Annotated in this window: 74 protein-coding genes, 1 pseudogene and 2 CRISPR repeat arrays (1 of these 77 cut by a window edge); of the genes and pseudogenes, 7 read left to right on the forward strand and 68 right to left on the reverse strand. The window is 35.0% G+C overall.

The genetic code is table 11. The annotated features are described in order from the left end of the window. The first annotated feature begins 51 nt into the window (after window positions 1-51). A CRISPR array of direct repeats spans window positions 52-417; the repeat unit is 32 nt; unit sequence ATTTCAATCCACGCACCCACGAGGGGTGCGAC. Between the two features lie 293 nt (window positions 418-710). The 53 genes from HGPG_RS07740 to HGPG_RS07995 all read right to left on the reverse strand — a co-directional run bounded on the left by HGPG_RS07740 (window position 711) and on the right by HGPG_RS07995 (window position 33089). Further along, window positions 711-1013 carry a hypothetical protein gene (locus HGPG_RS07740; RefSeq protein WP_019125497.1) on the reverse strand — a complete coding sequence of 101 codons (303 nt, stop codon included), beginning with the start codon at window positions 1011-1013 and terminating at the stop codon, window positions 711-713. Window positions 1014-1138: 125 nt separating this feature from the next. Further along, window positions 1139-1432, reverse strand: a complete 294-nt coding sequence (locus HGPG_RS07745) for a hypothetical protein (protein WP_019125498.1) — start codon at window positions 1430-1432, stop codon at window positions 1139-1141. Window positions 1433-1537: 105 nt separating this feature from the next. Continuing rightward, the gene (locus HGPG_RS07750; RefSeq protein ID WP_019125499.1) at window positions 1538-1732 is read right to left on the reverse strand and encodes a hypothetical protein; all 195 of its coding nucleotides are present in this window, start codon (window positions 1730-1732) and stop codon (window positions 1538-1540) included. A 451-nt stretch (window positions 1733-2183) separates the two neighbouring features. Then, window positions 2184-2423 (reverse strand): hypothetical protein, encoded by a 240-nt coding sequence (locus tag HGPG_RS07755; protein WP_019125501.1) that lies wholly within the window; start codon window positions 2421-2423, stop codon window positions 2184-2186. After that, complete coding sequence (locus HGPG_RS10605; RefSeq protein WP_019125502.1) at window positions 2420-3670, reverse strand: glucosaminidase domain-containing protein; 1251 nt, start codon at window positions 3668-3670, stop codon at window positions 2420-2422. The genes HGPG_RS07755 and HGPG_RS10605 overlap by 4 nt, the downstream gene beginning before the upstream one ends. Window positions 3671-3718: 48 nt before the next feature. Continuing rightward, window positions 3719-4063, reverse strand: a complete 345-nt coding sequence (locus HGPG_RS07770; protein WP_019125503.1) for a hypothetical protein — start codon at window positions 4061-4063, stop codon at window positions 3719-3721. A 51-nt stretch (window positions 4064-4114) separates the two neighbouring features. Further along, complete coding sequence (locus HGPG_RS10610) at window positions 4115-4249, reverse strand: CD1375 family protein (protein WP_261794321.1); 135 nt, start codon at window positions 4247-4249, stop codon at window positions 4115-4117. Between the two features lie 73 nt (window positions 4250-4322). Next, a complete protein-coding gene (locus tag HGPG_RS10615) occupies window positions 4323-4430 on the reverse strand; it encodes a CD1375 family protein (RefSeq protein ID WP_019125505.1) in 108 nt (35 codons plus the stop codon). Window position 4431: 1 nt separating this feature from the next. Further along, window positions 4432-4794, reverse strand: a complete 363-nt coding sequence (locus HGPG_RS07780) for a hypothetical protein (protein ID WP_019125506.1) — start codon at window positions 4792-4794, stop codon at window positions 4432-4434. Then, window positions 4787-5122 (reverse strand): hypothetical protein, encoded by a 336-nt coding sequence (locus tag HGPG_RS07785; RefSeq protein WP_019125507.1) that lies wholly within the window; start codon window positions 5120-5122, stop codon window positions 4787-4789. Before HGPG_RS07785 ends, HGPG_RS07780 begins: the two co-directional genes overlap by 8 nt. 27 nt (window positions 5123-5149) lie before the next feature. Continuing rightward, window positions 5150-5419, reverse strand: a complete 270-nt coding sequence (locus HGPG_RS07790) for a hypothetical protein (RefSeq protein ID WP_019125508.1) — start codon at window positions 5417-5419, stop codon at window positions 5150-5152. An 11-nt stretch (window positions 5420-5430) separates the two neighbouring features. After that, a complete protein-coding gene (locus HGPG_RS09990) occupies window positions 5431-5976 on the reverse strand; it encodes a hypothetical protein (RefSeq protein WP_019125509.1) in 546 nt (181 codons plus the stop codon). A gap of 5 nt (window positions 5977-5981) precedes the next feature. Continuing rightward, on the reverse strand, window positions 5982-6809 hold the full coding sequence (locus HGPG_RS07800; protein ID WP_019125510.1) for a putative phage tail protein: 828 nt from the start codon (window positions 6807-6809) through the stop codon (window positions 5982-5984). A 1-nt stretch (window position 6810) separates the two neighbouring features. Next, on the reverse strand, window positions 6811-7155 hold the full coding sequence (locus HGPG_RS07805) for a phage tail fiber protein (RefSeq protein WP_019125511.1): 345 nt from the start codon (window positions 7153-7155) through the stop codon (window positions 6811-6813). Continuing rightward, window positions 7148-8206 (reverse strand): baseplate J/gp47 family protein, encoded by a 1059-nt coding sequence (locus HGPG_RS07810; RefSeq protein ID WP_019125512.1) that lies wholly within the window; start codon window positions 8204-8206, stop codon window positions 7148-7150. Before HGPG_RS07810 ends, HGPG_RS07805 begins: the two co-directional genes overlap by 8 nt. Before the next feature lie 4 nt (window positions 8207-8210). After that, a complete protein-coding gene (locus tag HGPG_RS07815) occupies window positions 8211-8654 on the reverse strand; it encodes a DUF2634 domain-containing protein (protein ID WP_019125513.1) in 444 nt (147 codons plus the stop codon). Between the two features lie 2 nt (window positions 8655-8656). After that, complete coding sequence (locus HGPG_RS07820; protein WP_019125514.1) at window positions 8657-9037, reverse strand: DUF2577 family protein; 381 nt, start codon at window positions 9035-9037, stop codon at window positions 8657-8659. 1 nt (window position 9038) lies between these two features. Next, window positions 9039-10415, reverse strand: a complete 1377-nt coding sequence (locus tag HGPG_RS07825; RefSeq protein ID WP_019125515.1) for an XkdQ/YqbQ family protein — start codon at window positions 10413-10415, stop codon at window positions 9039-9041. Next, a complete protein-coding gene (locus HGPG_RS09995) occupies window positions 10412-11032 on the reverse strand; it encodes a hypothetical protein (protein WP_051010655.1) in 621 nt (206 codons plus the stop codon). Before HGPG_RS09995 ends, HGPG_RS07825 begins: the two co-directional genes overlap by 4 nt. A 1-nt stretch (window position 11033) precedes the next feature. Next, window positions 11034-13133, reverse strand: a complete 2100-nt coding sequence (locus HGPG_RS07835; RefSeq protein ID WP_019125517.1) for a phage tail tape measure protein — start codon at window positions 13131-13133, stop codon at window positions 11034-11036. A gap of 165 nt (window positions 13134-13298) precedes the next feature. Next, window positions 13299-13709, reverse strand: coding sequence for a phage tail assembly chaperone (locus tag HGPG_RS07840; protein WP_019125519.1), 411 nt, complete (start codon window positions 13707-13709; stop codon window positions 13299-13301). Window positions 13710-13713: 4 nt separating this feature from the next. Further along, entirely contained in the window at window positions 13714-14151 is a 438-nt protein-coding gene (locus HGPG_RS07845; RefSeq protein ID WP_019125520.1) for a phage tail tube protein, read from the reverse strand. An 11-nt stretch (window positions 14152-14162) separates the two neighbouring features. Next, window positions 14163-15272 carry a phage tail sheath subtilisin-like domain-containing protein gene (locus HGPG_RS07850; protein WP_019125521.1) on the reverse strand — a complete coding sequence of 370 codons (1110 nt, stop codon included), beginning with the start codon at window positions 15270-15272 and terminating at the stop codon, window positions 14163-14165. Beyond that, complete coding sequence (locus HGPG_RS07855) at window positions 15265-15699, reverse strand: phage tail terminator family protein (protein ID WP_019125522.1); 435 nt, start codon at window positions 15697-15699, stop codon at window positions 15265-15267. Before HGPG_RS07855 ends, HGPG_RS07850 begins: the two co-directional genes overlap by 8 nt. Next, window positions 15696-16133 carry a hypothetical protein gene (locus tag HGPG_RS07860; protein WP_019125523.1) on the reverse strand — a complete coding sequence of 146 codons (438 nt, stop codon included), beginning with the start codon at window positions 16131-16133 and terminating at the stop codon, window positions 15696-15698. The genes HGPG_RS07855 and HGPG_RS07860 overlap by 4 nt, the downstream gene beginning before the upstream one ends. Continuing rightward, window positions 16121-16459 carry a phage head closure protein gene (locus tag HGPG_RS07865; protein ID WP_019125524.1) on the reverse strand — a complete coding sequence of 113 codons (339 nt, stop codon included), beginning with the start codon at window positions 16457-16459 and terminating at the stop codon, window positions 16121-16123. Before HGPG_RS07865 ends, HGPG_RS07860 begins: the two co-directional genes overlap by 13 nt. Next, entirely contained in the window at window positions 16452-16736 is a 285-nt protein-coding gene (locus tag HGPG_RS07870; RefSeq protein ID WP_019125525.1) for a head-tail connector protein, read from the reverse strand. Before HGPG_RS07870 ends, HGPG_RS07865 begins: the two co-directional genes overlap by 8 nt. A gap of 18 nt (window positions 16737-16754) precedes the next feature. Next, complete coding sequence (locus HGPG_RS07875; RefSeq protein WP_019125526.1) at window positions 16755-17885, reverse strand: phage major capsid protein; 1131 nt, start codon at window positions 17883-17885, stop codon at window positions 16755-16757. A gap of 16 nt (window positions 17886-17901) precedes the next feature. Beyond that, the gene (locus HGPG_RS07880) at window positions 17902-18585 is read right to left on the reverse strand and encodes a head maturation protease, ClpP-related (protein WP_019125527.1); all 684 of its coding nucleotides are present in this window, start codon (window positions 18583-18585) and stop codon (window positions 17902-17904) included. Beyond that, window positions 18578-19813: a phage portal protein gene (locus HGPG_RS07885; protein ID WP_019125528.1), complete on the reverse strand. Its 1236-nt coding sequence runs from the start codon at window positions 19811-19813 to the stop codon at window positions 18578-18580. Before HGPG_RS07885 ends, HGPG_RS07880 begins: the two co-directional genes overlap by 8 nt. Next, window positions 19800-21548 carry a terminase large subunit gene (locus tag HGPG_RS07890; protein ID WP_019125529.1) on the reverse strand — a complete coding sequence of 583 codons (1749 nt, stop codon included), beginning with the start codon at window positions 21546-21548 and terminating at the stop codon, window positions 19800-19802. The genes HGPG_RS07885 and HGPG_RS07890 overlap by 14 nt, the downstream gene beginning before the upstream one ends. Beyond that, the gene (locus HGPG_RS07895) at window positions 21541-22008 is read right to left on the reverse strand and encodes a phage terminase small subunit P27 family (protein ID WP_019125530.1); all 468 of its coding nucleotides are present in this window, start codon (window positions 22006-22008) and stop codon (window positions 21541-21543) included. Before HGPG_RS07895 ends, HGPG_RS07890 begins: the two co-directional genes overlap by 8 nt. Window positions 22009-22307: 299 nt before the next feature. Next, window positions 22308-22784 (reverse strand): hypothetical protein, encoded by a 477-nt coding sequence (locus tag HGPG_RS07900; protein WP_019125531.1) that lies wholly within the window; start codon window positions 22782-22784, stop codon window positions 22308-22310. A 203-nt stretch (window positions 22785-22987) separates the two neighbouring features. Then, window positions 22988-23173 carry a hypothetical protein gene (locus HGPG_RS07905; RefSeq protein WP_019125532.1) on the reverse strand — a complete coding sequence of 62 codons (186 nt, stop codon included), beginning with the start codon at window positions 23171-23173 and terminating at the stop codon, window positions 22988-22990. Beyond that, complete coding sequence (locus HGPG_RS07910) at window positions 23170-23589, reverse strand: hypothetical protein (protein WP_019125533.1); 420 nt, start codon at window positions 23587-23589, stop codon at window positions 23170-23172. Before HGPG_RS07910 ends, HGPG_RS07905 begins: the two co-directional genes overlap by 4 nt. A 10-nt stretch (window positions 23590-23599) precedes the next feature. Beyond that, a complete protein-coding gene (locus HGPG_RS07915) occupies window positions 23600-23953 on the reverse strand; it encodes a VRR-NUC domain-containing protein (protein WP_019125534.1) in 354 nt (117 codons plus the stop codon). Further along, window positions 23950-24735 (reverse strand): hypothetical protein, encoded by a 786-nt coding sequence (locus HGPG_RS07920; RefSeq protein WP_019125535.1) that lies wholly within the window; start codon window positions 24733-24735, stop codon window positions 23950-23952. Before HGPG_RS07920 ends, HGPG_RS07915 begins: the two co-directional genes overlap by 4 nt. A 12-nt stretch (window positions 24736-24747) precedes the next feature. Continuing rightward, a complete protein-coding gene (locus HGPG_RS07925; protein ID WP_019125536.1) occupies window positions 24748-25449 on the reverse strand; it encodes an MBL fold metallo-hydrolase in 702 nt (233 codons plus the stop codon). Beyond that, window positions 25439-25645 carry a hypothetical protein gene (locus tag HGPG_RS07930; RefSeq protein WP_019125537.1) on the reverse strand — a complete coding sequence of 69 codons (207 nt, stop codon included), beginning with the start codon at window positions 25643-25645 and terminating at the stop codon, window positions 25439-25441. Before HGPG_RS07930 ends, HGPG_RS07925 begins: the two co-directional genes overlap by 11 nt. A gap of 13 nt (window positions 25646-25658) precedes the next feature. Continuing rightward, window positions 25659-26477 carry a phage-derived integrase/recombinase RecT gene (locus HGPG_RS07935; RefSeq protein WP_019125538.1) on the reverse strand — a complete coding sequence of 273 codons (819 nt, stop codon included), beginning with the start codon at window positions 26475-26477 and terminating at the stop codon, window positions 25659-25661. Further along, a complete protein-coding gene (locus HGPG_RS07940) occupies window positions 26474-26857 on the reverse strand; it encodes a nucleoside triphosphate pyrophosphohydrolase family protein (RefSeq protein ID WP_036731997.1) in 384 nt (127 codons plus the stop codon). The genes HGPG_RS07935 and HGPG_RS07940 overlap by 4 nt, the downstream gene beginning before the upstream one ends. 204 nt (window positions 26858-27061) lie before the next feature. Beyond that, a complete protein-coding gene (locus tag HGPG_RS07945; protein ID WP_019125540.1) occupies window positions 27062-27499 on the reverse strand; it encodes a single-stranded DNA-binding protein in 438 nt (145 codons plus the stop codon). Beyond that, on the reverse strand, window positions 27496-27660 hold the full coding sequence (locus tag HGPG_RS10255) for a hypothetical protein (protein WP_019125541.1): 165 nt from the start codon (window positions 27658-27660) through the stop codon (window positions 27496-27498). The genes HGPG_RS07945 and HGPG_RS10255 overlap by 4 nt, the downstream gene beginning before the upstream one ends. Then, window positions 27657-28001 carry a hypothetical protein gene (locus tag HGPG_RS07950; protein ID WP_019125542.1) on the reverse strand — a complete coding sequence of 115 codons (345 nt, stop codon included), beginning with the start codon at window positions 27999-28001 and terminating at the stop codon, window positions 27657-27659. The genes HGPG_RS10255 and HGPG_RS07950 overlap by 4 nt, the downstream gene beginning before the upstream one ends. Next, window positions 27998-28180: a hypothetical protein gene (locus HGPG_RS07955; RefSeq protein ID WP_019125543.1), complete on the reverse strand. Its 183-nt coding sequence runs from the start codon at window positions 28178-28180 to the stop codon at window positions 27998-28000. Before HGPG_RS07955 ends, HGPG_RS07950 begins: the two co-directional genes overlap by 4 nt. Then, on the reverse strand, window positions 28173-29975 hold the full coding sequence (locus tag HGPG_RS07960) for an AAA family ATPase (RefSeq protein WP_019125544.1): 1803 nt from the start codon (window positions 29973-29975) through the stop codon (window positions 28173-28175). The genes HGPG_RS07955 and HGPG_RS07960 overlap by 8 nt, the downstream gene beginning before the upstream one ends. Further along, entirely contained in the window at window positions 29966-30259 is a 294-nt protein-coding gene (locus tag HGPG_RS07965; RefSeq protein ID WP_019125545.1) for a hypothetical protein, read from the reverse strand. Before HGPG_RS07965 ends, HGPG_RS07960 begins: the two co-directional genes overlap by 10 nt. Window positions 30260-30357: 98 nt before the next feature. After that, entirely contained in the window at window positions 30358-30570 is a 213-nt protein-coding gene (locus HGPG_RS07970) for a hypothetical protein (RefSeq protein ID WP_154645509.1), read from the reverse strand. A gap of 175 nt (window positions 30571-30745) precedes the next feature. Next, window positions 30746-31384: a DNA methyltransferase family protein gene (locus tag HGPG_RS07975; protein ID WP_019125548.1), complete on the reverse strand. Its 639-nt coding sequence runs from the start codon at window positions 31382-31384 to the stop codon at window positions 30746-30748. After that, complete coding sequence (locus HGPG_RS10260) at window positions 31359-31517, reverse strand: hypothetical protein (RefSeq protein WP_019125549.1); 159 nt, start codon at window positions 31515-31517, stop codon at window positions 31359-31361. The genes HGPG_RS07975 and HGPG_RS10260 overlap by 26 nt, the downstream gene beginning before the upstream one ends. A gap of 1 nt (window position 31518) precedes the next feature. Next, window positions 31519-32283 carry a phage antirepressor KilAC domain-containing protein gene (locus HGPG_RS07980; RefSeq protein WP_019125550.1) on the reverse strand — a complete coding sequence of 255 codons (765 nt, stop codon included), beginning with the start codon at window positions 32281-32283 and terminating at the stop codon, window positions 31519-31521. A gap of 5 nt (window positions 32284-32288) precedes the next feature. Continuing rightward, a complete protein-coding gene (locus tag HGPG_RS07985) occupies window positions 32289-32561 on the reverse strand; it encodes a hypothetical protein (protein ID WP_019125551.1) in 273 nt (90 codons plus the stop codon). Window positions 32562-32906: 345 nt separating this feature from the next. After that, complete coding sequence (locus HGPG_RS07995) at window positions 32907-33089, reverse strand: hypothetical protein (protein WP_019125553.1); 183 nt, start codon at window positions 33087-33089, stop codon at window positions 32907-32909. 71 nt (window positions 33090-33160) lie between these two features. Between HGPG_RS07995 and HGPG_RS10705 the strand changes: the two genes are divergently transcribed. Continuing rightward, window positions 33161-33259 carry a hypothetical protein gene (locus HGPG_RS10705; RefSeq protein ID WP_390621714.1) on the forward strand — a complete coding sequence of 33 codons (99 nt, stop codon included), beginning with the start codon at window positions 33161-33163 and terminating at the stop codon, window positions 33257-33259. A 125-nt stretch (window positions 33260-33384) separates the two neighbouring features. Here the strand turns inward: HGPG_RS10705 and HGPG_RS08005 are convergent, their stop codons facing one another. After that, window positions 33385-33609 carry a helix-turn-helix domain-containing protein gene (locus HGPG_RS08005; protein ID WP_019125555.1) on the reverse strand — a complete coding sequence of 75 codons (225 nt, stop codon included), beginning with the start codon at window positions 33607-33609 and terminating at the stop codon, window positions 33385-33387. Window positions 33610-33772: 163 nt separating this feature from the next. Here HGPG_RS08005 and HGPG_RS08010 point away from each other — a divergent pair, with 163 nt between their 5' ends. The 3 genes and pseudogenes from HGPG_RS08010 to HGPG_RS10710 form a co-directional block, all read left to right on the forward strand. Further along, window positions 33773-34390, forward strand: a complete 618-nt coding sequence (locus tag HGPG_RS08010; RefSeq protein WP_019125556.1) for a LexA family protein — start codon at window positions 33773-33775, stop codon at window positions 34388-34390. Window positions 34391-34439: 49 nt separating this feature from the next. Next, a complete protein-coding gene (locus HGPG_RS08015) occupies window positions 34440-34751 on the forward strand; it encodes a hypothetical protein (protein ID WP_019125557.1) in 312 nt (103 codons plus the stop codon). A gap of 108 nt (window positions 34752-34859) precedes the next feature. Beyond that, window positions 34860-35687: pseudogene (locus HGPG_RS10710) on the forward strand (recombinase family protein); the annotation flags it as partial. Between the two features lie 671 nt (window positions 35688-36358). Further along, window positions 36359-36994: direct repeats of the CRISPR family, unit length 32 nt; unit sequence ATTTCAATCCACGCACCCACGAGGGGTGCGAC. 130 nt (window positions 36995-37124) lie between these two features. Here the strand turns inward: HGPG_RS10710 and cas2 are convergent. The 9 genes from cas2 to HGPG_RS08060 all read right to left on the reverse strand — a co-directional run bounded on the left by cas2 (window position 37125) and on the right by HGPG_RS08060 (window position 47320). Continuing rightward, on the reverse strand, window positions 37125-37418 hold the full coding sequence (gene cas2, locus HGPG_RS08020) for a CRISPR-associated endonuclease Cas2 (RefSeq protein WP_019125558.1): 294 nt from the start codon (window positions 37416-37418) through the stop codon (window positions 37125-37127). A 1-nt stretch (window position 37419) separates the two neighbouring features. Continuing rightward, window positions 37420-38451, reverse strand: coding sequence for a type I-C CRISPR-associated endonuclease Cas1c (cas1c, locus tag HGPG_RS08025; protein ID WP_019125559.1), 1032 nt, complete (start codon window positions 38449-38451; stop codon window positions 37420-37422). Beyond that, entirely contained in the window at window positions 38448-39101 is a 654-nt protein-coding gene (gene cas4, locus HGPG_RS08030; RefSeq protein ID WP_019125560.1) for a CRISPR-associated protein Cas4, read from the reverse strand. The genes cas1c and cas4 overlap by 4 nt, the downstream gene beginning before the upstream one ends. A 1-nt stretch (window position 39102) precedes the next feature. After that, on the reverse strand, window positions 39103-39957 hold the full coding sequence (gene cas7c / locus HGPG_RS08035; RefSeq protein ID WP_019125561.1) for a type I-C CRISPR-associated protein Cas7/Csd2: 855 nt from the start codon (window positions 39955-39957) through the stop codon (window positions 39103-39105). Beyond that, window positions 39950-41884, reverse strand: a complete 1935-nt coding sequence (gene cas8c, locus HGPG_RS08040) for a type I-C CRISPR-associated protein Cas8c/Csd1 (RefSeq protein ID WP_019125562.1) — start codon at window positions 41882-41884, stop codon at window positions 39950-39952. Before cas8c ends, cas7c begins: the two co-directional genes overlap by 8 nt. Window positions 41885-41898: 14 nt before the next feature. After that, the gene (gene cas5c, locus HGPG_RS08045) at window positions 41899-42603 is read right to left on the reverse strand and encodes a type I-C CRISPR-associated protein Cas5c (RefSeq protein ID WP_019125563.1); all 705 of its coding nucleotides are present in this window, start codon (window positions 42601-42603) and stop codon (window positions 41899-41901) included. 226 nt (window positions 42604-42829) lie between these two features. Then, window positions 42830-45397 carry a CRISPR-associated helicase/endonuclease Cas3 gene (locus HGPG_RS08050; protein ID WP_019125564.1) on the reverse strand — a complete coding sequence of 856 codons (2568 nt, stop codon included), beginning with the start codon at window positions 45395-45397 and terminating at the stop codon, window positions 42830-42832. Between the two features lie 81 nt (window positions 45398-45478). Then, complete coding sequence (locus HGPG_RS08055) at window positions 45479-46417, reverse strand: NAD(P)-dependent oxidoreductase (RefSeq protein ID WP_019125565.1); 939 nt, start codon at window positions 46415-46417, stop codon at window positions 45479-45481. Then, on the reverse strand, window positions 46418-47320 hold the full coding sequence (locus tag HGPG_RS08060; protein ID WP_019125566.1) for an alpha/beta fold hydrolase: 903 nt from the start codon (window positions 47318-47320) through the stop codon (window positions 46418-46420). A 128-nt stretch (window positions 47321-47448) separates the two neighbouring features. Here HGPG_RS08060 and HGPG_RS08065 point away from each other — a divergent pair, with 128 nt between their 5' ends. The 3 genes from HGPG_RS08065 (at window position 47449) to HGPG_RS08075 (ending at window position 50443) form a co-directional block, all read left to right on the forward strand. Beyond that, on the forward strand, window positions 47449-49014 hold the full coding sequence (locus HGPG_RS08065) for an SH3 domain-containing protein (protein ID WP_019125567.1): 1566 nt from the start codon (window positions 47449-47451) through the stop codon (window positions 49012-49014). Between the two features lie 93 nt (window positions 49015-49107). After that, window positions 49108-49680: an RNA polymerase sigma factor gene (locus HGPG_RS08070; protein WP_019125568.1), complete on the forward strand. Its 573-nt coding sequence runs from the start codon at window positions 49108-49110 to the stop codon at window positions 49678-49680. After that, a complete protein-coding gene (locus HGPG_RS08075) occupies window positions 49673-50443 on the forward strand; it encodes a hypothetical protein (protein ID WP_019125569.1) in 771 nt (256 codons plus the stop codon). Before HGPG_RS08070 ends, HGPG_RS08075 begins: the two co-directional genes overlap by 8 nt. 124 nt (window positions 50444-50567) lie before the next feature. On the opposite strand, the gene HGPG_RS08080 is transcribed toward HGPG_RS08075, so the two are convergent. From HGPG_RS08080 to HGPG_RS08100, 5 genes are all read right to left on the reverse strand, one after another. Further along, window positions 50568-51419: a DnaJ domain-containing protein gene (locus tag HGPG_RS08080; RefSeq protein ID WP_019125570.1), complete on the reverse strand. Its 852-nt coding sequence runs from the start codon at window positions 51417-51419 to the stop codon at window positions 50568-50570. After that, a complete protein-coding gene (locus tag HGPG_RS10140) occupies window positions 51412-52092 on the reverse strand; it encodes a metallopeptidase family protein (RefSeq protein ID WP_019125571.1) in 681 nt (226 codons plus the stop codon). Before HGPG_RS10140 ends, HGPG_RS08080 begins: the two co-directional genes overlap by 8 nt. 83 nt (window positions 52093-52175) lie before the next feature. Then, window positions 52176-52976 carry an ATP-binding cassette domain-containing protein gene (locus HGPG_RS08090; protein WP_019125572.1) on the reverse strand — a complete coding sequence of 267 codons (801 nt, stop codon included), beginning with the start codon at window positions 52974-52976 and terminating at the stop codon, window positions 52176-52178. A 4-nt stretch (window positions 52977-52980) separates the two neighbouring features. Beyond that, entirely contained in the window at window positions 52981-53937 is a 957-nt protein-coding gene (locus HGPG_RS08095; protein WP_019125573.1) for an ABC transporter ATP-binding protein, read from the reverse strand. 1 nt (window position 53938) lies between these two features. Continuing rightward, a protein-coding gene (locus HGPG_RS08100; RefSeq protein WP_019125574.1) for an ABC transporter permease crosses the window boundary here: on the reverse strand, window positions 53939-54253 show its 3' portion. It continues 528 nt past the right edge of the window; the window shows 315 of its 843 coding nt (coding positions 529-843); its start codon lies beyond the right edge, outside the window — the gene reads right to left on this strand; its stop codon occupies window positions 53939-53941.

The following is a 54253-nucleotide window of genomic DNA, read 5'->3' on the forward strand; positions in this document are numbered from 1 at the left end:
CCCACGAGGGGTGCGACCTGTTCCTTTTCTGATTTGTTTATTGTCCAATTTATTTCAATCCACGCACCCACGAGGGGTGCGACGAGGTTTGAAAAATTATACATGCCTAGATAATGCATTTCAATCCACGCACCCACGAGGGGTGCGACAAGACAGTTGACGAGGCTATAAGAAATGCCTACAAGATTTCAATCCACGCACCCACGAGGGGTGCGACAAATGTGCCGTTTCGTAAGCGAACTTCGACGATACATTTCAATCCACGCACCCACGAGGGGTGCGACCAAGAAATACGAGATAAATTCCGATGCCAGAGTGATTTCAATCCACGCACCCACGAGGGGTGCGACGCGGCAGGCGTCACAAAAGAAGCATCAGAAGAAGAATTTCAATCCACGCACCCACGAGGGGTGCGACCAGAAAAACCTGATTGCATCCTAGCTGATGATGTAGAATTTCAATCCACGCACCCGCGTACACAATGGAGAGGCGTGATTTTAATACAATATTTTTAAAAACTACAAAATCAGAAATTTACGCAAAAAAATAATAGATCCATAATTAGATCTATTATTCTTGAAAATTATTTAATTAGTGATATTATTAAATTAATATCAGTTGTACTGAGTGGATTGAAAAAGAAAATATAAAAAGACATAGCTAATATGTCAAAGAAAGAGCTGCATCTTCACAGCTCTTTTTTCATTTTATTAATCTATTAATACTATCCCTCCATACACTCCTATACAAGCGTATCCTTTTTCTACCATATAATCAATGGCCATTTCTTCGAAGTTTCCCCAGTAGTTTACTGGTTCTGATTGATACCAGTCACTTAACCAAGATTCCATTTCTATGTCTATATAACCTATAGTTTTGTAATCTCTTCTATAACCATGCATAAACTTGTGAGAGAACACTATCCCTTCTCCAGAATAAATATCTGCATTTACATAAATTCTATTAGTTTCGCCTTCTGATACCTTAATTTTTCCAAAATTTCTTAATTTCATTTTTTATCCTCCTAAAATTTGTTATAATAGGAGCAATCACTTCTAGCGGAGTGGTTACTCTGGATAGTCGGTTGAGTCGCCAAACTTGTAACCGACTATCTTTTTTTATTTGTTTAATGTTTTTGTTATTTTACAAAATTAATTTTTATTGAGTAGTCCTCAACTTCGTAAGGTCTATCATAGCAGCCTGTAAGCCAGTCAATATATGCTTCTTCATCTCCGTCAAATTCTTGGTAGTCGTAAGCTTCAACAACTTGTTTATCAACTTTTTCTTCAAATCCTGCTGCATCTACTGGTAGGACGTATGCATCGTAAGATCCGTCGTTTTGGTCGTAGTCAATTTCAATCTTGCAATCTTTCTCTTCTCTTACAAATTCTAAAATTTCTTCCAATTCTACGTTTACTTTAATTTCCTTCATTTTTCTTATCTCCTTTGTTTTTTTAATTTGTTATTTCCTTACTTCCTATATTTATTATATATCCCGATATAGATTAAGTCAAGTGTTTTTAAAAAGTTTTTTTAATTATTTTTTATAATTTGGATTTTCGTTTTTAAAAATTTCCACCAACTCTTCTACCTCTTCTAAGGTTTTTGCATACTTTCTAGCATAAGTTCTGGCATTGCCCTTATTTCTGTGATACCTTCTAGCATCTGGATTTTTTTTAGCCCAGTTATCTATTGCCCTTCTTTGTGCTTCAGATGTTTTTAAATCTTTCAAATTATCATCTCCCTATTATCAAAATTAAGCCAGCTATAACAACTGCCAACTCTAACAATCTAAATATTAGCTTACATAATTCTTTTAACATTTGATTTTATGAATGTTTTAGGATAAAATTTTATAGAGAAGAGAGGTTTACCTCTCTATCTCTATTGCCTTAGAATCATTTTGATTACTGTAATCAACGTTCCGATTTCTAAGACTAGCTGCGTGATTTGCTGAACTATTTCACGCAGCTTTTTTATTTTATCTTCTAAATCATTCATCCCCTCACCTCTCTTTCTTTACTTATATTATATACCCCGTTATAGATAAAGTCAAGAGTTTTTAAAAATTTTTTAAATATTTTCAATAAAAAATAGCCTAGGAATCAACTTCCTAGGCTTCTTGTATTTAAAAACATAATTTAATTCTACTATTTTATTAAAAGTTACATACGTACTAAAATTTAATCTTCTTTATAGTCCTCTGTATTAATTACATTAGTGATATCAGTTGGCTTACTATCTGCCATACCTTCAGACAACATATAAATACATAGACCTCCAACTGCTGAAACTAAAGCTACTACTCTCTCTGTCGTTTCTGGTGCAGCATTTGTAAATGCAATTAAAGCAATAACAACTGCACTAATGCATGCCCAAAACTTACGACTTCCTAACTTCCTTAAAAGGTCTTCTTTCTTCATTTTTCCACCTCTCTTTGCTTATCATATCTTCTTATCATTGATATAACCTGTTCACGGGTACAAACACCACCAGGGTTACTTCCGTCAGTAATTCCTTTTTCCTTGCCCCATTCCCAGTCTTCCTTAGCCCAATCTGATGGGACTGTGTTATCTCTAGTCACGATTTTTCCCACTCCTTTGTCGTATTGTTGCAAGCCTAATCTCTCTATAAGTTGAATTAATTTATGGCCATAATTTAAATCTGTAGCATATCCACACTCTCTAAGAGCAAGTGCTTGCGTTTTATAATTTTTAGCTTCTAAGACTTTTCTATAATTTTCCCTTCTCCAAGGTGTTGATACAAAAAACTTATCGTGATCTTTAATAGATTCTAAAAAGGATCCATACTTTCTAAAGACAGCGGTAATTGTATAGACCTCTCCATTTGGTTTTTGTTCCTTGGTTTGTTTCTTGTAGACTTCCCCAGTCCAGTCCTTAGATGCCTTAATTCCAAATAAATTACATGCTTCCTTCGCAAGTGAGGACTTACCCCAGTTACTTTCTAAGATAGCTTGTGCAATAGTCACAGACGGCAAAATATTAAGTTTTTGTCCTTTAAGGCTATCAACTATAGACTGGATAAATTTTTCTTCAGTAAGTTCAACTGGTGGATTTTTAACTTCTCCAGTTTTTTCTGCAAGTCCGTAAAACTCTGCTATGGCTTTTGCTACTGCATTTGCTGTCTTATCAAGATTTTTACGATAAATAGTCGCATCTTGTAAATTGTCATGAAAAACATGCTCAACTATCATATTTTTCTTAGCATAACCAAGTCTTAATATTCCATAATAATTAGATCCATTGTTATTTCGCCTGTATTTTGTGCCACGATTTGGAGTACCTAAAGCACTAGACACATAAGCACAAATCTTATCCCCAAGGACCTTGCAAGACTCCTTAGGGTTTGTAGAGTCCCAGACTTCCACACCTCTTACATTGCCTCCAGCCGCATTACTGTGGACTGATAAAAGCAAGTCATAACCTCTTGCCATAAATCCTCTGGTTTTAAGACTTGGATTTTGCCAGATATCGCTTCTAGTCATATCAACTTTAAAACCATACTTCTCAAGTGCAGGCTTTAAAAAATCCCTAGCATAGATAAAGTTGCAATCTCCCTCATTACAATAGGGTAGATTATCAACCTGTTTAAAACCTCTGTTATGTGCAGGTCCACCGCCATGTCCAGGGTCTAGCATTATTTTTATCATTTTATCAACTCCTTTATTACATAATAAAAGGCAGCTTCTAAAGCCGCCTTACTTTCTTAATTCATCTAAAATTTTATCTGCTTTATCGTCATGTTTATCTAGTTTTTTGTGGAGTTCTCGGTTGTAATAATCAACCTTACTAACTGTATCAGCTACAATTCTGTTAGTTGTTGCAACTTCTTTTGTAGCTTCAGATAGTTTATCTATTGCAGTGTTTAGTATTTGATTGTCCAGTATTAGTTGTTTCAGAGTGTCAGTTATTTCCTTCATTTCTTGGCTTCTTCTCTTGTCGTTTTGTACAATTGTATACACAAAGACTCCGAGGAAAACCACGATAATGGCTCCTGCAACCCCTAAAGATGTATAAAGTTCTTCTATTGTCTTATACTCCATATGTCACCCTCTTTTACAAAAATTTAAGGGAGGACTAAGCCTCCCAAATTATTATGCTTCTTCCTTTGCAAGTTCTCCCATTCCTAAATCTTCAAGACACTTTCTAGTTCTTTCTTTTAGGCACATAGGCACTTGTGCAAAAGTTCTTTTGCCATGAATGATTAGTGTTGCATATACTACGTCCATTTCTACACCCCCTCTCCACATAAATTTTAGTATTAAAAAAACACTCCCAAAGAGTGCTACTACTAAGCCTATTTTATTTTTCATTTTCAAGAGCCTTTTCAACTTCTTCTCTTAAAATTGTTGGTACTTGGTCGATTGTTCTTTTTCCCATTTTGATTAGATATACATATACTGCTACCATCTTATTTACCTCCTAAATTTGCTTCATAAGTTTCTGCAAGTGCAGTCATAACTGCAAGTTTATCACTTTCTAATTTTTCATAAATTTCAGCTTGTGCCATGGCGGATTGAATTTTAAATTCTTCTAATTCTTTTTCAATCTTTTTTGCTGCATCTGGCTCATCTTCCTCTTTAGGTTTCTCTACTGGGTCGTTGTTTCTTTCAGCGTATAACCTGTTAATTTCTTCCCTTTCTTCTTCCGTTACTATTACAGGATTTTCAACAGTTCCCTTTTTGCCTGTAACTTCTTCCACGATTTTAAAACCTAAATTTTTATCTAGTGGCTCCCATAATATTTCACAACCACTTTGTATGATTTTATACATTCTTTACCTCCTCAGAAATATCAAATACCAGGCAAGTAAAGGCAAATGTTCCGGAATAAGAATTGTAGTAATATGCAGTAATTTGAGACCCAGGAGTTGCATAAAACCTTTTAGTTCTGCCAATATCGGGCTTTCCTTCCTTATTAACCAACGCTCCTACGTTTGCTAATTCGAAACCATATCCATGGTGAGCAACTCCCGGTGTTCCTGCCCCTACAATCTCTACTATCATGTTGTTATCAAGGTATCCGACCCATAATTCTCCGTCTGGTACTTTTATTTTTTCATTTTTTTTCATCGCTGCTGCAATTGTTCTTTTTAGTTTCATGCTAAGGACACCTCCTTAGCTGAGTTTTTATTTGATGCTAAAAGCCAACCCAACAACTGGTACAGGCCCACCAGAATATAACTTAAAAACTGTCCCCCCCCCCATTCTAAACGGTGTGCCTGCTGCACTTGTAAGATTATTAGTCTGGTCAAAGGCATCTGATATTATTTTAAAATTTCCCCATATATTGTCTCCTTTTGCGGGTTTAAAAATTACAACACTCCAAATTTCGTCGTCTGGGACTGTTACTGTTTCGTGTTCTGTTAAAGATAAGTTTATCGCTCTTTTATATTTCATATTATCACTCCTTAACTAAAAGCAAGTATTTGCTCTATAATGTCACTGTGTATTTCTTCTATTATTTGTTTTTTATAAGCATCTAAGAGGCTATCAACTTCTTTTTTTGTGTATCTCTGTTTCATGGCATCTTCTAAAGCCTTGCCCCTGGCACCATCAAAGGCGGTGTCCTTGACCTCTCCTATCTTAAGTTGAGGAGATATCTCCACATAAGTAGACCCAGTCCATCTGTAAATCTTACTTCCAGATTTATCAACATAGAGTTTTTTGACATTCCCAGTAGATGGGAAATTACCTCTTGCCCCATACATCAAGACATCTTTGTAGATATCAAGGTCAGGTAGTTGACTTACAAGGACTTTACCCTTGTCGTCAAGGTCTGCCTTTTTCTTTAAAAGATCCATCAAGTTGACCCCGTCTGTATTCAATACATCAAGGGCATCGTTGACAGCCTTTATCAGCTTGTCAATCTCGTCCATGTTGAAGTTCAAGTCACCTACGATTACATAATCATCTGGATCTGGCTTGTTTAAATTATAATTTTTTGTTTTTTGCACCTATATCACCCCTTGTACTCATTAAATTTGTTCCAACTTATTGGCTCTAAATCTCGCCATCTTATATCTTTTGTAGCTTCCTTCCAAGTCCTTTGAGTGTAAGTAAATTTCCAGTCCAGGTCTGCTGGCATATTAATTCTAAGCATCCTCTCAAACTCATCAAGATTATTAGGTAAGCCATTTGCCACAAAGCGTATTTCAAAGACATAAGGATTTTCTGTTTTTAAAACCTCAACCCCTGCATCATTATTAGAAAAGGCACTACATAAGCCTTTTATAGCTTCCTCGTCTGTCTGTTTGTGCATAAGATTTAGGACTGCCTGTATCTGCCTTCTCCTTTGCTTGTAGGATATGTCAGGGTCTGTCCTTATACCAAGTCGCTCCTCAAAGTAAGGTAGCATCTCTATGGCACTATCAAGATCAAGATTTCTGTCAACCCTTGCTACTTGCTCTTCCATGTATCGGTAAGATACATCAAGGACCTTGCAAAGATTTATAAAAGTTGGATTTATCTTGTCATACCAAGGTAAAAAGTAGATTAGCATTTCAAAGAAATTAATAGCAGATACAAAAATCGCTACCTGCATGTCCGTTTCTTCTTCAAGCACTAAGGTCTTGGTCATAAGTTCTGACACTAAAATAGAGACATCACTCATTTCTGTGTCTGTCTCCATTCCAACCTTACCTCTATCAACTTTTATTCCCTTGGCTTCTAATTCCTGATCCATCTCCATAAGTACCAGGGCAAAGTCTTGCCACTGGTTACCCCTTAAACTAGACCAGGTCCTTTTTTTGACTGTCCCATAAGAGGACTCAAAAATTATCTTGCTCATACTATCTCAACCTTATAATCATATAGCCTCTAGGTATCTTGTACTGACTTGCTACCCCTATGGACTTAACTACTTCGGGAATCCCCTCCCAAATCTTGTTACCACCACTTAGAGCATCATAGAGACTAATCTTTGTTATGTTGCCCCAGTCCTCTTGGGCAATGGGAAATTCAATATCCTTAGAGTTTTGCACTTGCCCATTGGACGGCTCTGTAAAAGATACAGCAACCCTCTTATAAGATCCTGCTTTAACTTCCTCTGTGTTTTCTAAGGCACAGTAGACTTTCCTTGTTATAAGACTTTCTTTTAAGACCCTATTCTTTTCAACCATTTGCATATTATTCATTTGTTGTCACCCCCAAGCTTTCTATTTCTGGCACTTCAGTTTCTTTCATAACTACATTTCCCATACTGCCATTAAGCTTTAAGTTGTCATAGTCAGCAACTCCAGGGACTTTAAGTATTTCAGCTCCCACCTTGGCATAAGAAATTTTATTTTCCTTAAAGGATATACTATAAAAGTATTTCTCTATCCTGTTTTTTATTTCTTCCTTAACCTCAATTAGGTTTGCGTTTTGAGTGAGTTTAATTTTTACATCGACTTTTACTTTTTTAGTCGTCGCACTCTCAACCGTTAGGCTCTCATATCTTATAGGAGCTTCTTCCAGGATATGCTTCTTGACCTTTTCTATGAGATCACTTCCCACAGCTTTTCTATCAAGACCAATCACAACGACCTTGACAGTTCCGCCACCTTGCCAAGTCCTAAAGACCTTAGCGTTCCAAATTCCGTCAACTTCCGTTGCCCATAGTTTATAGTGGGCAGGATTGCCAGCCTTTGGTGGGTGGAGTAATTTCTCCAGGTATCTTTCTCTTAAGTCATCGTCAGTTTCTTGGTCGTAGCCGTTCATAATTTCCTTGGCATTTGATATGTTGTCCACTCCCACTATTTGAGGATCGGATTTATCTATGGCATTAGGTAAGACATTGGCATCTCCACCATAAGTTACAGACTTAACCTTAACCGTGATGTTACCTGTATCAGGTATTGTATAGTCTTGGTCAATTGTAAATTCGATACCACCTGCTAAAAATACCGTGTCTTTTGGTATGACAGTATTAGGGGTTCCAGTTACTGTTACTTCCCCAATGGACTGTGTGGCTTGTTTCCTTTTGATACCTGCTATCTGTAAGACCCTTGCATCAAGTTCCTCGTCCTCGAGATTCATAACGTCAAACTTTTTAAATAGTTCCAGGATAACCCTTTGGAAGTCCTCAAAAACAATAGCCGCCGCCGATAAGATGTCATAAGAAAAGCTATTAGGAGTCTTGTCCTCAGTGTTACTTAGATTACTAAGCATCGATTGTAAAAATTCTTCTTGCGTTTTTTCTTGCATTTACTCACCTCCTAATACTTAGATTGTTTATTTCTAATTTTCCATAAATTGTTATGGCTCTAAAATCTATATATAGAGTTCCTTCCTCAAACTTAACTCTAAATTCTTCCAGCCTTATGATGTAATCTTCCAAGGCTCTTTTGATTGCTTCTTTTACAAATCTTTCTGCCTCTGAATTTACATACCCTTGAGTATAGGCTTGACCTATTAAGGTTTCTAACTCATGGCCATAGGACCATGGAAAGACTACCCAACGATACCTCTCACTCATAAAGAGTTTCCAAAGTTTAACCTTTAAAGCCTCGTTTTCATAGACAAAGTACATCTTCCCGTCCTTTGTCTTAAAACTTGCTGTGTCCATATCGTAAGCATATTCCTTAGCTATTGGCACTTCTATAAAATTTTCTTTGACTAGCTGTGGATCCATAAAAGGATAAAAATCTGCCATACTTACCACCTCGCTATCTTATAAATTACATAGAGGGTTTGCTTGTCCTTGGACTGTAAGCAAGCTACCAAGTCCCCAGCTTTTAACTCGTCCTTAAAGATGATTTTTGCCTTTGGAAAGCTACCTTGCACGTGGGAATCTCCCCTGCTGTCACTGCCAGTTAGTTGAGTCATAGGGATCTCTATTTCCCTTGTATGACCCTTAACCCAATATTCGTCAAGTTTGATGTTGTTTTTCTTGTAGTCGATGTCCCTAACCTTAACTACTAAGTCAGGTAGTGGACTTATGACCTCTCCAGTCTCACAGTAGGGTAAAACCTCTATTTCGGGACTAGGGTCAAATAAATTTACAATTTCTTGTGCACCATTTTGTTTTTCCTGCATCTTAACCCCCTACATATCTATAAGCCTTGGAAAAGGTCCTGCCTTTTTGATTACTTATACATACTCCACTATATCCCAGAATCCTTTTGCTAACTCCACCAGACTCTATTATCCTTGTGGCATCATACTGCATGGCTACGTGTCCTTTTTGCCAGAGGACGTCCCCAGGCTGTCGCTCGTTAAAAGGTATCTCTTTAAAGCCTAAAGCCTTAGGGTTACTCCTTATTCCTGCCGATGTAATTCTACTTGGTAGATTTGCCCCTGCTTTATTATATGCCCATGTTACGAAACCAGAGCAATCCACTCCAGTCTTAGGGTTCGTTCCACCCCACTTATAGTGAGTTCCTTTGATTGACTCTCCTATTTGGATTGCTTTTTGTCCTGTGGATCCACTAACTTTTACACTTGATGCACTTTCTGTCACATCTTCTTCAGATTCTTGGGACGTGTCGATGTCCTCCATAACATTGTCATAGGATAGTTCCAAATCCACTACATGATAGTTATTTGCAAAGGTGTGCTTATCGGATATGATGTAAAATTTACCATTAAGACCTGTAAAAGGCTCTTTGATGATGACTGCATTACCTGTTATAAGGTCAAAGTCCCCTTTGACTCTTACACTTGCAGTCCTTTCAATGTCCTTTAACATTCCCTTGGCTCTTGCTTCTGGGTCCTCGTCTTTTTCTTGGCGGTAGACTTCTACAATTCCACCTTCCACATCATTAGTAACCTCGCCTATTTGTTTTCCTTCCGTGTCAAACATTTTGACTTTAGAAACCACATTTTCAGAGTTTTCTCCGTATGTTGCATTATAGAGATTGCTTTTTCCATCAAGGACATACTTGGCAACAATTTTACCTTGCTCTACTATGTCAACTGCTCCGTTATTCATGCGTATCATATAAGGCTTGCCTGTCTTTTCATTTTCCATCTTGTAGGCTGTAAAGACTATATTATAGATTGTTTCAAGGTCAAATTTCCTGTCTATTGGGCTTCCACTTTCTGCCTTGCCTACACTAAGTCCTATGGATCCAAAAGCTTCTCTTGCTATGGCATCAGGTGTTTTTTTCTCAAAGTTAAAAGTTCCCTTGCTCTTGTTAGCAAGTATCAGCTTATCAAGACAGGTTACAGACATAATGTTATTGTCTATAGATTTTTCTTTGCTAAAAACAAATCCGTCAAAGAGTACCTTTCCGTCGTTATTAATAAGTTGGACCTTTTCGTTCATCGGGACTGTGATTTTTGGTAGGTTTTTGTCCGTGCCACTTACGACAACTCCAAAGTCTAATTGTCTTGCAGCTTGTCCTTTATCTCCACCCCAAGTGATCTCGTTATAAAATTGGGAAATATCCTTGCCATTAAGTATTAGTTTCATAGCTTGATACCTTTCCCAGCAATTAATTTTTTAAGACCACTTTGTTTTAGGAGTTGCTTGCCATTTTTACCATTACCAGTGATTTTTTTACCTAGAGACCAAACTGTGTCGTATTTCCCAATTGTCAAAAGTGCCGCAGTCGGTGCTACTACTCCAGCAAATCTTTTAATGTCATTTGCCTTTATTGTCCTTTTAATTTCTGGTGGCTCATACTCTGTGGCTTCTATTCTTACATACTCACTAAGTGCAAGGCTGTAATAGACATCCCCTGTTCCGTCTTGCTCTCCACTGGTATAGCTATCAATTAAGACTTCAAAATTGTGTGGTGTTTCTGTGATTATTAGTCTTATAGGCTCGTCAGAGTTTGCCCAATTTCTGATTTTGTCGTCATAATAAAATGGGTCTAGGACAACGTCACTAGACTCCAAAAAATCATATTCTTTACTTGGGAAAAAACTCTCAATCGTAAGACTTCTAAGACCTTTTTTACCTTTGAGATTTACAGTTCCTACCTCGTTTAAGGTCTCGGTATTATTATTTTGCGGCTCCTCGATGTTATAAAAGGGAGTGATTGGGAGCCTCAACCTCTCACCTTGATGTGTTAACCATACTTCCATATTAAGTTAAGCCCCCAATCCTATTTTGTTTAGCAATTTTTAATTTATTTGCTATTCCATTAACTATCCTGTCTATGTCGGCATCTTCCCTTACTACAACTTGGTCAGCTATCTTAGGGATTGTTATGTTGACATTGTTGTTCTTGGTATTGCCCATCTTGTAGGCTTCTGCCACTGACTTATCATGTGGCATTACCCTAGAGCCTCTTGGCAAGTCAACAATTTCTCCGCCTCTTTCGTGGACTTGTACAAGTCCGCCCTTCCAGAAGTTAGTACCTTTCGCTAGTTGAGGTATTAGAGGGATATTGATTCCCTTACCACCTGCTATAGGTACCCAGTCAGGCACTTGGATTTTATTAAGTCCACCAATACCACGGTTGATAAAATCTATAACTCCACTCATGACAGTTTTTACAAAACTTTTAACTCCACCAAAGATAGTTTTAAAAGCACCAACTACACCAGTCCAAGCACTGTTCCAAGCACCTAGAAAAGTACCAGTTATAAAAGAGATGATGCTATTAAATAGGTTCTTTGCACCATCAATAAATCCTTTTATGACTTCTACAACGTGATTAAATACGTTACCTGCGACCTCTTTAAAGTGATTAAAACTTTGCACTACTGCATTTATAACCTTGGTAACTACTGGTTTAACCTTTTTCCAGTTGGCAATTAATAACGCTATTGCCGCAACAACAGCCATTATTGCCCAGCCTACTGGTCCAAGTCCTATGACAAATTTACCAAGTCCTAAGGCTCCTTTGCCTAGCACTTTTCCAAACTTGCCAAAGCTTTTAAACATTATTCCAAAACCACTTTGACCGAACCACTTAGTTATGCTTCCCGCTTTACTAACCGCTTTGGAAAAATCAAGAAGTCTATAATTTATTTTACCTGCTATAAAAAACACCTTGCTAAACCCAAGTATTATAGGACCAACTGCCGCCGCCATACCTAGCCACTTAACAATATTTTGTTTTTGTGTGTCAGATAGATTTGTAAACCAATCAGTAAGCTTTTGTACCTTGCCAATGGCTTTTTCTAGGAGTGGTCCCCAGATACCTGCTGAGGCATTAAAGAGGTCAGCCCCTGCCATTTTCAAACCATTAAATAATTTTTTAAAGTTGTCTATTGGGTCTTGGGTTTCGTCAAAGGTTCTCCCCACAACTCCCTGGGCATTTTTAACCGCATCAGCGAAAGAGTCAAAATCTAAAGCACCTCTGTTTATTGCATCAAGCATAAAGGTTGCTCCTCGCCTTCCAAAATATTCCGAGGCGATGTTTACTTTATCCGTTTCAGATTTAGCCCCTTGGAGTTCTTTTTGTAATTTCTTTAACCCCTCATTCATGCTAAGTCCATCTTTTGCAAAGGCAACCTGAGCCCTCGACATATAGGACATAGTCTTGCTGGTGTCAATACCTGCCTTTTCTAACCCACCAAGTAAAGCTGTTGCTTGTTCGACTCCTATTCCCATAGCCTTTAATTGAGGTGCCGACTTAGTCAATGATTCAAATAACTTATCTGTTCCTTGCCCAGTAGCCTGAGCAGTTGCTGTAACTGCATCTAGGACCTTGTTTAAGTCTTTAGCTTCAAGTCCATAGGAATCCATAGCTTGCTTAGCTTGGACTGATGCTTGTGTGATATCCTGCCCGTTGATTTTAGCAAACTTAATCATATATTCAGAGGCACCCTCTAAGGCTTTGCCTGTAAGTCCAAATTGGGTATTTACTTCCCCAACTGCATCTCCTATTTCTTGGAGGTCTGCTGGCACCTTATTGGCTAAGTTTTTAAAAGTCCCCTCAAAGGCTTTCATGTCTTTCCCAGTTGCACCAGTTTTTGTTGCTATGGTGTCAAGTGCATCGTCTACTTCTTTCCATGCTTTTGTACTTAAGGCACCAACTGCAACTATGGGAGCAGTAACATACTTAGTCATGGTTTTTCCAAGGCTATTAAGGCTTTTACCTGTCGCCCACAACCCTTCAGCAGTTTGTTTATAGTGTTTTTGAAACTTATTTAGATGCCCTTCCATAACTTCAAGAGGCTTGGAAAACTTGTCTACAAGTCGCAAAGTTGCATCAAATATTCTACTTTTTGCCATATAAGTCCTCCAATTCCTTTTGTTCTTTTTCTAACTCTTCTATCTCCCTTAGAAAAAATGCCCTAGTGATTATTTTTTCTCCATAGGGCATCTTAAGGTATTTATAGGGACTCCAACCCTTTTCTTTGTACAGCCAATAAGCAGTCTGCACGTGTGGATTGGAGTCTATGAGTTTTTTACTTTACTTTCTTCATCCTCATATCCAGATAAATCTTCTATTGCTTCAGATAGAGTGTCCATTTCGCCTGATAGCATAAGCTTTTCTACAAGTTCATTAGGTGTTTTTGCCCCAAACCTCTTTTGTAGGTCTTGGTTTTTAAATACATCAGGACAACCCTCTACAATAGTTCTTAATTGTGCTTGGTATTTAATAAGATTAACCTTGGCACTATTGCCCTTACGCATTGTTATATCCATCATGTTTTCAGAGATTTCTCCTGCAAGGGCAGGATCTAAGGCTTGGATAGGGAAAATAAATTCTTCCCCACCCAATTTATTTAGTCTTATTTTCTTTTCGCCTCTTGGCATTTGCACCTTGCCAGCATCAAATTGCATTAATTTTTCTACTGCGTTCATCTCATCACTCCTCTATAAAGTCATATAGTTCGTAGTGTCTAAAGTTAAATGGGATAGTTTCTTCCAAAGCCTTAGCATGTTCGAAGTCAAATAATGTCAATTCTGTAAATGTTACATTTTTAAGCATTATTCTTTCTGCACCTAAAGCAGTTGGGTCATCTAATTTACCCATAATTTTTACAACTGGTGTTCTACCTTGTGACAACTTAGTGTGCATTAGTTGGATCCCAATTGATGAGTATTTTCCCATTGTAAGTGATCCAGAGCCTTCAAGTTCTAGGAGTTTTTTCCCCTTCCAAAGGTCTCTAGGTCTTAAAATATCGCCATTTGTCATAGCTACCTTAGCTTCAAACTTTGTAAGGGTAGCTAGGTAAGTGTCATCTATCCATACTTCCCCAAAAGTACCATTGATGACTTGTTCGTCTTGTATATCTCTTATCATATTTCCACCCCTTAAATTACTACATCAAGTTCGATTTCTTCGATGGCATCAAGGATTTTACAGTAAGCCTTGATAAATACCTTATCTTTAGTGTCGGCTTCCTTGATTTCCTTAAGATCCATTTCATCAACATTTCTTCCATCAACAGTTTCGTAAGCTATTGACTTCAAGAAAGCTTTTTGTGCTTCGATGTTGATTTCTACGTGAGATGAGCCTTTAGCTAGTAACCCATCATTTTCAAGGACTTCCATATAGCCCTTAATTGCGGATAAAAGTCTTGTCTTGCTGTCAATGTCATTGGGATACTTACCAATATAAGAGTCTTGTGCCGCCCATTGGATATCGTCAGCCATAGCATCCATGATGTCTACAATCTTGATTTTTCTAAAGGATTCTCCCTCGATTTGGCTTGTAGTTACAAGAGAGTTAACTCCTCTTGCTACCTTGATTTTTTCGCCGTCATTTAAAAGTACAAATTCACCCTTGCCAATCCTTTGACCTATCTCTTCTTGTGTGTAGTGAGTACAAGCCTTTAGTTCTGGTAGTGGTGCATAAGTACAAGCAATTTGCATTGGTGTACCTGCTATAAGACCTGCAATTCTTGATGTGTACTCATTTGTCTTATATTCTTTTTCTCTAGTGCTAACACTTGGCATTGTAAAGTTGATGATTTTCTTGTTGTCAGCGTTGACGTTAGCTGCAACAAATTTACATCTCTTATCCTTATTGTCATTAAGTGTCTTTATCCAAGTTGCAATCTTTTCACTGTCAGTCTCATCTGCAAAAGGCACTGCAAGATAGTCCCATCTTAGTGTTTCAAGCATTTTAAATGCTTCTGTTGTTACGTCAAACTTAGGTTTGTCAGCAGTTTCAGATTGTTCTACTACGACAATTAGTTTTTTAGGTGTTTTTTGATATCCCATAAGTGCCAACTCAACTTGTTCTCTGTTCTTTTCAGATAGGTCCTTAGGTATGTCAGATGCCGTATAGATGTCATAAGTCCCCTTCATTTGCTTTTCTTGGAGGACTAGAGCAACAATACCTCTTACACTTCTACCAATTCTGGCAGTTCCTTGTTCAATAAAGCGTATGTGTAGATATGGTAAGCCTAATTTAGCCATTTATATCTCTCCTTTCATATTTCATATATAGTTCTTGCATTAATTCGTAATTAATGTCTTTTTTCAATTTATCCACATAAAATCCAAGTTCAAAAGTGAAAAATAGGGCATTGTCCTCTATATACCAAGAGTTATTGGTAATTAGTAGGTATAGATCATTAATTTTTAAGCTGTAATTAAAGATTTCAGAGAGTTTATCCCCTATTTCCATAAGTGAGTTTTTGTCTGCCTTTTGGTACTGGACTACTACTCCATAGTTGACATAATCGTTAGTATTTGAGTAGGATTCCCTCTCAAAAGTTTCAAAGTAGACAAAAAAATAAGACTCTTTAAAGTCTTGTTGTGCCTCACTATTTAATACTTTTTCCTTAAAATTCTCGTGGATCTTCTTTGTGATACCTCTTTTGAGGTCTTTTCCTTTTATCATCCAAACACCTCGTCAAAGAGTTCGTCTATCATTTTTTCTTGGTCTGCGATTATTTCTGGACCTAACTGGTCCATCTTCTTCTTGTAGAAAAATTTACCCTCTACATAGTCCTTGCCTTTTTTCTCTTTTGGATTGCCTCGTCTTCCGACTCGGTGTCCTCTTTCCACTACTCCAAAAATAGGTGACTTGTTCCTAATTCTTTTGACGTAGACCCCTTGTTCTTTAGTGGTTGGCTCAGCAGTCCACTTGCCTTTTAACCTTTGACTAGGTTTTTTGGCAATGTTAGATACTGGAGTGGCGGACTTTAACTCTTTTACAACTTTTCTTCCAAGCTTGTCATACCTATCTATGATTAAGCCTGGTGCTTTTTTCTCTAAGAGTTTTAATTTGTCCGCAAACTTATCCAGTCCTTTAATTTCTGTTAACTGTGCCATAGGACCACCACTTCCATATACCTATTTTGGATAGTAGGCTCAATAAAGGGTGCGATGTAGATGATTTCTGCCCTAATTCCGTTAAATTCTACATAGTCATTAACCTCGATGTCATTTCTCTTTCGCATCTTAAATCTATAAGTCATTTCACTTTCAGATTTTCTGTTCTGCAAAAATTCTCTTCCGGTTGTAGGTATGAGTTCCACCCAATCCTTGCATATAAGCTTAGGTTTTTGTTCATATTCTCCTACATAGTTTAAGACATCTTCCGTTTCTGACCTGTCATAAAATTCAACTTTTACTCGGTTTCTTCCTGGGTTATACATTTGCATCACCATACTCTAATTGAGTTATCATACTTCTTACGATGTAATTCATTTCAAGGTTTTGCCCCATCATATACCTCTCATCATATAGATTTTGTATGATTACAAGCTTGACTATTTCAGCCCTCGCTTTAAAGTGGTCATTTTCCTTTTTCTTGAGATAATCAGTTACTCCAGCTACGAGATAATCTTCGGCTACCTGCATTAAGTTAGTCAGATAGCCGTCATCATCATCGTAAGTCACTCGCAGATAATTTTTTACATCTTCAAGGGTCATAATTTACCCCCTTTTTGCTTAGGCAACTGTAGTTTCTGGGATTGTTAGGTAGATAACTGCTTCGTCGTCAACTACTTTTACGTCAAATCTTTCAATTGCTCTTAGTAGAGTTGCATTTTTTGTAAATCCAGCTTCAGTGGATCTTGCAATTTCTACTCCCTTTCTGTCGTAGAAGTTAACAAATTCCGCAAAATCGCCGATGTAGAAAGGGTATTTCTTAGCATCTTGTGGTAGTAACTCATCAGCTAATACAACAATTCTCTTGCCTTTAAATAGCTTTTGAGTAGGTTGTGTCAAATCAGTAGTTAAGATTGGTCTCTTGTTGCCATCTTCTAACTTGTCAAGGTAGTCAAAACCTGATTGATTTGTAACAATTACTGTTGTGTTAGCAATTGCAGGATCTAACTTAACATTTAGGATTGTCTTGATGTCCTTGTAGTCCTTACCAGCAACTTTAGTCTTAGCAGTCTTTAAAAGTTCTAAGATTTTTGCATTTTCTGTGTTTACAGATTTTGTTGTAAAGTTGTTTCCGATGATTTCAATAAGTGGGAATGTTGTATCTTCTAAAAGTGTGTTAGATACTGGGATAATATCTCCGTAGTCCTTAACTTCCCAAGATTGTTGAGCAAATGTAAGGTCAGTTTGTCCGATTTCTGATAATTCGTCAAACTCAACTAGCTTGCCTTTTTGGTCTTTAGCTACTGGAAATTTACCAGACATAGTAGTTACTGGCACTACATTACATAGGTCTTTAAGAGACACCTTGTTTCTTCTAAATTCCTTTAGTGTTTTTCCTTGTTCTTCTGGTACTAAGTATCCACCTTTTTCTGGATTGTGTTCGATTTGACCAGTAGATGCAAGATTATATACTTCCATTTCTGCATCTGTTACAGGTTTGCCCATAACAAGCTTGTTAAATACCTTGTTTACATCAATTTTAGCCTTAGGAGTTCCTACTTCTTTGCCATTTTCCACGATGTTTTTAAATTCTTCTTTTTCTTCTTCAAGTGCTAGATCAAGTTCTTTTCTTGCTTGATTTAAAAGTTCGATTTTTGCGTGTGCTTCGTCGACTTTTCCTTGCTCTTGTAGAGCTTTCATATCGTTTTTGATATTTACGATTTTGTTTTTAATTTCTACGCTTTTTAACATTTTTTACCTCTTTTCTTTAGTTCATCGCCATAGTGATTTCAATTTCTTTAAGCTTTCTTTCTTCTTCATCATCATCGTCTGTGTTTTTAATCAATTCCTTTGGAGTGTGCTTGTAGTTTAAGACGGATGTTCCAAAGTCATTTTTCACAGTTGATGCGTTTGTAACCTGGATATTAAAAATCTCACTTGCAGATTTGCCAGTGAGCCAAGTTTCTTTGTTTATTAAATTGTTTATATCTTCTTCTGTCTTACCTTCAACAGCTTTACTCATGTAGGTTTCTACAAGCCCCTTTTGGAGTTCGTCTAAGGTGTCTGCCCATTTTAAAAGGTCATCAGAATTACCCATGATTCCAACCATAGGCTTATGAATCATTAAGTAAGCATTTGATGGAATTTCAATTTCGTCACATCCAAAGGCTATAATCGATGCGGCAGATGCTGCAAGTCCATCTATGATGGCTTTTGTGTGTCCCTCGTGTCTTTGTAGCATGTTGCTTATTGCCATACCTGCAAAGAGATCACCACCACCAGATGATATAACTACATCGATGTTTTTCTTGGCATCTTTTAAAAGGTCTCTTATATCCTGTGGGTAGGTTTCTACCTCATCACCCCAAGACCAACCTTTCCAAGCATCGTCAACTATATCACCACTTACAAAAATTGTAGTTTTGTCTGCATCATTTCTAACTTTAATCACTTTTCTCACCACCTTTCTTGTAAGCTTTTCCTATATCATCAATTGGCACATAAGTACCATTAACCATAAGGACATCTCCACCATCAATCTTTGGCATACCAGAGTAAGCCCTTGCTTCGTTTGGAGTATAAATTCCACCACTTACATACTTTTGCAGAGCCTCTGCTTGTGATTTCAAGTCTCCTCTTAGAATAGTCGCTACGTTAAATTCAGTGTGTACTCCCTTATTGATTTCATCTTCAAATAAAAGTTTGTAGTCAAATTCTTCTTCGTATTTTTTGAGGATAACTAGGAGTGTGTCAATTAAAAAAGTCAAGTTTTGCATCTCTGATGAGTTGTAACTTGACTTGTCATAGTTATTTAATTGGTTTGGTTTTATTCCAAATGCGGCGGCTATTTGTAAGCCTGTAAACTTCCTAAGTTCAAAAAATTGTGCATCTGTAAGTTTGATGTCTAGTGGAGTAAGTTTCATTCCTAGTGGTATTGGCACTATGTTCCCGTTGTCCTTATCCCTTACAAATTCTGTTATAGTCCTTACAAGTTCCTTTTTCTTTTCCTTGTTAAGTTCCCCAGTGTATTCAAGGATTGCATTGGCAGTAAGCCCTCTTGAGTATAAGTCATTGAGATACTTTTGTGCTTCTATGGATCCCCTTATAGTCCCTGCAAGTTCCTCTGCAATTGATGTTCCCACTATTCCATCTCGTGACAGTCCACCCTTTAAGTGGATAATTTCCTTGTCTTGATAGTAGTAGTCTCTACCCTTATCAGTGTATTTGTAATAATACTTGGTCACTTGACTTATGATATGTCCATCGTCAACAACTACTTTAACCTTTCTAGGGTCTAGTGGATGGAGTGCCACTCTTTTATTGTCCCTTGTTTCTATCAATGCATAGGCATTTCCATAGTGGTTTCGGTTAAATTCCATAAGCGTTTTAAAGTCTGTGGGACTCATAAAGGGATTAGGTCTTACTTTTAAGAGATAGTTTATATCGCTATCAGTAATTTTTATTCCCTCTCCATCCTTAAGGTGGATTGATAACTTACCTATGGACTCACTAAGGATCTTTAGGCAAATGTAATAAGTTATTTCTGATGTATTTGCCTTTGTGATTAGACTTTCGATGTTTTCCCCTGTGCTGATGTTTATGGTTTCCCAGCCATCAGACTCATTTTTCCAACTAAAGGTGTTTTTAACTGCTCTTCCAAAGTTTTTAATTATTCCCATCTTCTTCACCGCCTTTCTCATCGACTCTCATGATTTCAAGCCATTCTTCTATGTCTGTTTCTGCGTTATATCTCTCAGTATTATCTATCGCCATTGCTAACTTCCAAGCATCTATGACAGCATCTACACAGTCAATCCTTGCTGTGTTAGTCTCTTTCATGACCTTAATTTCTCCAAAGGAGTTTTGCGTTGTCTTGGCATTAGCAAAGGACCATTTAAGTAGGTCATTATGCTTATAATACTTAACTTGTAGGGCTTGGATAGATAGTTGCAAGTCCACAGTGGCATCATTTAAGGACTTGGCAGATTGGACTATCTCCACTAAGTCACAGTTTAAAAAGTCTAAGTCAGCTAAAAAGGCATTGGCATTATGGCCATCATAACCACAGGCTGTTATTACTAAGTTATAGTCCTCAATTAGCTTTTTTAAGTGACTGATTATATATTTATAGTCTGTTTTTAGTCCAAAAACACCCTCAGTTAAGGTCAAGTAACCTTGTCTTGCCCACATTCTGTAAGGTGCTTCGTCTGTTTTCTCGTGTTCCTCTAGCCTTAAAATCGGCATGAAAGAGTGAGAATAAACATAGTAATAGTCTCCAAATTTAAAGACTAAGGCTATTGAGGTTAAGTCTCCACCAGATGACAAATCGATTCCAAGTATGCACTCTTGACCCTTAAAATCTTCTAGGGTTAAGTCGGATTCACACTCTTTAAACTTATCTAAGTCAACATATCCTGCTCCAGAATACTTAACCCAAACATTTAAGGACTTGGTCAAAAAGTTTATTAACTCTTGACCGCCTTTTTCCTTGGCATCTATGGCCTTTTCAGACATATCCTTAACCTTTTCCATGTTGTAGGTATTGTCCTCATTCCATAGTAAGAGTGGATTGGCCTTTGCCCAGTTCTTATAGTCCCAGATGTCATCATCTTCGTCCATCTCTGCAATGTAGATAAATAGGGATTCCTTTTCTACTACACCAGATAGGACTTTCTTTGCAAGCTCGTATTGTTCATAACAAGGACTATTGATATTAAAACCTGCCGTTGTTATAGCTAAGGTTAGTGGACTTCCCACGCTTATTTGACCATCAAGCATAAGCTTATACATTTGATTGTTAGGGTGAGCATGGTATTCATCGATTATGGCCAAGATTGACCTAAAACCATCCGCAGACTTGGTATCTCTACCAACTGACTTGATTTCAGTCCCTGTTATCTTTGATGTAATTGTTCTTTCATGTCGTCTAATTCTGTATAGCTCAGCTAGTTCCTCGTCTGCAATTATAAATTTTTCTACTTCGTCCCAAACAATGTTAGCTTGGTCTTGCTTAGTAGCTGCACAGTAGATTTTACCCTTTTGGTAACCTGAGAAAGTAGCACGATTATTGATTTCAGTTCCTGACAAAAAGGACTTGCCATTTTGTCTGCCCATTTGTACATAGGCTTCTCTAAATCTTAACTTCTTGCTTCGCTTTTTTCTCCAGCCGTGTAGGGATCCAATTATAAAATTTTGGAAACCCCTTGTTTTTAACTTGGCAGGTTCCATTCCCTCTAGGATAGTGAGTTCATTGGCTATGTTTATGGCTCTTTCGGATAGTTCGACATCCCAAATATAGTCAAAATCTTTTCTCTCTAGGTCCCTTAAGTGCCTTTTACAGCAGTCAATTTCAGCTTGTCCCTTTAAGACTTTACCGCTGACTACTAGCTTGGCATATTCTGTAACTCTATCCATCTAAATACCTGAGGTACTTGTTAGTCTCGCTTTCTTCTTTCTTAGGGACAATTAATTTAAGTCTATCAGTTGTCGCAAGTCCTAACTTACTGGAGCAAGTCATTATTTGCTTGATGATCTTATCCTGAGCATTTATGAGAGGAGATATTTTATTGTCTTCAGTGACATACCTGTATGACTCCTCAGCTTTTTGGATCTCCTCTGTAACTTCCAAATACTGTGAATAAGCGTTGCAGTATATGGCAAGTATGGATAGGTCAAGGTTATCAAGTGTATCAATTTTACTTGCTTCTTCTACCACTCGTGTAAATTCCAATTTTGCAGTTTCTGAAAGATAGGCAGGTGCTTTAAGATTTTTGTTATCCAGTTTAATTTTGTTTTCTTGTTCCTGTCTCTCTTTTATTTTTTCTTTTCCAATTTTTCCAGTCGATGTTGCAGTCGTCTTTCTTGGTCTCGCCATAATTTCACCACCTTTCACACTTAGTCCGGTTATTTCAAAAATACCAGACTATAAAAATTCTTAGTCCGGTATTTTCCATTTATCTCGTTTTAATCTCGTTTTAATTTTGGTTTATTTATGGTTTATTTATGGTTATTTCACACGATTATTTAAGTTTTAACCCTTGAAATATAGCCATTCTATTTTTGTTTTAATTTGGTTTACTTTCGATTGCTCTCGTTTCAAACAAAAAAAGATAAACCATTTTATTGTTTATCTTTTAGTAATGTATAATTTAATTTTTTAGCAGCTTAAAATTTTTAGTTTCTGGCATTTTCTCGCGAGAAGAATCGGGCGCTGGTCTTTGAGACCTCGCCTAAAACTTTCTGACCCACCCCCGTGCCATTTTTATTTATTTCGAATAATAATTGTTGAGTTTTCTTTTTTGTGTCCTCATCTCTGTTATATAGTGCGTGTATCTCTTGATGACTCCTATCCGTCAGCCAAAAAAGATTACCAACATCATAAGCCCTGGACAAATCATCAGCCACCTCAATGATGTGGTGTGCCAACCTACCCTCAACAATCTTACCAGTCTTGTAGTAGATCCATAAGTCAATACCATTAGCCTTGGACTTACACACATCCTTAACAACACTCCAACGCTTATCAGTGTACACGCTGTGGTTATCACGACTGTACTTGTCATAAGACTTATGATACTTACTCATGCAATCCTTACACATCTTGTCAGTAATAGGAATTGCCTTCCCACACTTACAAAGTTTCTTTAACATACCAGCTTCCCACCCTAGCCTAATCAAGTGTATGTAGTTTCCCAACACATAACATAGTATATGTTAACCTTAGAAAGATAAGAACATGAAATATTTTAAATGGCAATCCGTTCGCTCGTGCAATCTATATTAATAATAAGGAGGTGATTACTTATCTTTCTATCTCCACTTTAAACTATATCACAGCTTGACGGTCAAAAAGGTCACATCTTTTTACACTGCCTTTCTAACTCCTCTAAAAGAGCGTCAGGATCTAAATCCGTAATCGATACAAAATATTCTGACTTAATAAATCTCTTTATCTCTGCTCTCATCTTAGGATAATTTTTATAATCGTATACTGCCCTCTTAATAATTGCAGACACTAATAGTTCGGGATGTTCAATCATTTAAACACCTCTGGATTCTTCGCCTTAAACTCCAGTAGTGCATGGCCATGTATGTTTTTTATATAGCCATAATTATAGTTGTAGTCTGCCGCTATCTCCATTAAGCTCATGTCTCGTAGATAATGATTGACTAAGACTATTCTGTGAATTGGATTCTCTACCTTATCAATCTGTGAATTTATTCTTTTCTTTAAATCAACCAACTCATCAATCTTTTTGTCTATCTCTCTTTCCATGTCAGTGATTTTATCTACCCAGTCTGAAAAATTGAGACCACCAGAGCTTTGGACCCTCTCCTTAGTGTCCAAGCTCCCAATACTTAAAGCACGTGCCCTCAAATCTTCCTTCAATTTCAGCTTGCTGTCAATCTCATTTTCCAAGTGTCTAACCTGCGATAAGTAGTCTTTTGGTCTCATCTTCCAACTCCTAACCCCAAAGAGGTATCTCCAAAATATTAAAGGCATCTTCAACAGACCTTGCAACACCAGTCAAAATTGGAAACTTTCTGTAAATCCTGAAATATTCTTTTTGGTCTTCGCTTAATTGTCCTTTAGCATTTTTAACCTCTATAGAAACAAACTTCCCGTCTTTCTTTCTAAATCCAATAAGATCTGGAGTTCCGTTCGGGAATGTACGAACCCATCTAGCATTTTTCCCATATCCAATTTTAAAAACTCCAGTCGTAGTATTATAAATCGATGCATAGGGAGCAATCGCTGACCTTATCAAGTCCTGTACTTCTTTTTCAGATTGCTCTTCTCCAAATAAGTTTTTACTCATATCTCAACCCCCAATCTTTTAAAACCTTCCTTTTGCTTTCTCATTGCCATGTCTTCTAGTTCATCACTTGTGTAATTATCCGTTATTTGCTCAAAATTCTTAAAAGTATTCTTGTTTACTTCTTCGTAAGTTTTATATTCATCATCAAATACTTTCTTTATAAACTTCTTGCCCAGCTTGTTAAAATCAATGTTTTTCTTTAAATAATCGCTCTCTTTAATTTTCACTATAAGCTTATCGAGATCATCAAGACTATTAGACTTCAAAAATTTCTTGATCTGTGATGATGATACTTTTTTATCCACCAGGTTATTAATTTTATTAAGTCGTTTTTCTATATCATCATCATTATTATCATTATTATCATTATTATCATTATTGTTTATGTGCCTCTGTGATGCTTCCGTGATGCTTCTCTGGTGCTTCCGTGATGCTTTTGCTGGTGCCTCATCTTGATATAAGCTGTAATTTACAATGGTTATAGTAGTCGCTTTTCGTGGTGCAATTTCTAGCCCTATCTTGTCATCTTCTTGGAGCAACTCAAGAAACCTTTTTACCTTTTTATTTGACCAGCCCCACCTGTCACATAGCTTTTTTATAGAGGTTATACGCTGGCCTCGTTTAACTTCTATCAATTCTCCGTTAAATAGTATTTTACTATCTTCATGATTGGCCATAAGCAACAAGTCCACCCAGGCTTGTCCCCTAGAAAAAGGCTTGTCTTTCCAAAGCCAATCATCTTCAATTTTTCTATGGACACTTATCCAGCCTTGGCTTGCCATACTTATCACCACCTAGCAAATTTCTACAGCTACACCTGTAAGTTCTTGCAGTCTCTCTTTAATAAGTTTCGCATCAGAATTAGCATCTGATAAATGCAAAACATATATCTTTTTAAGCCTTGATAAATCACTTCTTTCCAGCAAATTAATAGCGGTGTCTAAAGACATATGATTCTTTTTAATTCTCTCTCTTAGTTTGTCATTTAAACCTGGATTGTCATTAATAGTTTCTTTGTCATAATTAACTTCCATCATAAAATAATCTGGACTAAAACTATAAATAGAATATTGAGTGTCTGTTATAAAAACTAACTCTTCTTTTGCTAAGATGTCGCAAATTAAGAATCCCACTGGCTCTTTAGCATCGTGAATTGTCTTGAAAGGTTTGACAATAAAACTCCCAATATCTACATCAAAATAAGAATCTCCAAAGTTTTTAAAACCCTTGACTCTATGACTATCAAGCTTCAAAGCTTCCTTTGTACCTTTAGTCATATATATGTTTACTCCAGCCTTTATCAAATTCTTACAAGCTTTTGAGTGGTCTCCATGCTCATGACTTACCAAAACACCGTCAATATCCGTAGTCTTAAAATTAAGTGCTTCCTGGATTTTTTTATAAGGGATACCACACTCAATCAAGAGTGTAGTATCCTCATTACTTATCTTGTAACAGTTGCCAGAACTACCACTGGCTATGACTTCAATCTTCATCTTTAAATACCTGACATTCGATTTGGAAAGTTATCCTACGCATAATATTTTCTACGCTTGACTTAGATAAATTTTCATAGAGTGTAACTGTGTAGTCTTTATTTTCCACAATTATGTCATATTTACCATCGGAGTTTTCTAGTGCATAAACTGTATCAGGGTTAAATAAAATTCCAAGTGATCCACTTACTATCATTTTCTATTCCCCCTTAAAATGGTGCCTTTACATCATCTTCAATAATTTCTCCAGTTTCTGGATTAACTTCAATAGTTTCTTCTTCCTCGTCTGGATTTGTCATTTCAAGCATAGCGTTGTTTTCTGTGGCTCTTAAAACTTCTCTGTCTTCCTCTTCCTTAACTGCATCCTGGAACTCTGTTGTCAAAACTCCATACTTGCTCAAAAGTTTTTTAATTACTGTTTTTTGTCCCATTTCATCAAATTGTTTTTTCCATGGGCTATATTTACTTCCGTAAGATTGAGAGTATCTTTCAGCGTGTTCTGTAACTTCGTCCTTTGTCATATAAATAGCTTTTTCATATCCATTTAAGAGTTGGAAGTAAGCAAAGTAACCCATAACTTTATCAGACTTAGGCTCTCCGATTATTTCAAAGGTGCCTCTTAAAAAGTCTCTTTTAACTTCCATACCCTCGTACAAAATTCCAGCGTTTAAGGCCTTATATTGTCCGCTTCTTTGTGCCATTTGGATATATCCCTTATAGCCGATTTGGAATTGAGGCCTTGTTGTTCCTTTGCTGTTGTATGGCACTATATAGGCGTAGCCAAGATTTTTATTAATAGGCAAATTAAGAGTAGCTGCTTTTAGTGCCTCCATAACAACCTCTTTAGGGTTACAATCTTGCAAAGAAGTATCGCCATTGTATAGGTCAATAATCGATGCTAAAAACCTGTCTTTATTTTCCTTTAAAGCATCAGCAAATAAGTTTTGCATACCTTGGTTTTTAAGCAAATTCTTCATTTGGTTTACTGGACTTAATGCCCTATTTTCTTGCTTTTGTATGTTTGTCATTTTAAATCTCCTTTTAAATCTTCCTGTTTCATGAAAACTCCGTTTATAGTTTTTCCTTTTCTATCCTTGATTTTTTCGTAAGCTCTAGCTAGGCAGTCGACTGGATCCATTTCTAATTGCTCGCATAAAATAATCAGAGTTACAAAAATATCGCCCATTTCTAAAATCATCTTATCTGCTAATTCACAAAGATAAGAATTATCATCAATTTCTCCATAACCGTTGTTAAAGCTAAATTCATCTTTATATAAAGTCCACTCATCTCTAAATTCGAAGACCTCTTCCATAAATTTTAAAAACTGTTTTTCTGCAATATCTGCGTGGAGTAAATCTTTATCCTTTGCCCAATCAAGGACCTTTTCTCCTAATTCCTCAAATATAGTATTTTCACTAAATTTAATATGATCTAGGCTATCTATAATCAAATCAAAATTTTTAGGATAATTCTCTACATCTTTTATACGCAGATTGTAAACTTCAGCATGTCTGCTATCACTTTTATAAGTTCTAGCTTTAACCTCTGCTTCTGGATCACAATAAATTAATTTCATTATTAAATCTTTAACTTTCATCTTCCTGCCTCCTTAAAATGGTATATCGTCATTATCTACTGGGAAAAAACCTTCGTCACTATAACCATCAGCATCAGAATTACTATTTTGGTAATTTTCGCCACCAGAATTATTATTTTTAGATCCTACAAAAGTGATGCTATTAACTAAAACATCAGTTGTATAAATAGTCCTTCCGTCTTTTTCGTAGCTTCCAGTTTGGATTCTTCCCTCTACTGCAATTTGGCTTCCCTTGCTGTGATAATTTGCAATTACTTCGGCAGTTTTACCAAAGGCTGTGCATGAGATAAAGTCAGCTGTAGGTTGGTTATTTCTTTCAGCTTCTTCTCTTTTGTCTTTGCTTAGTTTTCTATCTACTGCAACTGTAAACTTTAAAATAGCCATTCCTGACTTGCTATATTTAAGCTCTGGATCTCTCACTAATCTTCCAATTAAATTTACGCTGTTCATTCTTCCACCTCAACAATTCCTCTATATTCGTATGTTGTTAAATATCCTGTGTTATTTTTCCTCTTTTCTCTAAGGAATTTTTCTGCTTTTTCTTTACTGTCAAAATAAAATTTATTTTCTGGGTATGTGTCAAAATACTTAATCACTAAATGTTTTTTCATTCTTCTTCGTCCTCCTCATCTAACATATCTATTTGATTACTTTTCACTTTTTCCAAGACAACAACACCGTCATCAATTTTAAATTCCATGCCTTGGTATGCATCGCCACCGTCTAGGCTTGATTTCTTTTGTAGATTAGTGCCTATCTTGTAGTTAAAAGCTGGCATCTTATAAACTGTCTCTTCTTTATGTTCATATACAGTTCCTATTTTTAATTTAAGAGTTATGTCGCCTTGCTCAAATTCTCCAGCAGCTATTTTCTTTGCTACATGGATAATTGATGCGTTTAAACTCATCTGCATTTCTTCAAATTTTTCATCTTGTAAACTAAATACTCTCATTCTTCCACCTCAAAAACCTCTGGATAAAACCTGCTTCCACACTTTAAAATTTTGTCTATGTCTTCTTTTTCATCTTGACCATAGCCTGTCCCGATGTAATACTTAACTTCATATCCATTGAAGACTTTTATAATTCCGATGTTACCGCTGTACCACCAAGCACCTAAAACCTTAATCAACTTTAAGCTCCTTATCCTTGCTAACTACTAACCTTACTAACTGCGTATCTGTTTTGATTAACTCGTTTACACTTTCTGCGTTGTCTATAAATATTGGCACTTTTAAATCAAGCTTGTCTGACAAGCTATTAATTACATCAAGACCTGCGTTTATCTTTGCGGCATTGTTTAAGTCACTGTAAGGCACTCCTTTAAAAGTAGCTTCGCAAGTTTCTGTAATTCCGCCATTTATTTGATTTTCAAAAAGCTTAAATTTTACCAGGTCAAAACTGTCATTAATTTTGTCGCTTACTAGGTCTACATAAGCCTTTGTGTACTCTTCGCAAAGATAAATAATTCTTTGTTGTTCTTCGTATAATTTGGCAAGTTCTTTTTCTCGAGACTCCAACTCTTTAATTCTTTCATCAATCTTTTCGTTTTGTCCTTGTAGAGATAATTTTTTGTTTATTTCTTCCAAATCTGCGTTTAAGGAGTCTTTCTTTTCTAGTAAGTCCTTTTTATTGTCTAAAGAAAAATCACTTAATTTTGCCTTAGCCTCGTCAAGCTCCTTGTCAATTTCTTGTAGTCTAATAGGTTCAGTTGGCAGGTCTTCTTCCTTATATTCTTTTACCTCATAGATTGCTATAAGTTTTTCGCTCTCTTCAATTTTTATCTTTAAATCTTTCGCTTTTTCTTCTATGTTTGTTAACTTTTCAGATTTTTTCTTGTTGAAGTTAGCCATCGTTTTCTCTATTTGGTCTGGTAATAGGTCTTGACCGCAAGTTGGACACTTAAAGTCTCCTTGATACTGTTCTTTGTGGACTTCTTGCCATTCTTCCCTAGCCTTTTCAACTAGATCTTTAAGCTTTTCTATATTCTTTTTCGCTTCTTCAAGTGCTAATTTATCGTGTTCTTTTTCAAGCAATACATTTTTATTTTTTAGATTTATTTCAAAGCATTTGTTTTGATACTTTTCTGCTAGGTCAGACTTTTCTTTTTGTAACGCAGTAATTTTTTCTGTTATCTCAGTCATGCCCTCTGCCATTTTCGATGCATCTGCAAGCTTTTCGTCAATCTCTTTTATTGCTGGAAGTGTGCTTCTCTTTCTAAACTCTAAGGCATCAAAATCTATATCGTGGATCTTTGACTTGTCTAATTCGTCAATTCTTGCTGGTATAGACTCAATGTCCTTGTTTATTTTCCTGGCACTATCCTTGGCGATTTTCTTTAATTCATCAACTGTATAAGTTTCAAGGTCTAAGTCTTCTAAGTCCTTATTCTTTGCGATAATATCCTCTGGCTTTACATCTTCTATAAGGCTTAAAAGTATTTCTCTTCTTTCTGTCTTTACCAAAAATTGGTTAAAGTACAGTGGATTTGAAAGCAAGTTGAAATTATCTTCAGACAACACACTTTCAATTCTTTCGTTGTACTCTTTTTTCTTAACTGGGACAGCGTTGATATAGTAGTCAGTAGTGTGTCCAGTAAATTCTGCCTGTGTAGATCCACGCTTCTTAGTCCAGACTTCTTTATAGATTTTTTTAAGCGTAAGATCTGTGTCGTCAAAGACAAAATCTCCTTCAACTACTGATTCTAAGTTGTGGACTTCCTCTCCATTTTTGTCATAAGGCTTTATTGCAAAGTCTTTTCTGTTAAGGCTGTCCTTATCCCAAAGTAACCAGGAATAAGCATCGAAGATTGTTGTCTTGCCTACTGCGTTGTCCCCATAAATATTAGCTGTGTCCTTAAAGTCTATTGTTAAGTCTTTAATTCCCTTGAAGTTTTTAAGCTTTAAAGTTTTGATTTTTATTTGCATGATAAACCTCCGTCAAATAGAGACTTAAAGGCTGCAAAGTCCTTTAACATGACTTCTGTCATATAACTTACTAAGAATTTTTTAAAGATTTGTGCGTCAATAGGATTGTTACAAAGTTTGTTTTCTCCAACATTTTTTTTCATTAAATCGCCAGTTATTATGCTTGCATTTAAGATTAAACGTAAATCATTTTTTACTTCTTCTTCTTTTTCGTGCATCAATGCATCTGCGTAAGTTTTAAACAATTTTCCATCTTCAGTTTCAAAACATTCTATTTTTTTCATTTTTCTAACTCCTTGTGATATACTAAGAGCAAATATTAATTTATTTTAGTCCTTGAGTTTTAGCCGACCTGGGACTTTTTTCTTGCTCTTTTTCATTCTTACTTCCTCTTTAAATACTTATTTTTTACATACTTTAAAAATTTCCCATAATCGTGGAAAACTTTAACTCCAAACTCTTTGCGATAAGCTTCCCTTTCATCTTCCAGAAATTTTCTATAATCTTGTATTTCAAAATCTTCTCCATCGGCAATATTATTTTTCTCAAAAAATGCTCTTAAAATTCCTGTCGCAGTTCTTATATTTGCTTTCAATTTCATCACCTCACCAAAAACTTAAAAAAACTATCAATTACTTCCACGCCTGCGTATAAAAACCAAAATACAAATTTAATTGAAATCAAACTTATAAAGTATAAGGCTTTCGCAAGGATCAGTATTCCTATAAATCTTCTGATTAATAAAAATAAGTTAAATCTGTTAACCTTTATCATTTTTTAAACCTCCATAAATCCCAAATATAAGTTGGTGTGTACCAAATAGACATTGTCTCTAAAGTTAAAGCATCTTGATTTTTAACTATCGCAGGGATCCCCAGTAAACTAAGTTGTATATAAGTCATGTGGACTGCCTTGATGTCTAAGTCTCCGCATATAACAAGTAATTGCTTTTGTGGGTTTAAGCCTTGCCTTAGCATGGCTCTTACAAGTCCTATGATGGTAACTCCGCCACCAACCGCAGGGTCAGTCACTGTCATATAACCTTTTTCTTTTATTTCTTTGTCGTCAAATGCTACATTTGCCAATAAATCTGCAAGATTTAAAGGTGTAAAGACTTGACCTGTCCACTTATTGCCTAACTCCAATTCCATAAAGACTCTACCTAATACGTCTTGCGGCTCTTTTGATAGCTCCAGGACTACAAGGCCCATGATGTCGGATATTTTCCAGATTTGCTCTGGACTGTAAGTCTTTATGATGTCGAGATACCTTTTCTCTCTTTCTGCTGCTTGGTCTTTATCGCAAGCATTACTAATTGATATTGCCACGACTTCTAAAAAATCTTTATAGACTTGCCATAAATCTCTGGTAGATGCTAACTCCCTAAACTGCTTGATTATTTCTTTCATTTTCTTTTTCAAAATCCTTTAAAAATGCTCTAGCAAGTATTCTTCCTAATTCGGGCATTACATTTATTTCTTCTGATTTATCTTCTTCGATTTTTTTGACTTCCAATGTTTTCTTGTCCATAGTTATTTTCATGTCACCCACCTAAAAACTTGTTGGTAAAGTAAATCTGTCCCTTACCAGTCATCTTGGTAGTTGTAGTTGTCCTTGTGCTTCCGTCTGGGTTGTTAATTACTCTTACCTTAGTTTCAAAAAGTCCTTGTTCCATAGATCTTTGTGTAGGCTGATTTCTTCTTTCTCCGCCCTTACATAAATAACCTTGGTCTCTCAGTAAAGCAAATAACCTATTTTGCCCCATGTTTGGTAGACCATTTTGTTTTAACCTCTTGGCAAATTCGCCTATAAGAATTGAGTTCTCAGCAACTTCGCAAGAGTCAGAAAATAAAACTTTAGGTCTGTTTCTTTCGTTTTCTGCTTCGGCTGCAATTCTTCTTTGCTTTTCCTCTTTTAGAGTCGTTGCAAGTTGTATCAAATAGTCTGGGTCTGTAAGAGTTCTTTCAATGACAGTTTCCGTCATGTACGCTCCATGTTTTCTGATTGTTGGTAGCACTTCTGATGTAACCCAATCAGCAAATCTTTCTGCCTCAGGTTTTCTGCTTTGGAAAATCAATTTATATAAGTTTGATTCATTTATAAAATTCGCTTGTTGTCTTCTTCCGATTGAATCTATGACGTCAGTAGTACTGACACCATCTTCATTAAGTCTTGTTTTAGCCATTCTTGGATTGTTAATCTCTAAAACCCTACATACATCGTTTAAATTGAAATAAGGCTCATCATTTATAATCGATGTTCTTACTTGTCCAAACTCTCTATTTTCAAAAATTCTTAAATCATTCATTTCATTCACCTACTTTCTATTTTTATAAGTTGTCGTATTATGGTCTGCAAATAAATCAAGCAAAGATTAAATAAAAACTGGGCATTTATATCTCCTAATAACTGCCTAGCATAATCAGGATCATAATTCGATTTTTCAATAAGCCTTATTCTTCTTTCAAACTCTTCAATATTTGGCATATTAAAGACTTGTAAAAAAATCCCAGACATAAATTCATCTTTTAAATTTTTATTGATTTTTTCTATAGCATCCTTAATTTCTTCTCTTTCTTTTTCCACGTCCTCACCTCTCCTTTATTTGCTATAATCTCCATAAGGAGATGATTTTTTTGAATTATTCTGAAATTGTTTTAAGTCCTCATCAAAAACAAATACTTAAATATCTGTCTAAGAACCCCAACTCACAATTAGAACAATTCGATGACAAAGATATAGACTTTCTAGTTAAATTGCACTTCATAAAGCAAGAACTTGCTTACAAAGGTTCGTTAGAAACCATCCTTTTGTATTCCTTAGATCCCCAAGCCTACAACTACTCTTTATTTGCTAAAAGAGATGTCTTAAGAACTTGGTATCCCTCCATAATTTCAACCCTATCTTTAATTCTTTCTGTAATTGCTATACTTAGGACTTTGTAACAGTAATCAAAGCTATAAGCGATATTAATAAAGACGCTAAAGATATAATTGGAGTGTAAGTTTCTAAATCCATCCACAAAAAAGGATATTTGATGTCTATAGCAACTATCAGTCCATGTTTTTTTATCAGCTCTCTCAAAGGGAGCTTTCTTTCATCTTCTAACTTCATTTCTTTCACCTTCCTTTTATCTGCTCATCTTTACTGGCAAAGATTTTCAAGGAAATCTGACTCAAAAACTGATTCATGTAAATCAGCTAAATATGAATTTAATTTCAATGAATTCGAGTAATTCTGAGAAGCCAAAGAAATCAATTGGATTCTTAGGAGAAATTTATTAAACTCTATAAGCATTTCTATTTTTTGATCCATTTGCTCCATCAAGTGGATCATTTCTATTTCGCTTTTCATATTTCGCCTTCCTTTTATTTTCTACCGTTTTTCGGTAGTCTTGGGTCAAAAAAAATTACTCGTCGTAATTTCCGTCATTGACAATTGGTATCTCTACAATTGCTGGGTTTATTTTATAAATCTCAGTACACAAATAGTCAAAATCAATGGCTTTAATAGGTACTAAGCCTCTTTCCCAACAACTTATAGTTTTAGAACTTTTCCCAATTTTTTCAGCTGTATCACTTAAAGATAAGCCTGCATTTACTCTAGCCGCCCTTAAAGTTATTGTATTTGTCATGTAATCACTTCCTTTCTCACTGCGTTGAACTTATTATACTACCTGTTTTCGGTAGTGTCAACTCTTTTTCGGTAGTTTTTTTCTTTTTTTATTACTTTCTCGTTGTTCTTCTTACCTAAAAATGGTATTATATAGGTAAGAAATCGGAAAGGAGGTATGAAAAATGTTAGAAAATAGGAATGATATTCTTGTAAAAAATCTTTTATTTTATCTTGATAGGTTAGGTTTAACACAAACGGAATTTGCAAGGGAACTTGGTTATCCAGAGACCACTGTTTCTAATTGGTTTAACAAAAACACCTATCCAAGACCTGATAAAATACAAGAAATGGCAAATTATTTTGGAGTAAGAAGGACTGATCTTACTGAAAACAATGATGAACAACAAGCTCCACTTAAAAATGCCAAATCAATCCCTATTATTGGCACTATTGCCGCTGGATCCCCTCTCTTAGCAGAGGAAAATATAGTCGACTACTTTCTCATAGATAGTAGAGTTGATGCAGACTTTGGTTTAACTGTTAAGGGCGAAAGTATGATAAATGCAAATATATTTGACGGAGATATTGTTTTTATCAGAAAGCAACCTACTTTAGAAAATGGAGAAATTGGAGCAATCCTTTTAGAGAATGAAGCGACCTTAAAAAGGTTTAGCAAAACTGATGGAAGTGTAATCTTACAAGCTGAAAATCCAAACATGACTGATTGGCCTAGAGTTTACACAAATGGGAATATACAAGTGCTAGGCAAACTAGTAGGTGTATATAGTAAAAAAAATTAGGGAGTGCAGTGCGCAAGCACTCTCTAATTAATATGTATGGAGGTATACTATGGGACTATTTAAAAGCAGTGAAGAAAAAGAATTAGAAAGACAACAAAAAGACATTGAAAAACTAGAAAACTTTATGAAATATTATGGTTTAGAAGGTTTAAACAACGATGACAGAGACAATCTTTTAAACCTTGCAAAAGCATCAGATGGTGATGCCTTTTTCCACCTTGGGACTATGTTGTCAGCTAGTGAAACAGATTATCTAAGTCACATGGATCATCAAAACAGTGTAATCATTGACCAAAACTTTTTAATCATCAAACAATTAGACAGATTAAATAAAAACTTAGAAAAATTAATTGAAAAATAAATAAAAAAAAAGAAGGCACCATAAAGCGCCCTCTTTAAAAAAAGTGGTATAAAAATAACACTTTTCCCTGACAGGAATATTATACCACAGAAATGGAGGTATAAAACAATGAAAACTGCTTACGCTTACGCTAGGTTTTCTAGTGGAAATCAAAAAGAAGAGTCTATTGAGGAACAGTTTTATGAAATAAAAAGATACGCAGAGTCCGAAGGAATAATGATTAAAAAATATTACTCCGACGAAGCTATAAGTGGTCTTACAAATGGTAGAGATCAATTCCGAGAAATGATAAATGAAATCTTAAATCATGGAGGAATAGATTATGTCATTGTATATAAAGTAGAAAGGTTTAGTAGAAACAAATATCAATCTGCAATCTATAAAGAAAAGTTATCCCGTAGAGGAGTAAAAGTTTTATATGCTGCCCAAAGACTTTCTGACACCCCAGAAGGTGGGCTTATGGAAGGTATTTTAGAGAGTTTTGCCCAATATTACTCTGAAAATTTAAGCGTAGATACACGACGTGGACAATATTATAATGCCAGGAAGGGCTTATTTAATGGTGGAATCCCACCACTAGGTTACTCTATAGATGACGAGAAAAAATATAAAATTGATCCATACGAAGCTACAATAGTAAAATCAATATTTGATATGTACTTAGATGGTATGTCTCAATCAGAAATAGCCAGAGAACTTAATAAAAAAGGATATAAAACCAACAGAAAGAGAAACTTTGCCCAAACATCTATAAGTGGAATTCTAACCAATAAAAAATATATAGGGATCTATGAGCATGGAAGAATACAACTTAAATATAATGTTACTGGTAAAAGAACCCTTGAAGTTATGCGACCTGATGACCAAGTTGTAGTAAATTATGATGCAATTCCACCTATTATAGACAAGGAAGTTTTTGAGAGGGTACAAAAAATGATAAAAGATAGAGCAAATCAAAAAGCAGTTAGACAACATCACGATTATCCACTAAAGGGGCTTATATACTGCGAGTGTGGTCAAAAGATGTATGGCTATACTGATACAAGATACCCTAGCAATAGCCGATATCGATGTAAAAAATGTAATAATGCTATAAAAAAAGAAGCCTTAGAAAAATATATTATGTCAGTAGCAAGAAATTACATTTTAGATAACGCTGATGTTTTAGTTGACAGAATTGAGCAAGAAACAAAAAAAGCATTAGAGTCGCTAGATACCGACAAAAATGCACTTAAAAAAAGGCTTGATGAAATTGATAAAGAAGAAAATAACTGCGTTGAATATGTAATGTCCTTTGGTGCCAATGACAAAATAAAATCTAAGATAGATGAATTGAATAAAGAAAGAAATGAAATTAACAATTTATTAGCATCTACTGGAGGTCCAATAAACATAAAAAAAGAAATTAGAATTTGGATCAATAAAATTAAAAATGATAACTTAGAATTAAACAAAAAAGAATTTATACAGTTATTGGTTAGAAAGGTTGTAGTTTCAAGGGAGGAAGTGCAAATTTTTTTTAACATATTTGCACGCCCCTCCAACACCAACGCCCCCACGAGGGGTGCGACATGGAATGGTATAAAGAGTGCTACAACATCAACATGATTTCAATCCACGCACCCACGAGGGGTGCGACTTTACAATTATAATAAGCTTAGGGGTCTAATTAGAATTTCAATCCACGCACCCACGAGGGGTGCGACGATTGCTTTTTCTTCTCCGTCATACTCCATGGCATATTTCAATCCACGCACCCACGAGGGGTGCGACTTGAGGAACTTCCTGCAAGATTAGACGAGCTAAAATTTCAATCCACGCACCCACGAGGGGTGCGACGCTAAAAAATACGAGATAAATTCTGATGCTAGGGTGATTTCAATCCACGCACCCACGAGGGGTGCGACATGACCTTACATCTTATGCAAAAAGTGAGGATATAATTTCAATCCACGCACCCACGAGGGGTGCGACTAGTCGATGTAGGCTTTTACAAAGATTTTTCCATTATTTCAATCCACGCACCCACGAGGGGTGCGACCTTTCAGTTCCAAAAAAGCTAGTTCAAGTCCTTTATATTTCAATCCACGCACCCACGAGGGGTGCGACAGATTCCAAACCAACTGATGTTACTAATTATATAATTTCAATCCACGCACCCACGAGGGGTGCGACTTTTTCTGTATACTGTTGCATCTTGTAAATTGTCGTATTTCAATCCACGCACCCACGAGGGGTGCGACTGCATTTTTTAGCCTTTTTCTACTACTAAAAGATACAGCTAATCATTTTTTTAAGAGTTTTGTCTCTTTTTCATTGTTTTATTATGAGTTAGTTACAAGAATTATATGTCCAGCTCTAAATCTCATAATCTTATAAGATTAATAAGTCTTTTTCTGGGTTATAGGAGTCATCTCTTCCAAGAGTTTCCACTCTCCTCTCCCAATTTTTCCCTAAATTGTAAATTCTAATTGAGTCTTTTTTAGGGTCAATTATTTTTTCTAATTTGTTTTTAATAAGAACTAAATCTGCAGGATAAATATTTAGTTCGAAAACAGAATTTTGAACTCTTTGTCCGTAATCTAAACAGACTTTTGCAACCTGCCTTAATCGTCTTTTGCCATCACTTGACACTGTTTCTACATCATAGGTTATTAGTACTTGCATTTTAGCCTCCCATCATAAAAGGTGGATAGGATTCTATATCTCCTCTAAGATACGAATTTAATAACATGGCTTGAACATGGGGAAGTAGCCCTATTTTTATATTTTCTTCTATAAATGGATGATATATTTCTTCTTGTTCTCTTTTGTTCCAATTTTCTAAAACTATTTGTCTGCCATTATCGTTTAAAAGTGTGGCGCCATTTTCTTTTACCTCAAAATGATTCTTGTTTATTCTATTTAAGTTTATCATTGATAGCGTAAATTTATCAACTAGAAAGGCTCTCATTTCTTCTATTAAGTCAAGTGCCATGCTAACCCTTCCCGGCCTATCTGTATGAAAGAACCCTGCATAGGAATCTATACCTACACCTCCAAGGGCTGCCGCAATATTATTTGTAAGTAGTGAATATAGAAAGGATATTAGGGCGTTGAACCTGTCCATTGGAGGTCTTTTGCTTCTATCTATAAAGAAAAAATCTTCACGCTGTTTTATTATTAATTCATCTAAGACCGAAAAGTACTCTCTAGCTATTATTCCTTCTATACCTCTTACACTGTCTTTGTTCTTGCAGTTTTTGATTTCCAGCATTAAAAGTTTTATGGAATTTATAACTTCTTCTAGTCTTTTGACATCAACTTTTTCTTTATTGTCTAACTTTCCTCTTATTAAGATTTTCCTGGAATTATATGCCTTTGCGTAGATTATATTTTTTACAAAATCCAAGGACTCTTCTGACTCTTGCATTTTATATTGTTTCTTCCTTGTGTAAATATTTCCATAAGATGCTCCAAGAACTCTGCCGCAATACTTTCCATAGGGTGTAAAGAAGGTTATGGCTACATTTTCTTCCATACACATTTTCATTAAATCTGGACTCATGCCCATATAATTAAAACAAACTATCTGTTTTAATATGTGGATTGGGTATCTTGCCACTGTTTTTGAATCAAGAGTTATAGAAATGTTTCTTCCTTCTTTTCTAAGATAATAATCTGGATTTGTGACATATAAAGTGTTCAATAGCTTTTTCATAATTCTGCCCCATAAATATAGTTATCAACATTTTTAATTTTTTTCGTTATCCTTGGGCTACACTCATTATAAAGAGAACACATCTTGCAATTCTTATAATTTTCTGCTCTAGGGACTATTTTTTCTTTATAGTACTGGTGCATCTCTTTTGCTGCACTTATTGTTAGTTCTCTTAATTCATTTGCGAACTCAACTTTTTCACGAGTATCTGTTTCATTATAATAAATATATCCATAATCAAGTTTTGTATTGAAATTTTCTTCCACACAAATTGCCTGTGCCATTAACTGGGCATTGTCATAATTATATTTTTTCTTTTTGCCCCTCTTATATTCTATAATAATTGGCTGCCATAAGCCCTTTCTATTATTCAACTCAATTCCCTTATCTGATTTATGAAATTCGATTGCATCTAACCTGCCAGAGAGTCCCAGATTTTTGGAACTCACTGACATTGCTCTTGATATTATTAAGTCTTTTCTCTTTTCTTTTATAAAGGGTTTATCAACTTTTGTATGAATTACTTGACCTTCCGCTGTAAATGAATTTTCCGTCCAAATATTTTCAACATGAATTAGAGCCCACTGTCTCTTACAAAACAAAAAGTGTTGAACTCCACTTAACATTAGGTATTCATCTTCAGCATACATTTTAAATTCCCTTAATATGTTCTACTTTTAATCCCTTTTCTTCATATTCTTTTAGTTTTTCTTGGTCTAGTCTAATATTGTAATCTTCATATTTTACTTTTAAGTCTTCTGCGTTAGGAAGGTCGTACTCTAATAGGTCCTTTATCTTTCCACTTGACACATCTCCAACCTTTGATGAGTGATTAAACCAGAATATGTCTTTGACTTCCATAGAGCCGTCTGGTCTAGCTGACGAAATATCATTAATAAATAAAGTTTTTATACATTCTTTTATAGTTTCCACATCTTTTTCATCGAAGCCAGTTTTTTCTGCAAAGTATGAATTAATGCTTCCATTAACTACATAAACTCCGTGGTCCACAAAGTGCTTTGTTCCCATTGTATCGGCACTTCTTGACTTTCCGGCAGTAGGTTCCATACCACTTATAGATTTAGTTATTTGCATTGTAGTTGTTTCTATTGGCTCAAGAGATTTTGCTATAGAAATACTTACTGGTCCTCTAATTCCAAGAGATCTTTTTTGATAAGTAAAGACTTGACCAAAGGACCTTATATCAATCCATTTTTCATTGGCTCTTTTTTCTACTTCTTCGTCACTATCTTCTTTTTTGAAAACTGAATCAAATCTTTTTTCAAGAGATCTAAAGCCGTCGTCACTTCTGTCTAAGGATTTTACAAAGATGTCGTGACCCATGTCTTGCATCCTATTTCTTAGCTTTCTCTTTAAGCATACATCAGAAATTTCTCCAAATCCTCTATTATCTATTCTTGGCATATTGCCAGTTAGTGGGTCACCATTAGGATTTGCTCCAGAAACTTCAATTGTAAAAATAAAATCTACTTTATTATTAATCATGTTTTTCCCCGCTTTCTCTTGTAGTTTTTTTGTATAAGTAATCTAATTCTTTAATTTGTGCTTGATACCCAAATAAAAATCCTGAGTTTAAAGGTTTATTTGTTTCTACCCCATTAAATTTGTAATTTTCCCCTATAAGTTCAATTACATCTCCAGCTTCTCTTTTTAAAATATTTCTTATTTCTCTAGTTTTTTCATTTGCATGCAACTTAAAATCATAGGGCTTGATTAAATCGCTAAGTCTCATGCTCATAGTTGCAGGTTTATTTAAATAACTTGACCAAAGTTTTTCAGCATTTGTTATTCTTTCGTCATCTTTATTGTAAGTAAAAGCTTCAGTTTTTTCATATATAGCTAGAAGTCTCCCAAATAAATAAGACCTATCTATTTCTTTTTTATCTAACATATTGCTTTTTATTCCCTCCTTTTCCCTCAGAACTGACAAGGCACATAACTTTACTTGTAGCCAAAACTTGTCGTAGTTTAATCGGTTTCTAATATTTATTTCTAAAGCTTGAATAATATTTTTAGGCATATCTCTGCCTTCAATAATCGAAGCTAAAATATTTTTGTATTGATCTGTTACGAATTTCTTTTTTGCTACCTCAAGTCCCTTTTCTCTTTCTACTCCATAAGCTGTTTGTATAAGCATTAATGGGCTTGGCGTATAATTAGTCTTGCCCTTTTCTTTGGTAAATCTGTACCAATGATATTTGTTTTGCCAAGAAACTAAATTTTCCTTTAGCCTTGAACTATCCATCTCTCTAAAATATTTTACAGCTACTCTTCCATTGCTGACTTTGTCAATTATAGCCATATAATATTTAGATTCATTAGAAAATAGAACTTTACCGCTAGTGAAAGACTTGACTATACTTTCTGAAGTTTCATCAGAAATTTTTCTGCCTTCATTTCTATTTCCTTGAGGCAAGTCTTCTCCTGCTATATCAAAAAGTGGTCCCAAATCAATAATTTCAATTTTCTTTGTTGGGTCTAAATCAGTTTTATTCTGAATATCATCGGAAAACCAACTTAGAGCATAGGTAAACTCTCCAAGCCACCTAGCTGTATTATCCCCATCAAGTAAAGACTTTGCCATTTGAATTATTTTTTGGCTAGATTCCTTTCCAATTTTTATAGTTTCATCTGGCTTATCAAATCTGCCTAAAAAATTTTCATTATTTGCAGTAATTTGAGAAATAAGTCTTGCAGAACCTATTAAAGGTTTGTGTTTAAGACATAGAAAATCTTTTTCTCCACTGATGTTGCAAATAATTTCTTCCGTGTCTTTGTCTCTCGCAAAAATGTCCTTGGTGTACTTAATAAATTTTTCTTGCAAATCCTTATTTTCAGAAAGGCTTAAATCTTTTTTCCCATCATAATTTTCAACTGCAAATGTTAAAAACACCTTTGAAAAATCTATTGTAACTTTCTTTGCCTTCTTGTCAGACTTATCCACAAATTCAACATTTTTATCTTTTAGAATTTTATATTCTTTAAATAATTTAGAAAGTATATCTTCGAAAACCTTTTCTTTAATAATGTAGTCGTGGATTATTCTTACAAATTCATCTTCATCATAATTTAACCATGCTTCCTGCTGACTAATGTAAGCTTCAGATTTGTTTGTGTTTTCTTGCATTACATAATCGAAGTTGTCAAAGAGAGGATGGGGTGCAATTCCACTAGATCTTGCAACAGAATCTTCTGTTACAGGGAAAATTACAATATCGCCATCTTCTAAAAATTTTGCATCAACTAATTCACTTTTTTTGTTAATCGTAATCTCAACAATGTTTTTGCCATTGGACTTCATAGAATTGTGATAAATCGGAAGAATTAAACTGGATTTATCATCTAGGTTCCCAACTAAATTATTCTCAAGTCCATAGTTATAAGAATTTAATAAGGCTGTTAAAAAACTCAATATATCACTTCCATTTAATAATCTTCTAATTCTTGGTCCACTGTTCTCGTAACTTTAGCCTCTTTGAAAGAATAATTTGAAACCTCATTTATTATTGGGCACTCTTCAGGTTTTTTAAAAACTATTCTGCCTTTTTTCATATTAATTGGTCCATAAGCTGACTTTAAAGTTTCTCCAGATTTTTCCGGATAAATAAAGCCAACAAACATTAGCCCAAGTCCTAAATCACTTTCATCATAGTAGCCCTTGTCACTTTCATATTCTTCTTCAGATAAATATTCAATGTAGCCTTGGCACTCAGATACACCTAAAAAGATTGGTCTTCTTCCACCTCTTTTTAGAGATCTCTCTGTAATTGCTTCGTGTTTGTTAAAATTTCTATCGCTTTTTAAATCTTCTCTATCTTCATTCCACTCAAAGTGAAACTTAACATAGTAGCAGGGACTAATTAAATAGGTATATGCCGATAAATCGGACTTATAATCCTTTAATAAGAGTCTCATACCCTGTGTGTAGGATTCGATTTTATTCATGACTCTAACTTCGTCAATTACATTTGTAATTGTGGGCTTAAAATAATTTGCATCGATTATACCCTTTAAGGCTTCTCTAGTAGGCGCGGAATAAGAGATCTTTTCTCCCCCGCTCTTACTTTCAGGCGCTGTAAACAATGCTTTAGATCCATAAATTTTTGCGTAAAAATATTTTGATTGATTCAATATTTTCACCTCCTCTTATTTAAATTTTATTTGAAAAATATTTTATGAAAACGAAATCATCTCTTTGTATTTATGTTAATATTTAACTAAAAATTTGTCAATGGTTAAATATTATTTTATTAGTTTTATTTTTCTGTTATAATTAATATGTCAGCTGATGGCTGTGGATTGAAAAATGTTTATATTCAACAAAGACCCAATTATTACTAAAGGGTCTTTTTCTTTTCTACATAAAAAATCCTCCAGGATCTTCAAAGTTTACTCCAAATTTTTCATCGTAATACTCTTGAGGTAAAATATAAACTTTTCCATCAAGTATCTTGTCGCAAGAACCTAAATCTTTTTCTCGCACCGATACAGTGTGTCTATTTAATTTTTTTAAAATAATTTTAATTTCTCTTAAGTCCTTTGGGTTATAATTTTTTAAAAATTCCTGCTCTAATTGCCAAATCCTTTCAATTTCTTCCTTAGTTTCAGCATAATTTACAACAGCTGCTTTCTGGTTTTCTTCTATTAACTCGAAGTCTTTGTATGCTTCTTTAAATGATTGGAATAAATCTATTGGCATTGCTAATTCTGTTGAAACTAAATATCCTTTAAGCATTACAAATTCTTTAGTTTTTTTCAAAGCATCACATTTATCTTTGTTTTCAGCCAACAATTCTAAAACTGGAGAAAATTTATCCTTTTCCAAATTTGCATATAATTTTTCAAAATACTCTTTAGTTAAATCTTTAATATCAAAATCATCTTCATAACTTTCAAAGGCAGATTGACAGGCACTCTTTCTTTTATCAACTCCCTTTAAGAGAGAAGTTTTTTCTTCAGTATTGTCTAGTTTAATGAGATAGGTATAAGCCTCTTCTTTTTTCCCTTCTCTATTACATCTGCCCATGGCTTGAATTATGGAATCCATTCCTGATAGAGACCTTATAACCATATCAAAATCCACATCGACTCCTGCTTCAATAAGCTGAGTTGAAATAAGACAAATTTTATCTCCATCTTTTAATCTTTTTTTAATCTCATGAATTTTTTTAAGCCTGTCGTTTGCAGTTAAGTTCGTTGTTAAGTAATATAGATCTCCTTCCTCATAATCTTCTTGTAACAAATCGTATAATTTTTTTACAACAGACTTTGTGTTTAAAATTATTAAATTTGATTTGTCAGAATTTTCTAATACAAGGTCTTTAACATCCTCTATTCCATACATTTTTCTTATGTCGCCATAAATTTTTAATTTTGCCCTTTCAAAGGCTGAAAAATCATAATTTTTATGCTCAATGATGTCTTTATTTTTGCCCGATAAATCTCCATAAAAAAGTTTATGGCAAAGAGCATCATAATCATTAGTAGGTTGAGTTGCTGTTGAAAGAACAAAATTTGCTCTCATTACAATTTTCATAAAATTTAAAACCAAATTTGTCAAATACAAAAATTCTGTTGGAATAGATTGCCACTCGTCCAAAATTATTACAGAATTGATAAAAGATTTAAACCTTGTGAGATTTGCTGATTTCCCCTTAAATAGGGAATTGTAAAACTGCACCATTGTAGTTAGAACCACTGGTGATGTCCAGTCGTCTAATAAAAATCTTTTTCTTGTTATTTCAATTGAATCCTCTTTGTCATCAATTGAAGCTTCTTCTTCATCATCTACTACATTTGAATGATGCTCCAATACATATTTGTCATTATTTAAAACTTTTTTCATCTCAGATGCATTTTGTTCCAAAACAGAAAGAAAGGAAGTTACATAAAAAAATCTTTCCTTATTTTGATAATTCATTTGATTTATTCCATATCTTAAAGATAAAAGAGTCTTTCCTGCACCCGTTGGCAAATCCAACTTATATATTCCATTTCTATCTTCTTTAGATCTCTTTAATATGTCCTCTGAAATTTTATTCCTCAAAATGTTTAATTCTCCAAGGGCTTCTCCAAAGGAACTGTATTTTTCATCCACATTTTTTTCAAAATTTTTTATAACTTTTTTTAAATTATTTTCATCTTCATCAATAATTATTTCACCAAAAGCATTTATTGTATCTTTAATATCTGCTGACTTTAGTATAGAAACTAAAAGTCTTATAAGCATTGCCTTGTAAAAATAAACTGCTTCTTCTCTTTTTTCTTGGCTGTAATCGGAAGCTGTCCTTTTCAATTTTTCTAAAACTTTTGCATACTCTAAAAAGCCCTTGCAAAATATTCTATTTATATTAATTTTTTTAGCTTCAAAAAACTTTTGAGTCTCAATATAAAATTCATCAATGTCAAAACTTTCACTGTCACTAGTTCCAAACTTATATTCCAATTTTTTGATTTTTTTCATTCTTTCAAGGCTAGTAAAAACATAAGCCATGTCTTCATTTTTTCGAACCATGTCATATTGACCGTGGTGAGACATTATTGTGTAAACCAAAATATTTGTATAATCACTAAGTTCAGAAATAAGGCTTTTATCAGCCATTAAAATCTCTTTTAATTCTAATATGTAATCACTAGAGACATTTTTAAATTCACTTTGAATATCTTTATAAATTTTTAAAACAAATAGTCCACCAAGGCTTGAATGGTCTACCCTTTTGTTTGAATTTTTTCTAATCTTTTCTTGAAAGTCTATACTTGCTTTACCAATATCGTGAAGTAGACCAAGTAAAAAAGAAATATTTTCCATTTCAACTTTTTCACCAATTTTTTTGCTCTCGCAAGCTGTGTTAAAAAGATGAGAGTATAAAGTCTGCGCCTTTCTTAAATTTCCCTGATCTATATGGGCATATAATTTATCTAACATTTCGCACCTCTTATTTTATGCACAAAAGAGTTTGCAACTTATTTATATAAATTACAAACTCTTCCCCAATTTATTTTATTATTAATAACCCTTGTCGAAGTCTACTATATTTTTGAAGTCGCCGTCGTTTTTTAGGGCCTTTAGGTTTTGGTAGGCTGTTTCAAACTGTCTTCTGCCCAAGTCTTCACAGGAGAAGGAAATGTGTGGATAGATGTAGACATTATCCATGTCCCAAAGTGGTGATGACTCATCTAGTGGTTCTTCTTCAAAGACATCTAGGGCTGCCCCTCTTACTTTTCCTTCTTCAAGTGCTTCTACAAGTGCCTCTTCGTCAATTGTTGCTCCCCTTGATATGTTTACTATTACTACTCCATCTTTTAGGATTTTAAATCTTTCTCTATTTAATATGTGATGAGTTTTTTCTGTTCCTGGCAAGCACATTATGATGTAGTCCATTTGTGGAAGTATGTGGTCAAGCTCATCTATTGAATAGACATTGTCGAAGGGCTCAACTTTTCTGCCGCTGGTGTTAAAGCCATTTAGTTCAATATCAAAGCCCTTTAGCCTTTTTGCTCCTGCTATGGCAATTGTGCCTGTGCCCAAAAATATTGCCTTCTTGCCATATAGGTTGTGGGAGAAACTTCTCTTCTTCCAAAGTTTTTCCTTTTGGTTTTCTATATTTTTTCTGTCTTCCTTATCTATTTGAAGTAGTCCATAGACAATCCATTCGGCTATGGGGTCGTCGTAGGCGCCGTTGTTGTTGGATAATATTATTTCCTTTTCTTTAATGTAATTTAAGTCCAAAAAGTCAATGCCCACTGATGTCAAAAAGATGTACTTTAAATTTTTGTGGTCCTTGTAATTTAAATTTTCTAAATTTATTGCGCCAATTAATATGTCTTCGCCATAATCTTCCTCTGCATTGGGATTTTTTTCGTCATAACCAATTACCTCATAACCTAATTTTCTTATTGTGTCGCCATATTTTCTTGCCATACCTTGGCCTAATAGTACTTTCATTTATTCCTCCACAAATTTTTTTATATTTTTTATTACTAAATTCTTTTTGTCAGTCATTACAGAGTGTCCACAATTGTCTAGCTTTTCAAATTTTGCGCCAATTTCATCTGATAAAAATTTTCCATCCATATAAGATATTATTTTGTCATCATAGCCATGAAGGACTAGGCTTTTCATGGCAAGCCTTCCTCCATGATATTTATAATCTCTCAAGATGCCTGCAACTTCATCTAAATTTCTCTGCCTAATTGCCGACTCTACATTTCTCTCAAACTCTTCCTTTTCTGGCAATTTTACATTGTAGATAAAGGTCTTAAATAAAACTCTTATGTTGTCTTTTTTTAATTCTGTTCCCGTCATGCCCATGCTGGCAAAGCTGTCTTCGATTAAGTTTAAGTTAAAGGTCATGAGACCCTTTATGATTTCTAGGTTTTTTTGAGGGTTTATGAAGTCAAAATTATTTAAATATTCATGAAAATTATTTGTCAAAATATCTGCGCCATTGGTCCTAAAGGGTGCGTAGCCAAAGGGTGCAAGAAAAATTTGATTTTTGATTCTGTCTTTTATGTCTTTGTCCTTTGCAAGTTCAAGGGCGACGCCACCGCCAAGAGACCATGAGACTAGGGTAAAGTTTTTTATGTCAAGCTTTAAAATAAATTCTTTGATGTCTGAAACAAAATCATCAATTGAAGTAATTTTATTATTATAAGAAGACTTGCCATATCCCCTCATGTCGGGAGCAAATATGTGATAGTCCTCTAATTTTTTTATGATTTCAATAAAACAAGAAGATGAGTACATATTTCCATGAATCATTAAAATATTTTTGTCAGATTTGCTTTCATTGTCCAGATAAAAAATTTCCTCGTCATTGAGCTCTATGTGTTTTTCTTTTAAGTTCATTTCACCTTCTCCTTCCATATAATTAAATTATATGCTAAAGGTCTAATTTAGTAAATAGAAGGCATATTGTAAAAATTTTTCAAGTAGCTTATAATTAAGTAATAAAGTATGGATAGAAAGGAGTCTTTATGAGTTTTTTTAGAACACTGCCAACTAAACTTAGCTTTAATACAAGTGAAAAAATTCAAATTGCCAATGCAGAACTCACTAGCGGCGATTTTGCCCTAGCCATTGATGTCTTAAATGCACAGGACTCCTTTGTCACAAACATTGAATTTGCCGTAAAGTTTAAGTCCATTGAAAAGTCCTATCTCTTTAATGGCAGAGAATTTTATTTTTCTCAAGCAGTAAATATTGAGCCCTATAAAAGATATTTTTTGGAGCCTTTTTTATTAGACGAGAGATTTTATGAGGCAAGGGCCATAGACATTTACATATCAAAGTACACTTGCGACGGAAAGACTATCACTTGTTCAGAAAAAAAATATGACATGAGTCTGCCAGTCATCCCTGAAAAAAAGCGTGCACAAATAAAGGAAACCCTTGGCGATGGAATTAAAACTTATGGCGAAAACCAAATTGATTTTTGGCGCTGTGCCTGTGGTTTTATAAACGAAAAGGACAGCAGCGAATGTGATTTTTGTGGCAGAAATAAAAGTTTTGTCCTAAATAATTTGACTGAGCCACTTATTAATTCAAAAATTTTAAATGTACTTGAAAACACCAAGTCAACTTCAGACATAAATTTAAAGACCCTTGAGACTCACTTGACTCAGACAAACCTTTCAAAGATTGCTCCAAACACTGAGAGCCTCAAAGTTGACAGAACTAATGAAGTGACTACAAAAAAACCAAAGAAATTTTCTGCAAAGATTGTGTTTTTCTCCATAGTTTTAATTATTATTTTGTCCATAATCTCTCTATTTATAATTAATTTTGCAGTTATAACGAGAAACGAAAATAAAATTGACGATGCAAGGGGACTTGCCCTAAGTGGTGAGTACAAAGAGGCACTGGACTTATACAAGGAAGCTACAAAGAAAAAGACCAGTCCAGAAATTTCAAATGAAATGGAAAAACTAAAGAAGTTAGTTCAATCTGATGACTTCTACCAAAAGGGCATCAAACTTTACCAGGAAGAAAATTATATTGATTCAGCCTACAATTTTAAAAAGGTAATTCAAGAAGATGAGAAAAATTATAAGGCAGCTCAAGATAAACTTCTCTCCATAGACAATATAATTTTAAATAAAGTAAAGGATGCTTACAAGGAAAATAAAGTAAATGAAGCAATGCTTCTTTTAAATTCCTACCTTGGCGTCGTGCCTGAATCTGCCAAGGCAACAAGCCTAAAAAAAGAAATTGAAAGCAAAAACGCCATTGATATAAACAAAGATAAAGATCAAACAGAAAGTTTTGAAAAAGAAAATGACTACACCGATGCAGCTCAAACTGCAAAAAAATCTTCTGAACTTCTTCACACTTACAGAAATGTTGCCACAGAAAAGGCAAACCTAAGAAAGGAAGCAAGTGTAGATTCTGAAATTATAAAAATTTTGGAAAAGGGAACTGAACTCTATGTCTTAGAGACAAAAATCGAACAGGGCAAGAGAATTTGGTGCCATGTAGAAGTTAAGTCCAGCATCTCCGGTGAAAATTTGAGGGGCTGGATATCAGATAAGACTTTAAATTAATTTCTCCACTTAGGTGGAGATTTTTTTTGAAAAAAATGAACCTTTTTCCATCCTAAATGGTCTTATAAGTAGATGCATCTAAAGGAGGTTAAAATGAATCCCCAAAAATTTAACATAGAAAATTTTAAAAAATTAAAAAAGGGCGACAAAGATTCCTTTGATCTCCTCTATGAAGAATACTACTTAAGCTTGTACCGAACTGCCCTTCTAATATTGGGAAATAAGGAGGAGGCAGAAGATGTCCTCCAAGACACCTTCCTTTCTATTTACAAAAACATAAATAACTTGAAGGAATTTAACAAGTTAAGACCTTGGATTTTTTCAATTTTAAAAAATTCTTGCTACACCAGATATAAAAATAGAAAGAGAGAATTTCCCGACGAATTTATTTTGGAAAAGGCTGACTCAAATTTTATTTCAAGTAGAGAAGATGAATTTGTATTAAATAATGAAGTTGAATCAGCCCTCTTAAAATTAAATCACAAGGAAAGAGAAGTCCTGGTCCTCTTTTATTACGACGACTTCTCCATAGAAGAAATTGCAAAAATCTTGAAGACCTTTCAGGGTACAGTTAAGTCTAGACTTTTTAGAGCTCGAAAAAATTTAAAGAAAGAAATAATGAAAGTCGACCAAGACTTTGGCGAGAAGGAGAGTATTTATGAATAATTTTAATAATTTTGATGAGTATATAAAAGACAAATTAGAAAAAAGCGTGGAAAATTCTGCTCCTTCTGCTTACCTCAAAAATAAAATTGACTTAGAAATTAAGTCTACAGAAGAAAAAGGAGAATTTAAAATGAAAAAAAGATTTGTATTAATGGCAGCCGCTGCCCTTGTCCTTTCAGTAGGCGTATTTGCAGCAGGAAAAATTACTGGAACTATTGCATCTTCAACATCATATTACAACTACACAAATTACACTGACCTAGCTAAGGCTGAAAAAAAGGCAGGTTTTGATACAGAAGCACCAGAAAGCTTAGGTGAATATAAATTTGACGGAATCACAATGGTGAATATGGCAGATATGGACGATACTGGAGCACAAATAAATAAGAGAAAGGCGTTTGATGTAACCTATAAAAACGAAGCAGACGACAAAGTAATGCTCTCAATTGACAAGTATCCAAAAAGTTCAATACCTACTTCAGAACAAGCTCATCAAGAAATGAGAGAAATTAATGGCGTGCAAGTTTATTATTCAAGATTAGAAAGTGTCTTTTTACCAGATGAAAAAGATGCAACAAAAGAAGAACTTGAAAGGTCAAAAAATGATCCATTCTTTAACCTAGGCATTGGCTCAGATAAAAGAGAAGAAAAAGCATCAAAGCACCTAAGCTTTGATTACAAGGGAATTCAATATTCTTTAATGGCAGAAGATGACATGGACGTGAACGAATTTTATAGGATGGCAGAAGAAATTATAAAATAATTTTTTCACAGTTAGTTAAAACATTTTTCTTATAAATTAGATTGTTGTAAATTTAAAAATCTAAAGGCCAAAAAAGGACCAGCTCGGTCCTTTCTTTTTGTCTAAATTTTCATATCAAATAAAATTAATTTGTGCCAGACATTTTTTTATACATCTCAATGTTTGAGTCATTTAAAAATTCGTAGGCTGCATTTATTTCTTGGAATTTTTCCTTGGCGCCCTCTTCCTTATTTAAGTCAGGGTGATATTTTTTCGCCATCTTTCTGTAGGCAAGCTTCACTTCATACTTGTCTGCAGAATAATTTACGCCGAGAGTGTCGCAGGCTTTTTCGTATTGGTCCTTAAAGCCGTAGCTTCCTCCTTGTGATTGATTTCCATAAGAGCCACCATAATTATTTCCATAAGAGCCGCCTTGATTTTCGTAGAAGCCGCCATAACCTTGCTGCCTAAAAAATTCATCAAACTGAGAAAAGTCGTCGAAGGTTGTCCAAGTAAAGCCACCGAAATCTTTAAATCTCTCTCTAAATTCTTCCTCTCTCTTCTTCCTTCTCTCTTCCTCTTGTCTAATTCTTTCCCTTTCTTTTTTCTCCCAATAAGCCCTGCCGTAGCCAGATATGCTTTCGAATTCATTAGCCTTGCCAAGGAGATAATGATCTGCCCTGTCGTAGAAAAATTCTGTCACCATATAATGTATGTACTTCAAAAAAGATTCTGACACATTACCAAGTAGTGGCACAACAATAGCCAGCATGATTAGAGTTGACAGCCACTTATTTCTTGCAAGTCCCTGCCAAGCAAAGGGATTTAAAAGTAAAAATATTATCAAACATCCACCCATGGAAATTATATATAAGAACAATCTCCTTACAGCTGAAAATAAATCAACAGCAATATTAACTATTACAATTAAAAAGGTTAAGATGAGGTCAAAAAATTTGCCTAAACCCTTATAAAAATATCCTAAAATTTTATTCATTTTGCTTCCTTTTTCTATATTCTTCTAAAAATTTCTTGTCTTCAATTACAAGTCCCCACTCATTGGCAAGAAACTCCAAGTGATGAGTGAACTCGTGGAGGAGAACTTCCTCTAGCTTTTCCCTTAGAGTCTCCCTTGAGGAAAATCTGTACATGTCCATAAAGGACCCATAATAAATTTTTATCATGTTGCCAAGCATTGACCTTTGGTACTCGCCCATTATAACTAGGTCCTCTGCATAGGCTTCCTCGTGGTACTTTGACTCTTCTGTAAGAATTATACCACCATTAAGATGCTCATAGGCATAAGAAGGTATGGACTCACAAATTTCTTCCAAAATTTCCTGAACTTCGTCGATTCTCTCCAAGTAATAGGGATCATATTTATTTTCATCAAATAAATCCTCATCTTCTTGATTGTCATCTTTATTGTCATCTTGATTGTCATCTTGATTTTTATCTCGAGCTTCCTTTTGAACTTCTTCTAGACTTTCTTCTTGGCTCTCCTTTAAATCTTTATGAGTAAAGTTTTCTTCTTTTGGATCATCATCACTGGATTTAAAATCTATTTTCTCTTCTCTTTTGACATAAATATCCTCAATTATTTCAAGGGGAAGGTCAATATTATTTTCTTGGTCGCTAAAAAAAATTCTTTTGCCCTCTTCATTAAGCATCTTTTCACCTCCAAAATAAAAAACTGTAGAAGCCTACAGTTTTATCTACTTTATCTAATTATAATACCCAGGAAGAAAAATTTCTACACATCTTCCACTTGAGCCAAAGTCTTGCCTGGCACTGATGACAATAATTTTTTCGTGTAGTCCTCTTTTGGGTTTTCAAAAATTTCTTCGGATTCATTATACTCCACGCATCTGCCCTTATACATGACCAGGACTTCCTCTGCCACATGCCTTACAACAGATAGGTCGTGAGAAATAAAAATCATGGATAGACCCAAGTCCCTTTGCAGATCTTCAAGAAGGTTTATTATTTGTGCCTGAATGGAAACATCAAGAGCAGAAGTTGGCTCGTCTGCCACAATTATTTTTGGGTCAACGGCAAGAGCCCTTGCAATGGAAATCCTCTGTCTTTGCCCTCCAGAAAATTCGTGGGGATACCTCTCCATGTGATATTCTGACAGACCACAAATTTCCATGGTCTCTAAAACTTTTTTTTCGATCTTCTTTTTGTCCTTCTCGCCTAAGAGATTTCTTATGCCCGATGCAATTATGTCCTTGCACTTTTTTCTTGGGTTAAGTGAGGAATAAGGGTCTTGAAAAATCATCTGCACATCTTTTCTATATTCCTTTAATTCCCTCTGATTTTCCTTTAAAATATTTTTGCCCTTATAAATTATTTCTCCGCTGGCATCAGGATAAAGTCCCATGATGCACCTGGCAAGAGTTGACTTGCCTGAGCCACTTTCGCCAACAACTCCAAGTGTGTGAGAAGTTTTTAGGTCGAAGGAAATGTCATCAACTGCCTTAAAGCTTTTACCGCCGCTAATTTTAAATTCTTTATTTAAATTTTTAACTTGTAAAATAATTTCGTCCCTCATTTTATCACCTATACAAAAAGCAGGATACCTTATGACCGTCAATGTCCACTTCTTCAGGAATTTTTTCCTGGCAAATTTTCATCTTCTCGTCACACCTGTCGCAGAAGTAACAAGATTCTGGAAGGTCAATTGGATTTGGAACTGACCCTCTAATTGTGTAGAGCTGGTCCTTTTTCTTGTGAGCAGTAGGTATTGCCCTTATAAGTCCTCTGGTGTAAGGGTGAAGGGGCTTTTTGAATATATCTTCTGCCCTCGCCCTCTCCACGATTTTTCCCGCATACATTACATTTACATAATCTGCTATGTCAGAAACAACTCCAAGGTCGTGACTTATAAAAATTATGGCAGTATTCATGTCTTCCTTTAATTTTTTCATGAGCTCCAAAACTTCCTTTTGAATGGTAACATCAAGGGCAGTTGTAGGTTCATCTGCTATTAAAAGTTTTGGCGAAGAGGAAAGAGCCATGGCAATCATAATTCTCTGCCTCATGCCTCCAGAAAGTTCGTGAGGATAAGAATTGTAGACATCTTCTGCCCTACCTATTTCAACTTTTTTTATCATCTCTAAAGATTTTTCCTTGGCAGTTTTTTTATCCATGTCAAAGTGAGTCCTAAAGACTTCAGACATTTGGTAGCCAACCTTTAGGGCAGGATTTAGTGAAGTCATGGGTTCTTGAAAAATCATAGAAATTTCATTGCCTCTAATGTGCCTTAATTCTTCTGGAGAAGACTCTAAAAGATTTTTTCCTTCAAAAATTATCTCGCCAGAAATTTTTTCAAGAGAGGACTTGTCCAGAAGACCCATAATGGCAAGGGAAGTAACAGACTTTCCCGAGCCAGATTCACCTACTATGGCAGTTGTCATTTTTTCACGAGTATTTATATTAACTTTATTTACAGCTTTTACTATGCCTTGGGAGCTTTTGAAAAAAACTTCAAGGTCCTTTATTTCTAATAACATACTACCTCCTGAACTTTGGGTCAAAGGCATCTCTTAGGGCGTCGCCAACAATGTTTAAAAGTAAAATTGTTATGGCAATTGCCATGCCTGGGAATAGAGTTATGTGTGGATAGTTTCTAATATAAGCTCTCCCTTCAGAAAGCATTTGACCCCACTCTGCTTCTGGCGGCATAATTCCCATGCCAATAAAGGAAAGGGAAGCTGCAGATAAGATTGCAGTGCCCACACCAATTGTGGCTTGGACAATTATGGGAGCAAAGCAGTTGGGTAGAATTTCTGCAAAAATTAATTTAAAAGTTTTTACTCCAGCCAACCT

The organism is Peptoniphilus grossensis ph5 (genome assembly GCF_000311825.1).
Taxonomy (GTDB): domain Bacteria; phylum Bacillota; class Clostridia; order Tissierellales; family Peptoniphilaceae; genus Peptoniphilus_A; species Peptoniphilus_A hominis.

Coding starts and splice junctions, on each gene's coding strand:
- HGPG_RS07740 (WP_019125497.1), bottom strand. CDS start 1,013: ATGAAATTAAGAAATTTTGGAAAAATTAAGGTATCAGAAGGCGAAACT.
- HGPG_RS07745 (WP_019125498.1), bottom strand. CDS start 1,432: ATGAAGGAAATTAAAGTAAACGTAGAATTGGAAGAAATTTTAGAATTT.
- HGPG_RS07755 (WP_019125501.1), bottom strand. CDS start 2,423: ATGAAGAAAGAAGACCTTTTAAGGAAGTTAGGAAGTCGTAAGTTTTGG.
- HGPG_RS10605 (WP_019125502.1), bottom strand. CDS start 3,670: ATGATAAAAATAATGCTAGACCCTGGACATGGCGGTGGACCTGCACAT.
- HGPG_RS07770 (WP_019125503.1), bottom strand. CDS start 4,063: ATGGAGTATAAGACAATAGAAGAACTTTATACATCTTTAGGGGTTGCA.
- HGPG_RS10610 (WP_261794321.1), bottom strand. CDS start 4,249: ATGGACGTAGTATATGCAACACTAATCATTCATGGCAAAAGAACTTTT.
- HGPG_RS10615 (WP_019125505.1), bottom strand. CDS start 4,430: ATGGTAGCAGTATATGTATATCTAATCAAAATGGGAAAAAGAACAATC.
- HGPG_RS07780 (WP_019125506.1), bottom strand. CDS start 4,794: ATGTATAAAATCATACAAAGTGGTTGTGAAATATTATGGGAGCCACTA.
- HGPG_RS07785 (WP_019125507.1), bottom strand. CDS start 5,122: ATGAAACTAAAAAGAACAATTGCAGCAGCGATGAAAAAAAATGAAAAA.
- HGPG_RS07790 (WP_019125508.1), bottom strand. CDS start 5,419: ATGAAATATAAAAGAGCGATAAACTTATCTTTAACAGAACACGAAACA.
- HGPG_RS07800 (WP_019125510.1), bottom strand. CDS start 6,809: ATGAGCAAGATAATTTTTGAGTCCTCTTATGGGACAGTCAAAAAAAGG.
- HGPG_RS07805 (WP_019125511.1), bottom strand. CDS start 7,155: ATGAATAATATGCAAATGGTTGAAAAGAATAGGGTCTTAAAAGAAAGT.
- HGPG_RS07810 (WP_019125512.1), bottom strand. CDS start 8,206: ATGCAAGAAAAAACGCAAGAAGAATTTTTACAATCGATGCTTAGTAAT.
- HGPG_RS07815 (WP_019125513.1), bottom strand. CDS start 8,654: ATGGCAGATTTTTATCCTTTTATGGATCCACAGCTAGTCAAAGAAAAT.
- HGPG_RS07820 (WP_019125514.1), bottom strand. CDS start 9,037: ATGCAGGAAAAACAAAATGGTGCACAAGAAATTGTAAATTTATTTGAC.
- HGPG_RS07825 (WP_019125515.1), bottom strand. CDS start 10,415: ATGAAACTAATACTTAATGGCAAGGATATTTCCCAATTTTATAACGAG.
- HGPG_RS09995 (WP_051010655.1), bottom strand. CDS start 11,032: ATGGAAGTATGGTTAACACATCAAGGTGAGAGGTTGAGGCTCCCAATC.
- HGPG_RS07835 (WP_019125517.1), bottom strand. CDS start 13,133: ATGGCAAAAAGTAGAATATTTGATGCAACTTTGCGACTTGTAGACAAG.
- HGPG_RS07840 (WP_019125519.1), bottom strand. CDS start 13,709: ATGAACGCAGTAGAAAAATTAATGCAATTTGATGCTGGCAAGGTGCAA.
- HGPG_RS07845 (WP_019125520.1), bottom strand. CDS start 14,151: ATGATAAGAGATATACAAGACGAACAAGTCATCAATGGTACTTTTGGG.
- HGPG_RS07850 (WP_019125521.1), bottom strand. CDS start 15,272: ATGGCTAAATTAGGCTTACCATATCTACACATACGCTTTATTGAACAA.
- HGPG_RS07855 (WP_019125522.1), bottom strand. CDS start 15,699: ATGATAAAAGGAAAAGACCTCAAAAGAGGTATCACAAAGAAGATCCAC.
- HGPG_RS07860 (WP_019125523.1), bottom strand. CDS start 16,133: ATGGCACAGTTAACAGAAATTAAAGGACTGGATAAGTTTGCGGACAAA.
- HGPG_RS07865 (WP_019125524.1), bottom strand. CDS start 16,459: ATGTATAACCCAGGAAGAAACCGAGTAAAAGTTGAATTTTATGACAGG.
- HGPG_RS07870 (WP_019125525.1), bottom strand. CDS start 16,736: ATGACCCTTGAAGATGTAAAAAATTATCTGCGAGTGACTTACGATGAT.
- HGPG_RS07875 (WP_019125526.1), bottom strand. CDS start 17,885: ATGTTAAAAAGCGTAGAAATTAAAAACAAAATCGTAAATATCAAAAAC.
- HGPG_RS07885 (WP_019125528.1), bottom strand. CDS start 19,813: ATGGGAATAATTAAAAACTTTGGAAGAGCAGTTAAAAACACCTTTAGT.
- HGPG_RS07890 (WP_019125529.1), bottom strand. CDS start 21,548: ATGGATAGAGTTACAGAATATGCCAAGCTAGTAGTCAGCGGTAAAGTC.
- HGPG_RS07895 (WP_019125530.1), bottom strand. CDS start 22,008: ATGGCGAGACCAAGAAAGACGACTGCAACATCGACTGGAAAAATTGGA.
- HGPG_RS07900 (WP_019125531.1), bottom strand. CDS start 22,784: ATGTTAAAGAAACTTTGTAAGTGTGGGAAGGCAATTCCTATTACTGAC.
- HGPG_RS07905 (WP_019125532.1), bottom strand. CDS start 23,173: ATGATTGAACATCCCGAACTATTAGTGTCTGCAATTATTAAGAGGGCA.
- HGPG_RS07910 (WP_019125533.1), bottom strand. CDS start 23,589: ATGAGACCAAAAGACTACTTATCGCAGGTTAGACACTTGGAAAATGAG.
- HGPG_RS07915 (WP_019125534.1), bottom strand. CDS start 23,953: ATGAGTAAAAACTTATTTGGAGAAGAGCAATCTGAAAAAGAAGTACAG.
- HGPG_RS07920 (WP_019125535.1), bottom strand. CDS start 24,735: ATGGCAAGCCAAGGCTGGATAAGTGTCCATAGAAAAATTGAAGATGAT.
- HGPG_RS07925 (WP_019125536.1), bottom strand. CDS start 25,449: ATGAAGATTGAAGTCATAGCCAGTGGTAGTTCTGGCAACTGTTACAAG.
- HGPG_RS07930 (WP_019125537.1), bottom strand. CDS start 25,645: ATGATAGTAAGTGGATCACTTGGAATTTTATTTAACCCTGATACAGTT.
- HGPG_RS07935 (WP_019125538.1), bottom strand. CDS start 26,477: ATGACAAACATACAAAAGCAAGAAAATAGGGCATTAAGTCCAGTAAAC.
- HGPG_RS07945 (WP_019125540.1), bottom strand. CDS start 27,499: ATGAACAGCGTAAATTTAATTGGAAGATTAGTGAGAGATCCAGAGCTT.
- HGPG_RS10255 (WP_019125541.1), bottom strand. CDS start 27,660: ATGAAAAAACATTTAGTGATTAAGTATTTTGACACATACCCAGAAAAT.
- HGPG_RS07950 (WP_019125542.1), bottom strand. CDS start 28,001: ATGAGAGTATTTAGTTTACAAGATGAAAAATTTGAAGAAATGCAGATG.
- HGPG_RS07960 (WP_019125544.1), bottom strand. CDS start 29,975: ATGCAAATAAAAATCAAAACTTTAAAGCTTAAAAACTTCAAGGGAATT.
- HGPG_RS07965 (WP_019125545.1), bottom strand. CDS start 30,259: ATGAAAAAAATAGAATGTTTTGAAACTGAAGATGGAAAATTGTTTAAA.
- HGPG_RS07975 (WP_019125548.1), bottom strand. CDS start 31,384: ATGAAAGAAATAATCAAGCAGTTTAGGGAGTTAGCATCTACCAGAGAT.
- HGPG_RS10260 (WP_019125549.1), bottom strand. CDS start 31,517: ATGAAAATAACTATGGACAAGAAAACATTGGAAGTCAAAAAAATCGAA.
- HGPG_RS07980 (WP_019125550.1), bottom strand. CDS start 32,283: ATGAATGATTTAAGAATTTTTGAAAATAGAGAGTTTGGACAAGTAAGA.
- HGPG_RS07995 (WP_019125553.1), bottom strand. CDS start 33,089: ATGAAGTTAGAAGATGAAAGAAAGCTCCCTTTGAGAGAGCTGATAAAA.
- HGPG_RS08005 (WP_019125555.1), bottom strand. CDS start 33,609: ATGACAAATACAATAACTTTAAGGGCGGCTAGAGTAAATGCAGGCTTA.
- HGPG_RS08010 (WP_019125556.1), top strand. CDS start 33,773: ATGTTAGAAAATAGGAATGATATTCTTGTAAAAAATCTTTTATTTTAT.
- HGPG_RS08015 (WP_019125557.1), top strand. CDS start 34,440: ATGGGACTATTTAAAAGCAGTGAAGAAAAAGAATTAGAAAGACAACAA.
- cas2 (WP_019125558.1), bottom strand. CDS start 37,418: ATGCAAGTACTAATAACCTATGATGTAGAAACAGTGTCAAGTGATGGC.
- cas1c (WP_019125559.1), bottom strand. CDS start 38,451: ATGAAAAAGCTATTGAACACTTTATATGTCACAAATCCAGATTATTAT.
- cas4 (WP_019125560.1), bottom strand. CDS start 39,101: ATGTATGCTGAAGATGAATACCTAATGTTAAGTGGAGTTCAACACTTT.
- cas7c (WP_019125561.1), bottom strand. CDS start 39,957: ATGATTAATAATAAAGTAGATTTTATTTTTACAATTGAAGTTTCTGGA.
- HGPG_RS08050 (WP_019125564.1), bottom strand. CDS start 45,397: ATGTTAGATAAATTATATGCCCATATAGATCAGGGAAATTTAAGAAAG.
- HGPG_RS08055 (WP_019125565.1), bottom strand. CDS start 46,417: ATGAAAGTACTATTAGGCCAAGGTATGGCAAGAAAATATGGCGACACA.
- HGPG_RS08060 (WP_019125566.1), bottom strand. CDS start 47,320: ATGAACTTAAAAGAAAAACACATAGAGCTCAATGACGAGGAAATTTTT.
- HGPG_RS08065 (WP_019125567.1), top strand. CDS start 47,449: ATGAGTTTTTTTAGAACACTGCCAACTAAACTTAGCTTTAATACAAGT.
- HGPG_RS08070 (WP_019125568.1), top strand. CDS start 49,108: ATGAATCCCCAAAAATTTAACATAGAAAATTTTAAAAAATTAAAAAAG.
- HGPG_RS08075 (WP_019125569.1), top strand. CDS start 49,673: ATGAATAATTTTAATAATTTTGATGAGTATATAAAAGACAAATTAGAA.
- HGPG_RS08080 (WP_019125570.1), bottom strand. CDS start 51,419: ATGAATAAAATTTTAGGATATTTTTATAAGGGTTTAGGCAAATTTTTT.
- HGPG_RS10140 (WP_019125571.1), bottom strand. CDS start 52,092: ATGCTTAATGAAGAGGGCAAAAGAATTTTTTTTAGCGACCAAGAAAAT.
- HGPG_RS08090 (WP_019125572.1), bottom strand. CDS start 52,976: ATGAGGGACGAAATTATTTTACAAGTTAAAAATTTAAATAAAGAATTT.
- HGPG_RS08095 (WP_019125573.1), bottom strand. CDS start 53,937: ATGTTATTAGAAATAAAGGACCTTGAAGTTTTTTTCAAAAGCTCCCAA.